This is a genomic window from Halochromatium roseum (assembly GCF_016653315.1).
Lineage (GTDB): Bacteria > Pseudomonadota > Gammaproteobacteria > Chromatiales > Chromatiaceae > Lamprobacter > Lamprobacter roseus.
Genome location: NZ_NHSH01000082.1, coordinates 1 through 57,671 on the forward strand (window position 1 = coordinate 1; position 57,671 = coordinate 57,671).

At 62.9% G+C, this 57,671-nt stretch carries 48 protein-coding genes (1 of these 48 running past the window's edge); 23 read left to right on the forward strand and 25 right to left on the reverse strand.

Annotation, left to right across the window (positions count from 1 at the left end):
* The first annotated feature begins 365 nt into the window (after nt 1-365).
* Together CCR96_RS22745 and CCR96_RS25235 are read left to right on the forward strand one after the other, a co-directional pair.
* Entirely contained in the window at nt 366-3,653 is a 3,288-nt protein-coding gene (locus CCR96_RS22745; protein ID WP_201224086.1) for a choice-of-anchor O protein, read from the forward strand.
* Nucleotides 3,654-3,880: 227 nt separating this feature from the next.
* Entirely contained in the window at nt 3,881-4,015 is a 135-nt protein-coding gene (locus CCR96_RS25235) for a hypothetical protein (RefSeq protein ID WP_274601180.1), read from the forward strand.
* A 102-nt stretch (nt 4,016-4,117) separates the two neighbouring features.
* Here CCR96_RS25235 and CCR96_RS22750 read toward each other — a convergent pair whose 3' ends face one another.
* On the reverse strand, nt 4,118-5,734 hold the full coding sequence (locus tag CCR96_RS22750) for an MFS transporter (RefSeq protein ID WP_201224088.1): 1,617 nt from the start codon (nt 5,732-5,734) through the stop codon (nt 4,118-4,120).
* A 183-nt stretch (nt 5,735-5,917) separates the two neighbouring features.
* On the reverse strand, nt 5,918-6,343 hold the full coding sequence (locus CCR96_RS22755; protein ID WP_201224090.1) for a hypothetical protein: 426 nt from the start codon (nt 6,341-6,343) through the stop codon (nt 5,918-5,920).
* A gap of 247 nt (nt 6,344-6,590) precedes the next feature.
* On the opposite strand from CCR96_RS22755, the gene CCR96_RS22760 reads away from it, so the two are divergent.
* Complete coding sequence (locus tag CCR96_RS22760) at nt 6,591-7,874, forward strand: AI-2E family transporter (protein WP_201224092.1); 1,284 nt, start codon at nt 6,591-6,593, stop codon at nt 7,872-7,874.
* Between the two features lie 66 nt (nt 7,875-7,940).
* On the opposite strand, the gene CCR96_RS22765 is transcribed toward CCR96_RS22760, so the two are convergent.
* The 4 genes from CCR96_RS22765 to sufB all read right to left on the reverse strand — a co-directional run bounded on the left by CCR96_RS22765 (nt 7,941) and on the right by sufB (nt 12,231).
* Nucleotides 7,941-8,378 carry an SUF system Fe-S cluster assembly protein gene (locus tag CCR96_RS22765; protein WP_201224094.1) on the reverse strand — a complete coding sequence of 146 codons (438 nt, stop codon included), beginning with the start codon at nt 8,376-8,378 and terminating at the stop codon, nt 7,941-7,943.
* A 38-nt stretch (nt 8,379-8,416) separates the two neighbouring features.
* Complete coding sequence (gene sufD / locus CCR96_RS22770; protein ID WP_201224096.1) at nt 8,417-9,787, reverse strand: Fe-S cluster assembly protein SufD; 1,371 nt, start codon at nt 9,785-9,787, stop codon at nt 8,417-8,419.
* The gene (gene sufC, locus CCR96_RS22775; protein ID WP_201224098.1) at nt 9,784-10,536 is read right to left on the reverse strand and encodes a Fe-S cluster assembly ATPase SufC; all 753 of its coding nucleotides are present in this window, start codon (nt 10,534-10,536) and stop codon (nt 9,784-9,786) included. The genes sufD and sufC overlap by 4 nt, the downstream gene beginning before the upstream one ends.
* 210 nt (nt 10,537-10,746) lie before the next feature.
* Nucleotides 10,747-12,231 (reverse strand): Fe-S cluster assembly protein SufB, encoded by a 1,485-nt coding sequence (gene sufB / locus CCR96_RS22780; protein WP_201224100.1) that lies wholly within the window; start codon nt 12,229-12,231, stop codon nt 10,747-10,749.
* Nucleotides 12,232-12,570: 339 nt separating this feature from the next.
* On the opposite strand from sufB, the gene CCR96_RS22785 reads away from it, so the two are divergent.
* From CCR96_RS22785 to CCR96_RS22795, 3 genes are all read left to right on the forward strand, one after another.
* Nucleotides 12,571-13,635: a Fe(3+) ABC transporter substrate-binding protein gene (locus tag CCR96_RS22785; RefSeq protein WP_201224185.1), complete on the forward strand. Its 1,065-nt coding sequence runs from the start codon at nt 12,571-12,573 to the stop codon at nt 13,633-13,635.
* 319 nt (nt 13,636-13,954) lie between these two features.
* Nucleotides 13,955-15,634, forward strand: coding sequence for an ABC transporter permease (locus tag CCR96_RS22790; RefSeq protein WP_201224108.1), 1,680 nt, complete (start codon nt 13,955-13,957; stop codon nt 15,632-15,634).
* A 166-nt stretch (nt 15,635-15,800) separates the two neighbouring features.
* Nucleotides 15,801-16,886 (forward strand): ABC transporter ATP-binding protein, encoded by a 1,086-nt coding sequence (locus tag CCR96_RS22795; protein WP_242519313.1) that lies wholly within the window; start codon nt 15,801-15,803, stop codon nt 16,884-16,886.
* Nucleotides 16,887-17,311: 425 nt separating this feature from the next.
* Here the strand turns inward: CCR96_RS22795 and CCR96_RS22800 are convergent, their stop codons facing one another.
* Entirely contained in the window at nt 17,312-17,959 is a 648-nt protein-coding gene (locus tag CCR96_RS22800; protein ID WP_201224110.1) for a L,D-transpeptidase, read from the reverse strand.
* 128 nt (nt 17,960-18,087) lie between these two features.
* On the opposite strand from CCR96_RS22800, the gene CCR96_RS22805 reads away from it, so the two are divergent.
* Nucleotides 18,088-18,480, forward strand: a complete 393-nt coding sequence (locus CCR96_RS22805) for a nitrous oxide-stimulated promoter family protein (protein WP_242519314.1) — start codon at nt 18,088-18,090, stop codon at nt 18,478-18,480.
* A gap of 126 nt (nt 18,481-18,606) precedes the next feature.
* On the opposite strand, the gene CCR96_RS22810 is transcribed toward CCR96_RS22805, so the two are convergent.
* On the reverse strand, nt 18,607-19,185 hold the full coding sequence (locus tag CCR96_RS22810; RefSeq protein ID WP_201224112.1) for an NnrU family protein: 579 nt from the start codon (nt 19,183-19,185) through the stop codon (nt 18,607-18,609).
* 323 nt (nt 19,186-19,508) lie between these two features.
* Here CCR96_RS22810 and CCR96_RS22815 point away from each other — a divergent pair, with 323 nt between their 5' ends.
* The gene (locus tag CCR96_RS22815) at nt 19,509-20,555 is read left to right on the forward strand and encodes a M14 family metallopeptidase (protein ID WP_201224114.1); all 1,047 of its coding nucleotides are present in this window, start codon (nt 19,509-19,511) and stop codon (nt 20,553-20,555) included.
* Between the two features lie 8 nt (nt 20,556-20,563).
* Here the strand turns inward: CCR96_RS22815 and CCR96_RS22820 are convergent, their stop codons facing one another.
* A complete protein-coding gene (locus CCR96_RS22820) occupies nt 20,564-21,109 on the reverse strand; it encodes an NUDIX hydrolase (RefSeq protein WP_201224190.1) in 546 nt (181 codons plus the stop codon).
* Nucleotides 21,110-21,419: 310 nt separating this feature from the next.
* On the opposite strand from CCR96_RS22820, the gene phoB reads away from it, so the two are divergent.
* Nucleotides 21,420-22,100 (forward strand): phosphate regulon transcriptional regulator PhoB, encoded by a 681-nt coding sequence (gene phoB, locus CCR96_RS22825; RefSeq protein ID WP_201224116.1) that lies wholly within the window; start codon nt 21,420-21,422, stop codon nt 22,098-22,100.
* A 13-nt stretch (nt 22,101-22,113) separates the two neighbouring features.
* Nucleotides 22,114-23,469: a phosphate regulon sensor histidine kinase PhoR gene (phoR, locus tag CCR96_RS22830; protein ID WP_201224118.1), complete on the forward strand. Its 1,356-nt coding sequence runs from the start codon at nt 22,114-22,116 to the stop codon at nt 23,467-23,469.
* Nucleotides 23,470-23,613: 144 nt separating this feature from the next.
* On the opposite strand, the gene CCR96_RS22835 is transcribed toward phoR, so the two are convergent.
* The 3 genes from CCR96_RS22835 to alaC all read right to left on the reverse strand — a co-directional run bounded on the left by CCR96_RS22835 (nt 23,614) and on the right by alaC (nt 26,518).
* Nucleotides 23,614-23,847 carry a BolA family protein gene (locus CCR96_RS22835; protein ID WP_201224120.1) on the reverse strand — a complete coding sequence of 78 codons (234 nt, stop codon included), beginning with the start codon at nt 23,845-23,847 and terminating at the stop codon, nt 23,614-23,616.
* A gap of 91 nt (nt 23,848-23,938) precedes the next feature.
* Nucleotides 23,939-25,255: a homoserine dehydrogenase gene (locus CCR96_RS22840; protein WP_201224121.1), complete on the reverse strand. Its 1,317-nt coding sequence runs from the start codon at nt 25,253-25,255 to the stop codon at nt 23,939-23,941.
* Between the two features lie 51 nt (nt 25,256-25,306).
* On the reverse strand, nt 25,307-26,518 hold the full coding sequence (gene alaC / locus CCR96_RS22845) for an alanine transaminase (RefSeq protein ID WP_338035935.1): 1,212 nt from the start codon (nt 26,516-26,518) through the stop codon (nt 25,307-25,309).
* Between the two features lie 427 nt (nt 26,519-26,945).
* On the opposite strand from alaC, the gene CCR96_RS22850 reads away from it, so the two are divergent.
* Nucleotides 26,946-27,500, forward strand: a complete 555-nt coding sequence (locus CCR96_RS22850) for a hypothetical protein (RefSeq protein ID WP_201224123.1) — start codon at nt 26,946-26,948, stop codon at nt 27,498-27,500.
* 93 nt (nt 27,501-27,593) lie between these two features.
* Here the strand turns inward: CCR96_RS22850 and CCR96_RS22855 are convergent, their stop codons facing one another.
* On the reverse strand, nt 27,594-28,406 hold the full coding sequence (locus CCR96_RS22855; RefSeq protein ID WP_201224124.1) for a DNA-formamidopyrimidine glycosylase family protein: 813 nt from the start codon (nt 28,404-28,406) through the stop codon (nt 27,594-27,596).
* Nucleotides 28,407-28,493: 87 nt separating this feature from the next.
* Between CCR96_RS22855 and lpxD the strand changes: the two genes are divergently transcribed.
* A complete protein-coding gene (lpxD, locus tag CCR96_RS22860; RefSeq protein ID WP_201224125.1) occupies nt 28,494-29,654 on the forward strand; it encodes a UDP-3-O-(3-hydroxymyristoyl)glucosamine N-acyltransferase in 1,161 nt (386 codons plus the stop codon).
* Nucleotides 29,655-30,325: 671 nt separating this feature from the next.
* Nucleotides 30,326-30,676, forward strand: coding sequence for a Fis family transcriptional regulator (locus tag CCR96_RS22865; RefSeq protein WP_201224126.1), 351 nt, complete (start codon nt 30,326-30,328; stop codon nt 30,674-30,676).
* 32 nt (nt 30,677-30,708) lie between these two features.
* Here the strand turns inward: CCR96_RS22865 and CCR96_RS22870 are convergent, their stop codons facing one another.
* Nucleotides 30,709-31,410 carry an SDR family NAD(P)-dependent oxidoreductase gene (locus CCR96_RS22870; protein WP_201224128.1) on the reverse strand — a complete coding sequence of 234 codons (702 nt, stop codon included), beginning with the start codon at nt 31,408-31,410 and terminating at the stop codon, nt 30,709-30,711.
* A gap of 260 nt (nt 31,411-31,670) precedes the next feature.
* On the opposite strand from CCR96_RS22870, the gene CCR96_RS22875 reads away from it, so the two are divergent.
* Nucleotides 31,671-32,606: an NAD(P)H-binding protein gene (locus tag CCR96_RS22875; protein WP_201224130.1), complete on the forward strand. Its 936-nt coding sequence runs from the start codon at nt 31,671-31,673 to the stop codon at nt 32,604-32,606.
* Nucleotides 32,607-32,640: 34 nt separating this feature from the next.
* Here CCR96_RS22875 and CCR96_RS22880 read toward each other — a convergent pair whose 3' ends face one another.
* The 4 genes from CCR96_RS22880 to CCR96_RS22895 are packed head-to-tail and all read right to left on the reverse strand — an operon-like array spanning nt 32,641 to nt 37,274.
* Complete coding sequence (locus CCR96_RS22880; RefSeq protein WP_201224132.1) at nt 32,641-33,117, reverse strand: rhodanese-like domain-containing protein; 477 nt, start codon at nt 33,115-33,117, stop codon at nt 32,641-32,643.
* 58 nt (nt 33,118-33,175) lie between these two features.
* A complete protein-coding gene (locus CCR96_RS22885) occupies nt 33,176-33,823 on the reverse strand; it encodes a response regulator (protein ID WP_201224134.1) in 648 nt (215 codons plus the stop codon).
* Entirely contained in the window at nt 33,823-35,430 is a 1,608-nt protein-coding gene (locus CCR96_RS22890; RefSeq protein WP_201224192.1) for a GAF domain-containing sensor histidine kinase, read from the reverse strand. Before CCR96_RS22890 ends, CCR96_RS22885 begins: the two co-directional genes overlap by 1 nt.
* A 32-nt stretch (nt 35,431-35,462) precedes the next feature.
* The gene (locus tag CCR96_RS22895; protein WP_201224136.1) at nt 35,463-37,274 is read right to left on the reverse strand and encodes an ABCB family ABC transporter ATP-binding protein/permease; all 1,812 of its coding nucleotides are present in this window, start codon (nt 37,272-37,274) and stop codon (nt 35,463-35,465) included.
* A 376-nt stretch (nt 37,275-37,650) separates the two neighbouring features.
* Here CCR96_RS22895 and CCR96_RS22900 point away from each other — a divergent pair, with 376 nt between their 5' ends.
* From CCR96_RS22900 to CCR96_RS22910, 3 genes are all read left to right on the forward strand, one after another.
* On the forward strand, nt 37,651-38,061 hold the full coding sequence (locus tag CCR96_RS22900) for a S24 family peptidase (RefSeq protein WP_420827292.1): 411 nt from the start codon (nt 37,651-37,653) through the stop codon (nt 38,059-38,061).
* Between the two features lie 101 nt (nt 38,062-38,162).
* Nucleotides 38,163-39,191, forward strand: a complete 1,029-nt coding sequence (locus CCR96_RS22905) for an efflux RND transporter periplasmic adaptor subunit (protein ID WP_420827293.1) — start codon at nt 38,163-38,165, stop codon at nt 39,189-39,191.
* A gap of 110 nt (nt 39,192-39,301) precedes the next feature.
* On the forward strand, nt 39,302-39,841 hold the full coding sequence (locus tag CCR96_RS22910; RefSeq protein WP_201224140.1) for a hypothetical protein: 540 nt from the start codon (nt 39,302-39,304) through the stop codon (nt 39,839-39,841).
* Nucleotides 39,842-39,899: 58 nt separating this feature from the next.
* Here the strand turns inward: CCR96_RS22910 and CCR96_RS22915 are convergent, their stop codons facing one another.
* The 6 genes from CCR96_RS22915 to CCR96_RS22940 form a co-directional block, all read right to left on the reverse strand.
* Nucleotides 39,900-40,037, reverse strand: coding sequence for a hypothetical protein (locus tag CCR96_RS22915; RefSeq protein WP_201224142.1), 138 nt, complete (start codon nt 40,035-40,037; stop codon nt 39,900-39,902).
* Between the two features lie 148 nt (nt 40,038-40,185).
* Nucleotides 40,186-41,184, reverse strand: a complete 999-nt coding sequence (locus CCR96_RS22920) for a sodium:calcium antiporter (protein WP_201224144.1) — start codon at nt 41,182-41,184, stop codon at nt 40,186-40,188.
* A gap of 102 nt (nt 41,185-41,286) precedes the next feature.
* The gene (locus CCR96_RS22925; RefSeq protein ID WP_201224146.1) at nt 41,287-41,778 is read right to left on the reverse strand and encodes a hypothetical protein; all 492 of its coding nucleotides are present in this window, start codon (nt 41,776-41,778) and stop codon (nt 41,287-41,289) included.
* 203 nt (nt 41,779-41,981) lie between these two features.
* Entirely contained in the window at nt 41,982-43,412 is a 1,431-nt protein-coding gene (locus CCR96_RS22930; protein ID WP_201224148.1) for a sigma-54-dependent transcriptional regulator, read from the reverse strand.
* Nucleotides 43,413-43,503: 91 nt separating this feature from the next.
* Entirely contained in the window at nt 43,504-43,932 is a 429-nt protein-coding gene (locus CCR96_RS22935) for a CBS domain-containing protein (RefSeq protein WP_201224150.1), read from the reverse strand.
* A gap of 547 nt (nt 43,933-44,479) precedes the next feature.
* The gene (locus CCR96_RS22940) at nt 44,480-45,838 is read right to left on the reverse strand and encodes an IS1182 family transposase (RefSeq protein ID WP_201224152.1); all 1,359 of its coding nucleotides are present in this window, start codon (nt 45,836-45,838) and stop codon (nt 44,480-44,482) included.
* 132 nt (nt 45,839-45,970) lie between these two features.
* Between CCR96_RS22940 and CCR96_RS22945 the strand changes: the two genes are divergently transcribed.
* From CCR96_RS22945 to CCR96_RS22970, 6 genes are all read left to right on the forward strand, one after another.
* A complete protein-coding gene (locus tag CCR96_RS22945) occupies nt 45,971-47,104 on the forward strand; it encodes an efflux RND transporter periplasmic adaptor subunit (protein WP_201224154.1) in 1,134 nt (377 codons plus the stop codon).
* The gene (locus CCR96_RS22950) at nt 47,101-50,223 is read left to right on the forward strand and encodes an efflux RND transporter permease subunit (protein WP_201224156.1); all 3,123 of its coding nucleotides are present in this window, start codon (nt 47,101-47,103) and stop codon (nt 50,221-50,223) included. The genes CCR96_RS22945 and CCR96_RS22950 overlap by 4 nt, the downstream gene beginning before the upstream one ends.
* Before the next feature lie 102 nt (nt 50,224-50,325).
* Entirely contained in the window at nt 50,326-51,798 is a 1,473-nt protein-coding gene (locus CCR96_RS22955) for a TrkH family potassium uptake protein (protein WP_201224158.1), read from the forward strand.
* Between the two features lie 116 nt (nt 51,799-51,914).
* On the forward strand, nt 51,915-52,589 hold the full coding sequence (locus CCR96_RS22960; RefSeq protein WP_201224160.1) for a potassium channel family protein: 675 nt from the start codon (nt 51,915-51,917) through the stop codon (nt 52,587-52,589).
* Between the two features lie 306 nt (nt 52,590-52,895).
* Nucleotides 52,896-53,582 carry an EF-hand domain-containing protein gene (locus CCR96_RS22965; protein WP_242519316.1) on the forward strand — a complete coding sequence of 229 codons (687 nt, stop codon included), beginning with the start codon at nt 52,896-52,898 and terminating at the stop codon, nt 53,580-53,582.
* Nucleotides 53,583-53,597: 15 nt separating this feature from the next.
* Complete coding sequence (locus tag CCR96_RS22970; RefSeq protein ID WP_242519317.1) at nt 53,598-56,333, forward strand: glycoside hydrolase family 31 protein; 2,736 nt, start codon at nt 53,598-53,600, stop codon at nt 56,331-56,333.
* 162 nt (nt 56,334-56,495) lie between these two features.
* Here CCR96_RS22970 and gndA read toward each other — a convergent pair whose 3' ends face one another.
* Nucleotides 56,496-57,671 carry the 3' portion of an NADP-dependent phosphogluconate dehydrogenase gene (gndA, locus tag CCR96_RS22975; RefSeq protein WP_201224164.1) on the reverse strand. It continues 363 nt past the right edge of the window, so 1,176 of the gene's 1,539 nt are visible here — the last part of the coding sequence; the start codon falls outside the window, past its right edge; the stop codon is at nt 56,496-56,498.

Sequence of the window (57,671 nt, forward strand, 5' to 3'; positions counted from 1 at the left end):
TCCCTCTGTACCTCGGGTTCTTCGAATTCGTGCACAACGTCAGACAACGGGGACGAGCCTTGCTGGGGGCACTCCTCGAGACGTTATTACAGCCGGAAGCATGTCCTCAAAACCCACAATGAGCCTCGCTGGCACCCGAGAGCGGATTTAGCGCGGAATCAGGCAAAACCTGACGAGGCATAGGTGTTGCACACCTTCTCGAATCAGGTATTTCGCCAGCCGGAGTCATGAGACGAGCCGATCCTGCTGCGAACTCGCTGCACGTACGCTCACTCTTCCAATAACCCACCAGGGGGCGGAAGAGTATGCAATCGCAATCAAGCGCAGCATGGACTGTCACATGGGCAGCAAGTGGAATGTTTGCGTTGGGCGTCGCCTTCGCCGACGACGGCGCCTTGGTAAGAAAGAGCATGGCGCCGGCACCGGGTAATGCACCTTCGGTTCCCGCCGGCTATATCCCCGAGGCCGAGCATGCCTTCATCGACATGATGAAGTTTTATGTGCCAATGCAGGCAGCCGACGGCACGGTCGCGCCGATCGAGTACAACAATATCGACGACGTTTTAGTGGAGACGCGTGAAACCGCCAAGCCATTGGTCGGCGTCTACATCTACGGCCCGTCCGAGGGCGTCGAAGGCGTCGGCTTCGTCGGCCACGGCAAGCGCGAGGTCTACGGAGCGGTGAGCTTGGACGACGGTCTGACTTACAAGGTGACCAATCTCTCCGAGTCTGCGGACCTGACTTCAAGCAATGTGATACGCGACGATGTACCGCTATTCGCAAATACCGAGTACGCCTATCCGGGCGACGTCATCAATGTCTTCCAAGCCACCGCCGGCAACAAGACACTCGCTGTCTGGCCGAGCCGCTATTGCAGCGGGGGTTCGCCGAACTATTCCCTGCCCAGCAATCCGACTAAGCTTCTCGCCGTCGCCAACTCTATGGGGATCGACCTCGGCATGGACCCCATCAACCCCACGAAACCTTCGCCTGATGATCTGTACCTCATCGACATGTTCGGCGTTGGCGGCCAGCAGAGTTCCGTGGATTACAGTAAAGACAAGTTCGAGCAGAATCAGGCGGTCGGTGTCGTCCCATTCGCCTGTCTCTGGACGGCTCGCGGCGTGCTCGTCCAGGGCGATGATCCGCGCACGGGGGCGAACGAGCAGAGCTACATGCGCTGGTTCAAAGCTGAGCGCCTCACCTCCGGCAGGCGCGACGTGAACCGCGTCGAGGCCAAGTGCGTGGCCGGCGCCGGCTGCGCCATCACCTGGCAGGAGGATCCGGAAGGCCTGCGCGGCGGACAGGGCGAGGGCCCAGGCGAAGGCTGGAGCGGCGCCGTCGCCAATAGTCAGACCGATGTCTGGTATGCCTACCTGAATTGGGAGCACTTCGATTTGGTCGAAGACCCAACTGATGATACGGGAGGGGCCATTATCCCGTTAGCAGAGTACGAGAACCTGACCGCAGGAGAAACGACCATCACTCAAAAGCCCCAAGTCGGCATCCCTTTCTCGATGCCTATGCGGATCACCGACAACGCCCGCTGCAATGTCACCAACCCGCAGCCGTACTGCAACGGCTCGGCGATCTACGACGAGCAGGTCGGCGGTCTGAATCCACTCGACTACGGCATGGTGGACATGTGTGCCGACACGGTGCAGATTCCGACAGGTCGGCAGGGCAGGCTATCCGACATCTGCGTCACCGAGTACGGCCTACCCCTCGTGGGCAACATCGCAGCAACCCGCCCGCGTCTCGGCCTGTTCGGCTATGACAGCGACAAAGACGACATTGTCGACAGCGCCTTCGTGGTATTCGAGGCCGAAGAGTCCAAAGGCCTCGGTGCTTTCGGCTTTGATTCAGAGACCAGCGACACATGCGACCCCGAGGAAAGCGACACCTGCATCGCCTTCGACGAGGGCAAGAACCTCTGGTACTACAGCTTCAACATGGAACTGACCGGCGACAATGACGGCAACTTCAGCAGCAAGTTAGATCTCGACAGCCTGCTCGCCAACCTGGGCGGCCACGGCAACCAGCTAAACCAGCCGGAAGTGGACTGGACCAGGGGTGAGTTCTATCCGGTCGCCAATACGGCCAGCTTCTGGGACTTCGGCGACTACAACTACGAGATATGGAACACTGAGATCGCCCGTCGCGGCAGCTTGCTCGATCAGGATAGCGGCTTGCTAGCACAGGATATCGATAAGGCCCTCAAGTCCAAATCCCGCCTCGTGGCCTTGCCCTCCTGGAAACAGGGCATCATGAATCAAGGTGGCCCAGCCGACGTCATGGCACGCCGAATCCTGTTCAAGGTCAAAAACTGGAAGCCAAAAGACGGCAACCCCTACGCCTTTCGCAACATGGACTGCAACGAGTGGAAGTACGGCCGCGGCAAGCAAAACGGCAAGCCGGAGAACGCCTATTACCCGGACGGCCTGTGCATGGACTCGGCCATCAACCTGTCGGGCTTCATCCCGGACACCTGCACAGACTCACAAGGCGAGCCTGACAACAGGGTCGCCTGCCCGAACGTGAACTGGGAAGGCAGCACCACCTTCGGCAAAAGCGACACAAATCCGGTGTTACAGGGAGCCGACGTCGATGCCAACACCACCAAGGTCTTGACCTGGCACCAGTGCCCAGCCGAGTTCAGCACAGTGAGCGGGGCCACCTTGGACTGCTCGACCGACGGTAGAGAAGACCCAAACGACAATAAAGGCGCTATCGGTACCTTGGCCGACCAGTCCTGGTACAACCCCCTCGACGTCGCAAAAGGTCATCGCGGCTTCCTCGATGGCGACTTCGTGATGCTGCTGTACGCTTGGTCGCCCAACTGGCGGCTCAATGCTGTAGGCAACGACCGGTATGAGCTTTACATTCGACGCTCCTTCGACGGCGGTGCGACTTGGACCACCCTGCCCGCCAACTACAAACACTGGGACAATGACCAGTACGACGGTGCTGGTACGGTCACTTGCGAAACCTTCCGCTCCGCCGACACCGGTAGCGGCGACATCGTCGAGCCACGGGTCTGCAACCAGTACGAACCCGGTGCCTCAGAACAGGCACGCAACGTGACCCAGCTGAAGTCGATGGCCACCACGACCCTAGATCCAAGATATGCACCGACAATGCAGACCATCACGGCCGATCCCTTCGGCGTGGGTATCCGCGATCCTGAGGGCGAAGACCTTCGCGACCCCTCGCGCTTCTTCATCGTCTACGAGACCGGTGATAACACCACCACCGCGTTAGGAGAGCCAGAGCCACTGGATCTGTTCTATAGCCGGGCAGTGGCATTCGGTGACGACTATCAGGTCTGGGCCGAGGAGACCGACCTTAACGTCTGCTACCCGAGCGATCCACATGAAGTGACAGACGTGCCGCCGGAACTCATCAGCAGCGGCTTCTGCAACGAGTTCGACCAGGTCGACGAGGGCCGTCCCGGCGTGGAGGGGAGCGAGGCCAGCCTCGAGGCGAATCCAAGCGGCGAGTTCATGTATGGCGTGTGGGCGCAGCTCGACGTGGAAGCCGATACTGAGGAGTCGGACCCGGTGGCGCGCCGAGTGTGGTGGATCGACGACTTCATCTCCGACACCAACGCCTGGACGCTGCCTGGAACAGCACAAGGGACTGGCGAGGACTGATCTGAGCGTTTGACCAGCGTCTTCGGATGCAAGCGCGGCGGCGGGTCGCCCTAATCCACCGCCGCTCCAACCGAGCAAGAGATCAATCGAGCCGTTGCATGCGGTCTCCATATCATCCGAAGGATAGACTCCGAAGAACATCTTTCTCTTCACCCTGCGGGTGCGTCACAAAAGCCCCCGAATCCGACTACCGAGCGCTGGTTGCAGCCGAAGGCCCGGAAGGCCCGATGGTCGTCAGCACCTTCGGCGAGCGGGTGCATGTGGAGTGGAACGCCGATGCGGCGCTCACTCCACTCGGGCAGCTGCCATTTTTTGCCGAGATCCTCAGCGTCGCCGAGCTATACCCTGACCGCGCTAATTGAGAGAACTAGTTTTATCGTCTTTTAATCTGCGCACATTTGCGTCATCAAAGGTTTACAGGTAAAGCACCTGCTCGCTCGGTACGGAACGGATCGGTTCCTGCTTCAGGCGCTGCGGAGCCTCGATAAGCGAACGAACATGATCGCGGCAAAAGGCAGCACAAGCCCGAGCGCCATCACCGTCCACAGCAGCCAGCCCAACTCCGAGTAGTCGGCTGGCACCGTCACTGCGCCATCGACCCGAACCTCGCGCGTCACCACATAGATCTGATTCAGATACTTGGTTCCGAGCTGGCCCGCCGAGAGCGCCAAATTGGTGAACGAGGCCATCACCGCGAAAAAGGTCGCCTTCAGGTGCGCCGGGGCGGAGTTGGCGATCCAGGCCAGCATCGGGATCATCGCGACCTGACCGAGCGGCGACTCCAGCGCGGTGTCGATCAGCGCGATGAAGCGAGCGTCAACGATCCCTGCCGTGTGCGCCGCAGTCCATTCGTGGAAGCCGTAGTAGAGGGCCAGGTTCGGCAGCGAGAGCAAGGTGCTGAGGATGGTGAGCAAGGCGATGATAGAGACGATGGAGTGATCGGCCATGAAGCGGCGGAAGATGAACATGGCGGTCAGCGCCATGCTACTGCCGACCAGGGACAGCACCGAGATGAACTGCTGATCGAAACCGAGGTCATCGATCATCCACCAGGTGTTGCCGGCCCCCGGGCTGGGAACGGCGCGGAAGACAAAGATGATGATCGCGGTGCCGAGCAGCACCCGCCCGGCCTCGGGCGTGAGTTCCCGAAGCAGCCGCCAGATGAGGAAACTGATGATCCCAAGCGAGCCGATAAACACGATCTCTTTGTTGTTCGGGACATCACCAAGCCCGACCGCCAGTGTAAAGAGCACAAACACCAGGCTGCCGCCGAGGATCCAAAGATTAGGCTTGGTCGGTTCGGCGCCGCCATGGACGAGCCGCGCTGCGGCCTCGGTTGCACCAAGCGCCCGAAGCCGGTTCAGTTCGCGCCGCTTGAGCAGGCTGCCGAGGACGACCCCAGAGACGGAAACGACGGGGATCAGCAGCGCCAGCGCGTAGATATCGATGTAGGTCGCCAGCTGTGCGGCCTGGTCCATGGCGCCGACATCGCGGAACAGCCACACGTTCAGCAAGGCCACCGCGACGCCGCCACCGATGATGGCGACTCGCCCCAGCGTCTGCATTGTGGTGTGCATCAAGCGACGCTGCTCGGCATCGATGGGCTGGCCCTGCTCGTCCAAGGTCGGCACAGCCTCGACCGTCATCGCGTCTGCGACCACGTCCTGAACGACATAGCCCAAGGGTGCTAATAGCACGCTGAGGACGAACCAGCTCTCGATCGGCATCAGCGTGGCCATCGCGTCTGGTCGACTCAGCAGAGCCAACATCATCAGCAGGCTCGCCGCAATCAAACTGGCACCCAGATAGACGAGAATCGCCTTCCAGCGCCAGATCAGGTCGACCAGGTGACCGAGGGGCATCTTCAAAGACCAAGGCAGCATCGCCCAAAAACCGAGCGCGGCCAGAAACTCGGCGGACAGGCCGAGATAATCTTTGACGAAGAAGGTGCCGACGATGGCCGTGAGCCCCTGAATACCGGCAGCGGCATAGATCATCAGCGGAGGCAGATAGGACAGCCGAAGCTGCCGCCCCAGATCGAGTACGATCCGATCGAACCAATTGCTGCTAATTGTCTGCATCCGGCAAAGATGCGGAAAGCTAAGTCAAATCGCAATAGGCGAGGCGATCAGGCCGAGCGACACGCCTGCATCGGGACCCACGGGCTGAGCCTCTCAGGTGATTAGGGTCCCGAAAGGTTGCGAACTCTCCGATCGAGGTTCCAAAATGCTGCCAGCCGGCCTGTTGCCATGGCCGCTCGGGCGTTAGTTGCCCCCCACTTGCACGCCATGGTCTGACAACCATTGCACATCAAGCTCCCAATCGACGCGATCGACGCCCGGCTGCGCGAGCACCAGCCCTTGGGTGCGTTTCTGATGATCGATCAGGCCCTGCTGCGCCGCGATCATCTTCGGGTCATCTTGCGCCAACCCGGCGAGTTCAGGATGGATCACCTCGAGAAAGCGAATCGCCGGAACCTGAAAGTTTCGCGGGGTTGAGATGACCGCGACGCCATTCTCGAAGCGCTTGACGCGGAATTGGTAGGGATAGTCGGCGAGCTCGGGGTCGGCATCGAGGACATCATTGATCTCCCACACCTGCGGTTGCCAGCTCGAGTTGATCCACCAGGCAAGCAGAGCGACCACGACGACGCCCAAAACAATGCTGTAATTGCGAGTAAACTTGTCCATCGATTGTTAAACCTATTTGATGCTGTGAGCTAATTGATGCTGTTCGCTGAAGTCGGCAACGGTTCTCAATCCACCTTGCCCGCCAGTTCGCTGGTCAGTCTGGCCAGCTCGTGACGCAGATCCTCTCAGGGCCGCACGCTGCTCAGTGCTGAGCCCCCAAGACCGCTGCTCATCGAATGACCTAGCATGGTCTCGCGAACAGGAATCGTTCTCCATGAAAATAGTCAAGTATTCTTAGGACCACCCAATGAAGCAGGAAACGATCAACAAAGGCGTATTGTTGGCCCTGGTCGCAGTGATCTCGCTGCTGTTCCTGACCATGATCCAGCAATTTCTGGTGGCGATCTTCATGGCCGCAGTCTTCGCGGCGATGACGCATCCGATCTATACGCGGCTGACGCACTGGTTCGGCGGTCGGCGATACCTGGCCTCGCTGATCAGTCTGCTATTGCTGCTGGTCGTGGTGCTGATACCGATCGTGATCTTGACGCTGGTCTTCATTGGCCAGGCCGTCAACGTCAGCCAATCACTCACGCCGATCGTGGTGAACTTTCTCAAAGAGCCGGCGAGCTTCCAAGAAGTGCTTGAGAAGATCCCCTTCTACGAGCAAATGATCCCGTATGAGGATCAGGTGACCACCCAGATTGCCGGCGCGGTCGAGGCGCTCGGCAAGCTCCTGGTCAGCCAGATCTCAACCATCGCACTTGGGACGGTGCAGTTTCTGTTCGTCACCATCGTTTTTTTCTACACCCTGTTCTTCTTCCTGATCGATGGCAGCAAGGTCGTCAACGCGATCCTGTATTACCTGCCGCTGCAGGATCGTGACGAACGCCTGATGCTGCACAAGTTCACCTCGGTGACCCAGGCGATGGTGGTCGGGACCTTGCTCATCGGCATCCTGCAGGGTGCGCTGGCAGGCATCGCGTTTGCGATCGCGGGGGTGCCGAATGCGGTCTTTTGGGGGACGGTGATGGCGGTGCTGTCGATCATCCCGGGGATCGGCTCAGCACTGGTCTGGGTTCCCGCCTCAATCGTCTTGATCGCTCAAGGCTCGTTTGGTGCAGGCATCGGACTGATCCTGTTCTGCGTCCTGGTGGTGGGCAGCATCGACAATCTGCTACGTCCTGTGCTGGTCGGAAAGCACACTGACATGCACGAGCTGATGATCTTCTTCGGCACCCTCGGCGGCCTGTTCATGTTCGGCATGGCTGGACTCTTGATTGGCCCGCTTATCGCCTCGCTCTTCATCACCATCTGGGAGATCTATGGCGAGGCCTTCAAAGACAGCCTGCCGGCCGTGCATATCCCGCCCGATGTGGCGCAGGAACCACGATCGGACCAAACGCCAGCGCAGCAGCCAGCAGCCATGGCGAAGCAGCCTCCGCTCTCACGCGAGCCCTCCAACAACGACCACAAGAGCAACTCTGGCAACTCCGGTGACAATGGGAACAGTAGCGACGCTGACTCCAGCGATAGCCAGGAGTCCGCCAACGCATCCGATGAAGTTGCCACAGAGCGCAAATTATCGTAGGTAACGGCTCATCAATTTCTGCTCCATTCGAGCCGCAATCAAGCGCGGCACCTCACCATTCACCACTCAGAACATCCCGAGGCTGAGCTTGGCCTCGTCAGACATGGTGTCTGGACTCCATGGCGGGTCCCAAACCAGTTCCACGGCAACTTCCCCAACTCCCTCGACCGTCTTCACGGCGTCCTTCACCATCACCGGCATCAGCCCAGCCACCGGGCAGGCAGGCGCGGTGAGGGTCATGTCGACATCGACATCGCCGTTATGGGCGATGTCGATCTTGTAGATCAAGCCCAGGTCGTAGATGTTGACCGGGATCTCGGGATCATGGACCTGGCGTAGTGCGGCAATGATCGGCTCTCGCAGCGACTCGGGATCATCAAGGGCCTGGGCTGCCTCAGCCACCGCGTTGTCGCCTGCAGCAGCCTCGGCTGCCACCAGGTCGTCCCGATCAACCATTCCATGATCGTCGGAGCCGAAGCCGGCGAATCTCGCTAACCTGTTCATCAGAGCGTTACCTCGACTGCAAAAGACTATATCTGCGCTTAATCCAGCGGCGCCCGTTCGAGCCGCTCGCCAACCTGCTCGGTCACGTAGTCGCGCAACGCCTCGGGACCGAGGGCTTCGATGATCTCCCCAGCGAAACCGAGGCAGAGCATGCGCCTTGCGAGCGATGCCGAGATGCCCCGCGAGCGCAGGTAGAACAGCATCTCGGGCTCGATCTGGCCGACCGTCGTGCCATGACTACACTTGACATCGTCGGCATAGATCTCGAGCTGTGGCTTGGTATCAACCTCAGCATTCGCCGACAGGATCAGGTTGCGATTCGACATCGCGGCATCGGTCTTTTGCGCATCACGCGCCACATAGACCAGGCCGTCGAAGACCGCCCTGCCCTTGCCATAGAGAATGCCCTTGAAGCGCTCGCGGCTGCTGCAATTCGGCAGACCATGGCGGACGTCCATGTGGTAGTCGATCAACTGCTTATCACCGGCTAGGTAGAGCCCCTGCAGATCGCACTCGGCGTGCTCGCCACTGAAGCGGGTGACCAGATCCGTGCGCGCCCAAGTGCCACCGAGGCCAATATTGACGCCAGCATAGTGGCTATTGGCATCCTGGCTCAGGTAGAGCCCGGTAATATGAAAGGCATTCGGGCTCTCCTGCTGCACCCGCGCATGCTTCAGCAGGGCATCGCGGCCGAGTGACAGCTCAAGGACGGAATTGGTGCAGTACAGCGCGTCACCAAGGCTCACGTAGCGCTCGATGACCTGTGCCTGGGCACCGTCGCCGAGACTGATCAGGTGTCTGGGCTGAGCCACCCGTGGCTCCTCCATCCCAACCGACAGGTGAATGACCTCAATCGGCCGCTCAAGCAGCGCGCCCCGCTCGAGCAACAAGACCAGACCGTCCTGCATCGCGGCGGTATTCAGCGAGGCGAAGAGGTGGCTGCCCTCGCCCGCAATCCGTGTCAGAACACCTTGGAGTGCGTCAGGGTCAGACTCGATCATGCGCTGCAAGCTACCAACGCGCACGCCCCGCGGCAGCGTCCCGAGATCAGACAGCGCCTCGGAGTAGCGCCCATTCACCAGCACGGCACGATGGGCATCAAGCCCCGGCACGAGGATCTCTTCGATGTCATCCGGCGTCAGCGCTGTCAAGGATTCGTCAACCTGGACGAAGCCCTGATCGATCAACGAGCGCAGCCCGGTGTAGCGCCAACTCTCGGACTTGCCGGTTGGAACCGCCTGGGCGCGCACACGCTCTGCGGCCTGCTGACGCTCAGCGGCGAGCCAGTCCTGCGCGGTGCCGGAGCTGGTGGCGTCGACTGCGGCACCGCCACTGAGGCCCTGAAGCCAGCCCGCAAAGGCCTCCGCGGCCTCGGTCTGCTGTCGACTGCTATTCGCTGCTGCGCTCATGCTGCCTCCCCATCAACGATCCAGCCGTAGCCTTTCTCCTCGAGCTCGAGCGCCAGCTCCTTGCCGCCGGAGCGGATGATCTGGCCCTTGGCGAGTACATGGACATAGTCAGGCTCAATGTAATCGAGCAGACGCTGATAATGGGTGACGACGATCATCGAGCGCTCTGGGCTGCGCAGCGCGTTGACGCCGTCGGCGACGATGCGTAAGGCATCGATATCGAGGCCCGAGTCGGTCTCGTCCAAGATCGCCAGCTTTGGCTCGAGCATGGCCATCTGGAAGATCTCGTTACGCTTCTTCTCGCCGCCGGAGAAGCCGAAATTGACCGGACGCTTGAGCAGACTGTCGTCTAGGTGCAGCACCTTCAGCTTCTCCTTCATCAAGCGCATGAAGGAGACCGCGTCGAGTTCGTCCTCGCCGCGCGATTTGCGGATCGCATTCAACGCCGCCTTGAGGAAGTACATGTTATTGACACCGGGCAGTTCAACCGGGTACTGAAACGCCAGGAACAGGCCCAGGCGAGCACGTTCTTCGGGATCAAGCTCGAACAGGTCAGTGCCGTCGAGCTTGGCGCTACCGGCGGTCACCTCATAGCCTTCGCGACCCGAGAGGACATGCGCAAAGGTGCTCTTGCCCGAGCCATTCGGCCCCATGATCGCATGAACCTCGCCAGGCCCGACCTCGAGGTCGAGGCCACGCAGAATCTCTTTGTCACCGACAGTCGCCTTCAGGCCCTTCACAGATAACATGCTGATGCTCCTAAGTCATGGTGGGCGCAGCGGCGAACGTTTTCGCACTCACTCACGCCCTCGTGTTCTTTACTTGGCCTTTACTCGGCCTTGATGGGATCGATCTTGGTTGCCGGCGCTTGGGGCAGCCCAATGCCCTGCGGTTATAGGCATGCGCAGAGGGTCATGCCACAGCTAACGCCGGGTAACTAAATGCCCGCGGGTCCGTCATCAGCCAACTGCGCCTTCGAGACTGATGCTGAGCAGCTTCTGGGCCTCGACCGCAAACTCCATGGGCAGCTCATTGAAGACCTCTTTGCAGAAGCCGTTGACGATCATCGAGACCGCGTCCTCTTCTGAAAGCCCACGCGAGCGGCAATAGAATAGTTGGTCGTCGCTGATCTTCGAGGTCGTCGCCTCATGCTCCATCTTCGCGCTGGAGTTCTTGACTTCGATGTACGGAAAGGTGTGCGCACTCGATTTATCCCCGATCAGCAGGGAATCGCACTGCGTATGGTTACGAGCCCCTTCAGCGCGCGCGGCGATGCGAACCAGCCCACGGTAGGCCTGCTGGCCATGCTGCGCGCTAATGCCCTTGCTGACGATGGTCGAGCTGGTGTTCTTGCCCAGGTGGATCATCTTGGTGCCGGTATCGGCCTGCTGCCGGCCCTTGGTTACCGCCACCGAGTAGAACTCGCCGACTGAATCGTCGCCACGCAGGATGCAGCTCGGATATTTCCAGGTGATGGCCGAGCCGGTCTCGACCTGGGTCCAGCTGATCTTCGATCGGTGGCCACGGCAGTCGCCGCGCTTGGTGACGAAGTTGTAGATCCCACCCTTGCCATCCTCGTCGCCCGGATACCAGTTCTGTACCGTCGAATACTTGATCTCGGCGTCATCAAGGGCGATCAGCTCAACCACGGCCGCGTGCAGCTGATTCTCGTCGCGCTGCGGTGCGGTACAGCCTTCAAGGTAGCTGACATAGCTGCCCTCGTCAGCGACGATCAGCGTGCGCTCGAATTGCCCCGTATTCGCCGTGTTGATGCGGAAGTAGGTGCTCAGCTCCATCGGGCAGCGGGTGTTCTTCGGCACATAGACGAAAGTGCCATCGGTGAACACCGCTGAGTTGAGCCCGGTGTAGAAGTTATCGGTCGGCGGCACCACGGTGCCGAGGTATTTCTGCACCAGCTCGGGATACTCTTGTACCGCCTCCGAGATGGAGCAGAAGATGACGCCGGCCTCGTGCAACTTCTCGCGGAAGGTGGTCGCCACCGAGACGCTATCGAACACCGCATCGACGGCGATGCCAGCGAGCGCCTTTTGCTCTTCGATCGGGATACCGAGCTTCTGGTAGGTCTCCAACAGGATGGGATCGACCTCGTCGAGACTCTTGGGACCCTCCTTTTTCTTCGGTGCCGAGAAGTAAGAGATCGCCTGGTAGTCGATCGGTGGGTAGTGCACCGCGGCCCAGGTTGGGGTCGGCATATCGAGCCACTTACGATAGGCCGCCAGGCGCCACTCGGTCATCCACTCGGGCTCGCCCTTGCGCGCCGAGATCGCCCGAACCACGCCCTCGTCAAGGCCGGGTGGCAGAGTGTCAGACTCGATCTCGGTGACAAATCCGTGCTCATAGCCGGCGTTGACGAGATCGTCGTACTGGCCGACGGTGTCGGCCTTGCTCTCGGCCGTAATGGCCTCTGCTGGGATAGCACTCATGGGTGTCCGCTCCGATACCTGAGTAGTTTACTAGGTTATAGTACGACGACAATGCAGGGTTTCAAGACCCTTGGCCATCGTTTTGTTGAAATCTGGCCGCGCGAAACGGGCTGCTCGGCCGCAGAGATCATTACGAGGGACGGTACTTTCAAGCATCAGCGTACATTCATTCGCCTCGGCAACTTAATCGCAATTATTCTCATCCCTCTTGCTATCTCTGCTCGGTGCACACAAACTAGGCTCTGGCGTCCCGACCTTCGGGCCAACGCCACTGACTACGATCACAGTATTTTCGATCCCACCACTTGGCGATCCCACCACTTGGAGCCTGTTCGACCTATGATACCGATCCGTTCTCGCACCCACCTGCTGTCCTTGCGTGCATCGTTCGCCGCGATTTGCCTAGCGATCGCCATTACGCCAGCGCTTGCCGCTGCCGACGACGAAGTCAATCTCTACTCAGCACGCAAGGAAGCCTTGATCAAACCCCTCCTTGAGCGCTTCACCGAGGAGACCGGGATCACCGTCAACCTGGTCACGGGCAAGGCTGACGCCCTCCTTCAGCGCCTGAAGAACGAAGGCCCAAACAGCCCCGCCGACATCTTGCTGACCGTCGACGCCGGCAACCTCCACCGCGCCAAGGCAGGCGGGCTCACGCAGTCCTTTAGCTCCGAGGTGGTCGAGGCCGCCGTGCCCGCGACCTACCGCGACCCGAACGGTCATTGGACCGGACTCTCGCTGCGCGCGCGCCCCATCATGTACGTGAAGGGCAAGGTCGAGCCGTCTGAACTCTCGACTTACGAGGCGCTGGCCGATGAACAGTGGAAAGGCCGCATCTGCATCCGCTCATCGAGTAACGTCTACAACCAGTCGTTGGTGGCCTCGATCATCGCCGCCGACGGCACCGAGGCCGCACAAGCCTGGGCCGAGGCGATTGTCGCTAACATGGCGCGGCCACCCAAAGGCGGAGATCGTGACCAAATCAAGGCGGCCGCCGCGGGTCAATGCGATATCGCAATCGCCAACACCTACTACCTGGCCGGGATGTTGAAGTCCGACGACCCAGGCGAGAAGGAGCCCGCCGAAAAGGTCGCCGTCTTCTGGCCCAATCAGCCTGGCGCCGGTGACGGCCGCGGCACCCATGTTAATGTCAGTGGCGCGGCCCTCACCGCCGCGGCGAGCAACAAAGACGCTGCGGTCAAGCTGATCGAATACCTCGTCAGCCCTGAATCCCAGGCCTGGTACGCCGAGGTCAATGGCGAATACCCGGTCCGCGAGGGGGTCGAGATCAGCCCCGTGCTCGCCGAATGGGGGAGCTTTGAGGCCGACGATCTCGACCTGATCGAGCTCGGCGAACTCAACGGCGCGGCGCTCATGCTGATGGATCGCGCTGGCTGGAAGTAGCCACCCTCTGCCGAAAAGCGTCCTTTCGATAGCCATGCGCCACCCTTGCGTTACCCGTCTCACGCTCTGTGTAACCCGTCACGGGTCGCTTGGGCTGGCGCCGGTCGAATGAGACCCCGCCTCGTACTCATGGCGCGGCGCCACCCCGGAAAACGAATCACGTGAGATTCACATCAGCCTGAGATTCACGTCAAAAAGCGTCTGCCCTAAGCGAAGGCTGATGCCTCAAGCATCGATCCGGCTTATGATGGAGCACCCTCCCGACCGGGTCGGGAACTCGCCATTCGCCCTCGCTTCAGCCTGCTTCCGCTCCGCCTCCATGACTGCCTCTCTGTCCGCCCACCCCGGGCGCCTCGCCTTCATGACCCGTGCTCGGCTCCGCCCTTGGCCCGGCTTGGTGGTGCTGGTGGCCATGCTGCTGGCGCTTCCCATCTTGGTCGTCGTCGGCTTCGTCTTCGTGCCAGCCGGCGAGGTTTGGCGGCACCTAGTCGACACCGTGTTGGTCGACTACGTCTCGAATTCACTGCTACTCATGCTCGGCGTCAGCGTCGGCACCGTTATCGGCGGCGTTGGCACCGCCTGGCTGACGAGCATGTGCCGGTTCCCTGGCCGTGGTCTGTTCGAGTGGGCGCTGCTGCTGCCGATGGCGATGCCGGCCTATATCATCGCCTACACCTACACCGGCATGCTCGACTTCGCTGGCCCGGTGCAGACCCTGATCCGCGATCTGACTGGCTGGGGTTGGGGCGATTATTGGTTTCCGCAGATTCGCTCGTTGCCCGGCGCTGCGGTGATGCTGTCGCTGGTCCTCTATCCGTACGTCTATTTGTTGTCGCGGGCTGCGTTCTTGAGTCAGTCACTCTGCGTGCTCGATGTCAGCCGCACCCTCGGCAATGGCCCTTGGCGGACCTTTTTCACAGTCGCGCTGCCGCTGGCCCGGCCGGCCATCGTCGCCGGCCTCTCGCTGGCGTTGATGGAGACGCTCGCGGACTATGGCACGGTCGAATATTTTGGCGTCTCGACCTTCACCACTGGCATCTTCCGCACCTGGTTCGGTCTCGGCAATCCGGCCGCCGCTGCCCAGCTCTCCGCGCTCCTGCTCGGCTTCGTCTTCGCGCTGATCCTGCTTGAGCAGACCTCTCGCGGGCAGGCGCGTTACCACGACACCGGCCAGCGCCGGCAATCCATCCGACGGCTCGAGCTGACCGGGTGGCGCGCTCTCGCCGCCTTCGGCTTTTGCATGGCGCCGCTCAGCCTTGGCTTTCTGCTGCCCGCTGGCCAGCTGACGGTTTGGTCGATCACCGTCGTCGATCAGCGCCTGGATGCTGAATTCGCCCGTCTCGCCCTCAACAGTCTCGGGCTCGCCGCCGGGGCTGCCCTGCTCGCGCTCGCGCTCGCGCTGCTGCTCGGCTACGGCCGCCGCCTGCTGCCGACACGGCTGGTCCGCGCTGCGGTGCGCACGGCCGGGATGGGCTACGCGGTGCCTGGCACCGTAATCGCGGTCGGCGTCATGATCCCCTTCGCTTGGGTCGACAACAGCGTCGATAGCTGGATGCGAGCGACCTTCGGTGTCTCCACCGGCCTGTTGCTGAGCGGGTCGTTGGTGGCGCTGATCTTTGCCTATCTGGTTCGCTTCCTGGCCGTCTCGTTGCAAACAGTTGAGTCCGGATTGGCAAAGATCCGCCCCTCAATGGATGAGGCTGGGCGCTCAATGGGTCTGCGGCCGGCTCAGGTGCTGCGCCACATCCACATGCCGATGCTCCAAGGCAGCCTGCTCACGGCGCTGCTGTTAGTCTTCGTCGATGTACTGAAAGAGTTACCGGCGACGCTGATCCTGCGCCCGTTCAATTTCAATACCCTGGCGGTCCGCGCCTATGAGCTGGCCTCCGATGAGCGCCTGGCCGACTCCGGTCCGGCGGCACTGACCATCGTCGTCGCCGGGCTGATCCCGGTTATCATCCTGAGCCGCTCAATCACCCGCTCGCGTGCCAGTGTTTGAGCCACCAATCCTTGCCGCCAATTCGATCGGTGCCGATCCTGAGCCACCTGTTCGACCCCCATCTTGGCCCAGCCGTCTTAGCCCAGTCATGAGTGATCGTCGCAGAACTTGACCCCAGATGCCCTCACTAGCAGCAAATCACACAGGCGCCGCGCAACTTCCAGAAATGACAGAGCGCATGCAGCCGAGCCCACCCGTTCGCTTAGCGGTTCGCGAGGTGGATATCGCTTACGGCGAGACCACCGTCGTGCGCAACGTCAGCTTTGTGCTCGAGACCGGCACCATCGGCTGCCTCCTCGGCCCCAGCGGTTGCGGCAAGACCACGCTGTTGCGCGCCATCGCCGGTTTCGAGCCGATCACCCAGGGCGAGATCCTGATCCGCGGCCAGCGCGTCGCACAGCCCGGTTGGATGCTGCCGCCTGAGCGCCGGCATATCGGCATGGTGTTCCAAGACTTCGCCCTGTTCCCGCACCTCTCGGTAGCACGCAATATCGGCTTTGGTCTACGCTCGATGAGCAGCCCACAACGCCGCGAGCGCGTCAGCGAGTTGCTGGAGCTGGTTGGTCTGAGTCAAGCCGCAGACCTGTTCCCACATGAACTCTCAGGCGGCATGCAGCAGCGAGTCGCGCTTGCGCGAGCCATGGCCCCTCGCCCCGACATCCTGCTTCTCGATGAGCCCTTCTCGAGCATGGACGCCGAACTGCGCGAGCAGTTGGCCCGCGAGGTGCGGGCGATGCTGAAACGCGAAGGGGTGACCGCCATTCTGGTGACCCACGATCAGCTCGAGGCCTTCGCCATGGCGGACATGATCGGGGTGCTGAATGCAGGGACCGTGCACCAATGGGGCACCGGTTTCGGGCTCTACCACGAGCCGGCCGATCGCTTTGTCGCCGACTTTATTGGTCAGGGCGCCCTGCTCCCGGCGCGGGTGCTCGATGCGCATCAGGTGCGTACCGAACTCGGCCGCATCAGCAGCGCGCAGCCCCATGGACTCGATACCGACATCGCCGCTGAGGTGCTGATTCGCCCGGATGACGTCCTGTACGACGAATCCAGCCCGCGCCGGGCGACCATCGTCGAGCGCGCATTCAGGGGCGCAGAGTTCCTCTACACTCTGCAACTCGATAGCGGCTCAGAGGTCCTCTGCTTGGTACCAAGCCATCATCGCCATGCGGTCGGAGAGCGCATCGGCATTCGCCTCGAGGCCGACCATCTGGTGGTCTTCGCCTGCCCCTGCGCTGGCTCGCAATGAGACCTGAGCCAATCCAGCCAACGCGGTTCAGTGGCTCAAGGTTGGTTGCCTGAAGGTCAAGGCCCTGGCGGTTAAGGCAGAGCACAAGGCACGGCGAGCAACGGCAGCAACCTCTCGGCTCAACCCTTGTTCAACCGTTGTGTTCATCTGATGCCGAATCCGCCGCCCTAGCGTCGTCTGGAGACGGCGCGGATTTGGGATCAGGCTTGCGCATGATGGCCGGTTGTGGGGCTGGGCCCTCGCCATCGCGAAAGAGCCAAACGAAACCCGCGATCATCGCGACGAAGGCGAGAACAAGAAAGACATTGGTCCAAAACATGATGGCATCCGGGCGATCAACACCTCAGTGGCGACCGCTTGCTGGGGTGAATGTTGGGGTGAATGTTAAAGTTTCGCGCAGTATAGACACAGACCTCGGTCAACGCTCAATCGGCGACAACGATGCGATCACCGACCCGCATCCTCGAGTAAACGAACCTCGCGTCCTCATGCCGCAAACGCACGCAGCCATGGGACTCGGGTTGGCCGGTCACGTAGCCTTCGTGCACAAAGTAAGGGCCGGTGAACTGCAGCGAATAGGGCATCGGCGTCGGCCGGTCGAAGAAATTCGTGTAGCTACCCGAGCGCTTGTTGATGTCCTTCGACTGCACAAGGTACTTGCCCCTGGGGGTTGGATGCTCTGGAGTCCCGGATGAGATCGGCCCGGTCCAAACCAGCTGATCATCCTCGAAGTAGTTGAAGCGCTGCTCCGCCAAACGGATGTCGAGCTGGCGCTTTTCGGCGCTGGCTAAGCTGGCCGGGTCTGGTGGAAGCGGATTGACGACCTGAGAGACAGGTGCTGAGGCCGACGCCGCAACAGCTGACTGCTGCTCACGTGCCCGCGCGCCCGCGGTGGACGCTTCCGCGCTGGCACTGAGATCGCCCTTGTCCAGTGCCGACCTGGGCACCGATTGGCTCGCCCCGCCATCAGCGCTGAGCCGTGGCACATCCGACGGCAGTGGGGGATAGGGCTGTGAGGCACAGCCCGCAAGCAGTAATAGCCAAACACAGGCCAGTATGACGACGTTGTACATCGGTGCAGAGATCTCGCGCAGGACTACCAGCAGGATTACCAAATGAGCTCGATTGTCAGTGACAGCGAGTGTCACAGTTAATTGACAATTATCAAACCGATTTGGTGCGGTTTTTCGATAATAACCGCATGCAGATGCCCGTCCAAGACCCAAGCACAGCGACCAAGCACAGCCCGCGCGCGCGCATGCGGCCGGCCAACAGTGGCCGTCGTATCCGACGCGAGAAGCGCACCATCACGGCGATGCTCAACCTCTATTGCCAGGATCATCATGCTGCTCGCGGCGTTTCGAGCCAACGCTGTGATGAGTGCGACGAACTCCTGCGCTATGCCCATCAGCGACTCGACAACTGCGTGTTTGGCGAGTTGAAGCAACCCTGCAATCAATGCACTGTGCACTGCTATAGCAAAAGCCTGCGCCCGCGTATCGTCGAGGTCATGCGCTACGCAGGGCCGCGCATGACCCTGCGCTATCCGCTCTTAAGCATCCTGCATCTGTGGGATAAGTTACGGGCGCGCTGAGCAATCGACGACTTTCTGATCCACAACTTTTAGCTGGCCGCTAGCTGGCCGCTAGCTGGCCGCCGGCCGCGGCGAATTGAAGACGCAAACCGACACCGCCCGCCCATCGACCGGTCAACCAATCGGTCAACCGATCGGTGCAACCCCAAACAGCGCTTTGTGCGCCCAGAGCAAGAACAGCACATAGAGCGCAAGGCCCGCAGCGAGCGCGATCCAGTCGTTGAACCGTCCATCAGGCGCTGCCGGCACCGGAACCGGCGCGCGATGTTTCAAGGAGATGCGATCTACCACGGCCCAGGCCAGGAAGCCGCCGAACAGCAGCAGGTCGGCCAGGGTGCCGTTGGCGAGCAGGTGAGCCAGGGCCCAGATCTTAGTGGCCAGCAGCATCGGGTGCTTGGTCGTCCGCTGGATACGGCCAGGAAGATAGGCGGCAAGCAGCAGCACGAACACCGGCACCATCAGCAGCAGCGTGATGTGCCGCATCCAAACCGGCGGCTGGTAGAGGACGATGGGATCAACCGCGATGCGCGCCTGCCCATACCCCATGACAATGAGATAAAGGCCGAGCAACGAGATCAGCCCATAGATGGCCTTCCAAGGCACCTCCCCCAATCGGCCAGCGGTTCGATTGCGCCAGTCGGCATCGATGATCGACACTGAGTGTACGCCGAGAAACAAGATCAGTCCGAGAATCAACCAGAGCATAATTAAAATCTCACATTAACAACGGTGTAGCGCTGCCGCTGAGCCCATGCCGGGCTCCAACCAGGGCTTTGGACCGCGCTGATCAAACCGACATCAGATGCCCAAGCGCGCGCGAAGAAAGAATCCCTGGTCGATGCTAGAGTATCGACCTGGAGGGGGCAGCCAGGGTGACGATGCCCGCCACGACTGAATCAAGGCGAATAACGTCCATAGCGCGTTACCACTCCGGATGATGAAGCGCTTGTTTCAGGGTAACGTCCAAAGCTCATCGCCACACCCGAACGATGAAACGCTTGTTTCACGGTAACAGGATCTGCCATCGCATGACAGAGACCCCAATCCTCTTGACCGAGTTAGACCGACTCCCAGAAGGGTTGGTCGAGCTTAACAGCGCCGAGCTGATCTCCCAACTCAAGGGGCCAACGCTGATCCATCTTGATGGCGAGCGCAAACCGCCTCTGTTCGTCTCAGTGCTGATGCACGGCAATGAGCCAGTCGGTTGGGACGCGGTGCGACTGATGCTGAGTCAATGCCTCGAGCGCCACGGCCAATTGCGCCTGCCGCGAGCGATGAGCCTGTTTATCGGCAATGTCCATGCCGCGGCAGCCAATGCACGACATTTGCCCGACCAGCCTGATTTCAACCGCGTCTGGCCGGGGACTGAGCAGCCGCCATCACCGACCCAACAGCTGATGGCCGAGGTGGTGGCGCGGATGGCGCAGCGCGGGATCTTCGCAAGCATTGACCTGCACAACAATACCGGCACCAATCCGCACTACGCCTGCGTCAACCGCATCGACAACCGATATCTGCATCTCGCGCGTTTGTTCTCACGCACGGTGGTCTATTTTGTTCGGCCGACCGGCGTGCAGTCCCAAGCCATGGCCAAACTCTGCCCTGCCGTCACCCTTGAATGTGGGCGAGTCGGTGACCGGCACGGTATTGAGCACGCCCGGGAGTTTATCGACGCCTGCCTGCACCTCTCAGAGCTGCCTGAGCACGCCCTACCGGTCCAAGATATCGACCTCTTTCACACCGTCGCCCGGGTGACGATCCCGGAGCAGATCAGCTTCGGCTTTCCTCCGCACCAGGCGCAACTGGTGCTCTCGCCAGAACTCGAGCGGTTCAACTTCCGCGAGCTACCCGCTGGAACTGCCTTTGCGCGCGTTCGAGAGGGTGGTCATCTCGAGGCTCGAGATGAGCATGGCCGCCTCGTCACCAACCGCTACTTCAGCACCGAGGAAGGCGAGCTGAAACTGCGCGAGCCGGCGATGCCGTCAATGCTCACCGCTGACGCGACAGTGATTCGCCAAGACTGCCTGTGCTATCTGATGGAGCGCTACGGCCAGCACTTACCGGCGCGGCACTGAGCCCAGGTTCACTCAACCACCACCGCCACCGGGCCGTCCATCGGCTGCTCGCTGCCGTGGCGGAGAAAGGCCGCTGCTCGATAGAGCCCGACCAGCGTCTTAGCGTCTGTGATGGTGCCGTTGAGACACCATTCGAGCACCTGATCGAGCGCGACCCAGTGCACCTCGATCACCTCATCAGCACCATGCCCGAGATCGACCTCGCTCAGGCCGCGCGCCAAGAAGAGATGGATCACCTCGGCAAACACGCCAGGCGAGCTATGCAAATGGCCGAGCGAATCCCAGGTCGCCGCCACCAGCCCCGCCTCCTCCGCCAGCTCACGCTCAGCGGTTGCGGCCGGGCCTTCGCCAGGGTCAAGCTTGCCGGCAGGGAGTTCCCACAACCAGCCCCCGGCGACGTATCGATATTGCCTGAGCAGGCAGACGCGACGCCGATCGTCGATCGCCACCGCAGCCGCACCGCCGGGGTGGCGGATGACTTCGAGATCGACACGACGACCATTCGGCAGGCGCACACGCTCGATACCGACGTCGATAATCTTGCCTTGGAACATCGGGCGTCGGATCACCTCGCCCACGTCATCGTTCGGATCGTCAGCGCTCAATATCTGAACCTAGAGGCAGAACAACCAAGATCACAGAATATTACCAGGCGACCACTTGAAGCAAAGGCCAAAGGCGACAGCGGGCGGCTAAATCGCGCAGAGCGCCCGTTTGCGCGCCTGACTTGACGCGCAAGACATCGAATTCGGGGCTGACCGCCGAGAGGCACTGAGATTTGCAGCCGACACGGTAACGCTACCGTCATCACGTGGACATAGAATGCGCCGCATCGATCGAAGTGAAAGCCGCGGGACACTGCTTATGCCAACCGTAATGATCGTCGACGACGAGCCCGATATCCGCGAGGTGATGCGCTTTGCGCTCGAGGAAGGCGGATTCCGGGTGCTCGAGGCCGGCCATGCCGATGATGCGCGCAAGCTACTCGCCGAAGGGCCTGACCTAGTGCTGCTCGATTGGATGCTGCCGGGACGCTCCGGACTCGAGCTCGCCGCGCAGCTCAAACAGAACCCCAAGTCGCGCAACATCCCGATTATCATGGTCAGCGCGCGCGGCGAGGAGGAGGACCGGGTCAAGGGCCTAGATACCGGCGCCGACGATTACATCACCAAGCCCTTCTCGCCGCGCGAGATGGTGGCACGGGTGAACGCGGTCTTGCGCCGCAGCAAGCCAGATGAGGTCAGTGATCAGACCGAGATCGGCGGCCTGATCATCGACAATATCAGTCATCGCGTCAGCGCCAACGGCATTGCGATCGATATCGCCCCAACCGAATATCGTCTGTTGCATTTCTTTATGACCCACGCCGACCGCGCCTTTAATCGCTCACAGCTGCTCGATCAGGTCTGGGGCGACCAGGTCTACGTCGAAGAACGCACAGTCGATGTCCATGTTCGCCGCCTGCGCAAGGCACTCGAGAAGACCGGCCATGAGCACCTGCTGCAAACCGTTCGCGGGGTCGGTTACCGGTTCTCGGACAAGTAAAGGCAACCGCGCAATGAGCAACGGTGCAAGGTACGAGCTTGGGCTCCTGTTCGCCGCCGGACTTGGCTCTGCCCTACTCATCGGTCTCGGCCTCGGCTGGGCGGAAGCGCTGCTCATCGCCCTCTGCCCGCTCCTCGCACGGCATGCCTGGAACCTGTTTCGACTGGCGCGCTTGATTCGACGCCAGCATCGCCTCGTCCCGCCTTTCCCAAGCGGCATCTGGGGCGACATCTATCGCGCCATTGGCCAATACCAGCAGCGCGGCCGCAAGGGCCGTAAGCGTCAGCTGCGCTTCTTTCGCCGCTTTCGCGAAGCGGCCAATTCGGTGCCTGACGCCTTAGTGGTCCTGGACAAGAACCGCCGTATCGAATGGGCCAACCCCGCGGCTCAGGTGTTGATGGACGTGCATTGGCCACGCGACGATGGCAGGGCCTTGTCTGAGGTCTTCGAGCACCCGGAGCTTTCCAGTTACATCGTCGCTGGCGAGTACGCCCGGCCGCTTGAGGTCGCACCCGCCCACAACCGCTCCGTCATGCTCAGCATCCGCGTCGCCCCCTTCGGCGAACGCAAAAAACAGCGTTTGGTAGTGGGTCGCGATATCACCAAGGTCTTCCATCTGAACCTGATCCGGCGTGACTTCGTCGCCAACGCCTCACACGAGCTGCGCACGCCGCTGACGGTGATCACCGGGTTCTTAGAGACTCTCGCCGATTCCGCCCAGACCCCTGTCGGTCATCGCCGGCCACTCAACCGGATGCAACATCAGGCCGAGCGTATGCGCAGCATCATCGAAGACCTGCTGACCCTGTCGCGGTTGGAGATGGACGAGCAGGCCTTGGAGGTTCATCCGGTCGATGTGCCCGAGGAGTTAGAGCAGATCGTCGCGGATGCCTCTGCGCTCAGCGGCGGCCGCCATCAGTTCCAGATCAAGATCGATCACGACCTGATGCTGCTCGGGAAGGATTCTGAGCTACGCAGCGCGTTCTCCAACATCCTGTTCAACGCGGTCAAGCACACCCCGCCCGGCAGCCACATCCGGCTGAGTTGGTCACGAACGGCGAGTGGTCCGGTGTTGACCGTGGCCGATAACGGCCCCGGGATCGCCCCGAAGCATATCCCACGGCTGACCGAACGCTTCTATCGGGTGGACAAGGCACGCTCGCGAGAGTCTGGCGGCACCGGGCTCGGACTCGCCATCGTCAAGCATGTCCTCAGCCGGCATCAAGCACGACTCGTGGTTGCCAGTGAGCTAGGCCAGGGAACCGAATTCAGCTGCCACTTCCCGTCAGAACATGCCCTGAGCGCGGCTCGGCTCAAGCACCATCGTCAGGCCAATCATCTCGCCACGGCAGCCCGAGCTGAGACCTAAGGCAGCGCTGAACCAGCCACCCTGGCTCACAGCACGGCCGGACCGCCTTCGGCCTTCACCTTACCTGTCTCTTTCGCCTATCTCTTTCGCCTGTCTCTTTCGCCTGTCTCTTTCGCCTGTCTCTTTCGCCTGTCGCTTTCCAGTTCACCCCAAACGCTGTTCCGGCGTCAGGGTCTTGATCGACAGCGCATGGAGTTCGCCGGAGGCGATCTGCGCCTTCACGGTATCCATGACTAACCGCTGCTTCTTAATCGGGGTCAGACCACTAAAAGCGTCGCTGACCACAACCGCCTCGAAGTGACTCCCGTCACCCGTCACCTCAACCTCAGACCCAGGAAGGCCATTGCGGATCAACTGTGCTACTGCTTCGATTTCCATCGTCTTGACTGCTCGCTTGTCGGTGGGCCATTGCGGCCCGGTTCTGCTTGTGACGGCTATGTTGGGTTGCGAGGCCAGTCGAGCAAGGGACTCAGCCCTCGAGTCCTTCCATGCGGATGCGCACCACCTTGCCAGAGATCCCATCAAAGGCCTCGATGCGGGCGATGGCACGGTTCATCGCTGCCTCTTCGATGCGGTGGGTGAGCAGGATCAAGGGCACCGTGCTCTCGCCCTCCGCCGGCTCCTTCTGCTTGATCGCCTCGATGCTGATCCCCTCCTCGCTCAAGATGCCAGCGATGCTCGCCATCACGCCGGGACGATCCAGTGCGGTGATGCGCAGATAGTAGGCGGTCTCAACGGCATCGATTGGCAGCACTGGGGTATCGGCCAGCTCACCAGGCTGGAAGGCGAGGTGCGGCACCCGGTTGGTCGGGTCGGTGGTCAGCGCACGCACCAGGTCGACCACGTCGGCGACGACCGCTGAGGCCGTCGGCAACGCGCCGGCTCCAGCCCCGTAATAGAGCGTCGGTCCAACCGCATCGCCCTTGACCAGCACCGCGTTCATCACCCCATCGACATTGGCGATCAACCGCCGATGCGGGATGAGCGTCGGATGCACGCGCATCTCGATGCCGGCGGTGGTGCGGCGCGTGATCCCGAGATGCTTGATGCGATAGCCCAGTTCAGCGGCAAAGGCGACATCCTGCGGCTCGATCTGCGAGATGCCCTCGGTGAAGGTCTTGTCGAACTGCAGCGGTATCCCAAAGGCCAGTGAGGCGAGGATGGTCAGCTTATGCGCCGCGTCGATGCCTTCGACATCGAAGGTCGGGTCCGCCTCGGCATAGCCGAGCCGCTGCGCCTCCGCCAGCACATCCGCAAAGTCGCGGCCCTTATCGCGCATCTCGGTAAGGATGAAGTTGCCGGTGCCATTGATGATGCCAGCGATCCACTCGATCCGATTCGCAGCCAGGCCCTCGCGCACCGCCTTGATGATCGGGATACCGCCGGCGACCGCGGCCTCAAACCCGACCATCACGCCCTTGGCCTGGGCCGCGGCGAAGATCTCGTTGCCATGCATCGCAATCAGTGCCTTGTTGGCGGTGACCACATGCTTGCCATTCTCGATCGCCTTCAGTACCAACTCACGCGCCGGCGAGTAGCCACCGATCAGCTCGATGACGATCTCGACTTCAGGATCATCGACGACCGCAAAGGCATCATCACTAATGCGCTCGATCTGCTCGAGCCCCTGGATCCGCGCTGGATCATACTGACGCGCAGCAGCGTGCGTGATCTGAATGGCACGCCCGGCGCGGCGCGCGATCTCATCGGCGTTACGCGTCAGGACGGTGACACTACCGCCGCCAACGGTGCCCAAGCCCAGCAGACCGATCTTGACCGGTTCCATAGGTTCTCCTCGTGCTTATCGCTGATCGCGGCGACACCGCCGCGCATGATGTTAGGGTGGCGTCGAGCCAGCGCGCGCATCCTCACGGAACATCTGCTTGATGCCGCGAACCGCCTGGCGGGTTCGATGCTCGTTCTCGATCAGGCTGAAGCGCACATGGTCATCGCCATAGTCGCCAAAGCCGACGCCCGGAGAGACCGCAACCTTGGCATCACGCAGCAGCTTCTTCGAGAACTCCAGCGAGCCCATCTCGCGATAGGCCTCCGGGATGCGCGCCCAGACGAACATGGTCGCCTTCGGGCGCTCGACCGCCCAGCCGGCCTCGTTCAAGCCATCGCAGAGACAATCGCGACGGCCCTGATACATATCGCGGATCTCGGCGACGCAATCCTGCGGCGACTCCAAGGCATGGATGGCCGCAACCTGGATCGGCGTGAAGGTGCCGTAATCGAGGTACGACTTGATCCGCGCCAGGGCCGCAATCAGCTGCGGATTGCCGCACATGAAGCCGATCCGCCAGCCTGGCATGTTGTAGCTCTTCGACATCGAGAAGAACTCGACCGCGATCTCCTTTGCCCCCGGAATCTGCAGGATCGAGGGTGCCTTGTAGCCGTCGAAGACGATATCCGCATAGGCGATGTCGTGCACCACCCAGATGCCGTGCTCGCGGGCAATCTCGACCACCTGCTCGAAGAACGCCAGATCCACGCACTGGGTGGTGGGATTACCGGGAAAATTCAGCACCAACATCTTCGGTCGCGGCCAGGAGTCGAGAATCGCGCGGCGCAGCTCCTCGAAGAAGTCGACCTCCGGGGTCAGTCGCACGTGACGCACATCGGCGCCAGCGATGATGAAGCCGTAGGGATGGATCGGATAGGCTGGATTCGGCACCAGCACGGTGTCGCCTGCACCCATGGTCGCCAGCGCGAGATGCGCCAACCCTTCCTTCGAGCCAATCGTCACGATCGCCTCGCTACCGGGGTCCAGCTCGACATCGAAGCGATCCAGGTACCAACGCGCGATCGCGCGGCGCAGTCGCGGGATGCCACGCGAGACCGAATAGCGATGCGTATCGCGTCGCTGCGAGGCCTCGACCAGCTTGTCGACGATATGCTGCGGCGTCGGCTGATCGGGATTGCCCATCCCGAAGTCGATGATGTCCTCTCCTCGTGCTCGTGCCGCAGCCTTCAACTCATTGACAATATTGAAGACATAGGGCGGAAGCCGCTCGATACGGCGGAAACTCGGCTGCGGGGCGACCACGGAGACCTCTAACGGTGGAAATGGATAATCTAGAGAGTGTACAGCTGAGCTGGGCGGATCAAAAGCAACCTGCATCGCGCCGAGCGTCGAACGTGGCTCACTCGAGCGCCGCAGACCATGAGCGATCAGCCGATAGCACAGCTGGCCGGCTAGGTTCGAAGATGCTGCGCCGAGACCAACTCGCGGATTGCACCGGCAACATCGCCAGCTCGTCCTTGGTGGAGGGCAAACATCGCAGTACCCAAGTTCTGCCAATGCGCAGATAGAATCAAGACCCATCTCCTGTCCTCTGAAAGGACGCTTGAGCTGGCCCCGCTTTGCCTTCATTTAGGTCTCATTTTAGGTCGATTTTACCCAGCAAAACAGTCAGAAATAAAGTCGAAACTCGGTGGCTCATCAAGCCTCCGAGCACAACCTGGAGTCATGCATGGCGTTACGCATCAAGAGTCACTGGTGGAATGACGAGCATCAGCGCTCGCTCGACGAGATCGGCGGGGCACTGGCCTTCATCGCTTGGCGAATCGCCGTCGACAAGGCGATCTCGCTGCACTGCGAGCGCTTCGTCTATCGCGACGACGCCCAGCGACTGGAGGTGATCCAGGAATACCTGGTCTTCATGATCCAGATCGCCGATCGGCTCAGTCATGGCCTGCTCGACGACGCGCAACGGCGCGAGCTGATCACGGCCTTCGCAAAGAAATTGATCGAGCATGTGCAGGACAATAGCCAAGACCTGCTCGGCCCCGGCGACTACGGCTCGCCCTTCCTGAGCCGGCTGAATGCGCGCTCCGAGGAGTACGCCGAGTTCCAGCTCGACGACGAAGGCCCGACCTACCCCTTCCTGCGCCACCTCGGCTTCGAGATCCAGCAACTCATGGGGCGCGAAGAAGAAAACCGCTGGATCATCGACCAGGTGATGGACAAGGACGGCTGGGACGCTTACAAGCGCTTCGCCAAGGCGTTCCACGATCTCTTTGAATGACCGGGGGTCTGCGGCGCAAGCTGTCATGGGACGATCTCGTTGGATATGAACGCCTGTTCTTCATCGAACTTGCGGCTCAATCCAAATTGCAGTTCATACCGGCTGCAAGCACGCCGAATCCTGCGACTGGCAGTTTTCACACCAGTAGGTCGAACGCGGCTGTGCGCCAAGAATGGCGCGCCTTATCGGCAGATCGCAGCGCAGGCAAGGCAGACCGCGGCGGCCGTAGACCCACAGATGGGCGCGGCGATCTTGTGCAAAACGCGTTGTACGCGGACCACCGCCAAGATTGGCCTTGAGCAGCTCGGCTGCATGCCGATAGATCCCAACCAAGGCCTCATCACTGAGGCTATCCAAGGTTGCGAACGGGGAATGGTGCTCAAGAAAAAGAAGCTCAGACTTATAGACGTTGCCGATCCCGGCCGCCAAGCGCTGATCCAAGAGCACATCAACCAACAGCGTCGTCGGCGAGAGCAGTTGCCGAGCACGAGCCAGCAGCGCTGCTGGCTCGATCGGCTCGCTGATGAGATCGATGCCAAGCCGATGTTGTTGATCTGCCAGCCGGAAGCCCCCTTGCTCGAGCCACTCGGCCTGCTTGGCGTTGAAGCACACATAGTCCCAATCCAAGGCTTGGATCAGGATCGAGGCCTGCCGCCGCGGCCGCTGCCAAGGCTCCCCGGAGCGGTAACGATGCCAACTGCCGTAAAGTCCCAGGTGACTGCGTAGCAGTCGAGCATTGTCCAAGGCAATATAGAGATGCTTACCCTGAGCGCTGACGCGCTCGACCTGTGCCGGTCCGGCAGAGGCACCAAACGCCGGATGCAACCGTAGCGCCTGGATCGGTTGCCCGGCCAATGCCTGATCCAGAAACCGCGCCAGCTTGGTGATGGTATCGCCCTCGGGCATCTGCTGTTATCTCAGGTCTCATCTGGGGCCGCAGTCGGCCTTCGCTTGATCCACAGACAGCTTGATCCACAGACAAAGGAACTCATCATGGTCCTCGATTTCGCTCAGCTCTGCGAACTCCTCGAGATCGCCCCACCGGCCGTTGCAACCAAGGCTCCGCCCGCCGCTGCAACAAACGCTAGCCGAGCCGATGTCGATGCCGCCGCGGCGAACGCAGCGCCGAACCAATCCCGCCCAGCATACCGGGCCAGGATCAGCGGCTTTACCGGCGTCAACAGCCTGGCCCTCGCTGGACCCAGCGATCTGTGCTTCGCCGAGCACAAAGATCAGGCCGAGGCGGTGAGCAGCAGCCGAGCCGGTGCCGTTATCGTTCCGCCTGACTTTCCAGCGATCGATGGCCCGGAACTGCTTCGGACCACGCGCCCAAGAGAGCGTTTCTTCAGCATCGCCGAGCGCTTCGTTCCGCGGCCAACCACCGCAGGCATCCATCCTAGCGCCGTTGTCGACCCCAGCGCCCAGATTGAGGAAGAGGTCTCGATTGGCCCGAATGCGGTGGTCGGCGCAGAGGTCAGCATCGGGCCGCGCTCGATCATCGGCCCTGGCAGTGTCATCGAGGCCAAGGTCAGCATTGGTGCCGACTGTAACCTTGAGGCCAATGTCACCATCCACCGCGACTGCGAGCTGGGCGCTCGCTGCATCCTGCACTCAGGCTGCGTCATCGGCGGTGATGGTTTCGGCTTCGTCTGGGACGGCAGCAAGCATCGCAAGGTTCCGCAGCTCGGGCGCGTCGTCATTGAAGACGAGGTCGACATCGGCTGCAACAGCTGCGTGGATCGTGCCACCCTCGGCGAGACCCGCATCCGCTGCGGCACCAAGATCGACAATCTGGTTCAGATCGCCCACAACACCGACATCGGCGCACAGGTCATCCTGGTCAGCCAGTCTGGCGTTGCTGGTAGCAGCCGCCTCGGCACTGGCACCATCGTCGCCGGCCAGGTCGCCATCTCCGACCATCTTGAGATCGGTGCCGGCGCCCGCATCGGCGGGCAAGCGGGCGTGACCAAAGACGTTCCAGACGGGGCGACCGTCTTCGGCACCCCGGCTCGACCGATGAAACAAACCCTGCGCGAGCTCGCCGCGCTCACACAGCTACCAGCGCTGATCAAGACGATGAAGGGCTGGCGGGCCGAGCTTGCCGAACTCAAGCAGCGGATTGTCGAGTTGGAACAATCCTTACACAACCCCTAAGCCGGATACACAAGCCCTGAGCAAAAAAAACCCCGCCAACGGCGGGGGAACACGACAAGGAGTCAGAGAGCTTCACTGAAGCTCGCTGACTTCGAGCCCCGGTCGAGCGCAAAGTTCGCTCCTAATACCCTATCAACACCAGATGAAAATTATGGGATTACGAAGCATCGGACATTGACCAAAGTGTCGAGCGAGCACTAGAAATTCAGGTGTGTAAACGCCAACTTTGTGGTATTGTCTTAGCCTTAATGGAGAGGTCTAAACGCGCCGCCGCCCCACCCCCTTCGCGGTACCGGCCCCCAAAAGGACTCATCACTTTGGTGACACCTCCGGCAACATCGCTCCACCCGAGCCAGTATTGTCCGCTGAACCGGCACTACCGGACTCAGGAAGTCGAGAAGACCGAAGGCCACTCCAGGATGCGCAGGGTATCGTAATGCTGAGTGCGCCAGCTGCCGTATTCAGAGCCCATTGGTACCGCAGTCCTCTGTGATGAGCAGTTCCATGAAGAGCGTAGCCACGCCCGAGCGGACCCGTAGCCAATTGATCGGATCCCCGTCGAAGCCAGAGCCCAACCGCAGAGCGATCTCATCGCCAGAACCGGGCTTGGCGACCAATGCAACCTATCGCAACAGCGAGCACTGCACTGGTCACATGCAATGAGGTAGTGAATGAGCGTTAGAATTTCTGGAGACTTTCTTGCGTTGGACAATCGCATCAAGCGCCTGATCAATCAGCAGGCACAGGCGATTCAAGCCAGCTTCCCTGGCCGCGACTACGAGATCGGGGCACGTATCGCCGAAGAGTTCGACCAGCTCAACGGCCACCGCGTCCGCTTCGAGCTCGTCGTCACCTCACCCGAGCGGCAACAGATCATCGTCCGCGAGGCGCAGAAGAAGGCCGAAGAATCGATTAAGTCCGCATTTTCGAGCCTCAAATCGAAGCTACGCCGACTCGGCGCACGGCGACCTCAGCGAACAGCCTCCGTCACCACCACCTCACTCCCCGCTGCGAGCACCTAGCGCTATCCACATCCGCGCTTCCATCGCCGTTCTCAAAGCATCCGCAGTGAAGACAGCCCCGCATCAACCCTAACAACCTGGCCGGTCACCAGTTTTGCGTCGGTCAGTAACCAGCGCGCAACCTCAGCCAACTCCTTCGCCGAGCCGATGCGCTTCAAGGGATGCCGATCCGCGGCTGCCTGCTGCTTGTCTTCAGTATTTAGCAGGCGGCCTGCCAAGGGCGTGTCAGTGATGGTGGGGGCGATCGCATTGACCCGAATCTCGGGTGCCCATTCGGCGGCAAGCGACCGCATCAACCCTTCGACCGCCCCTTTCGCGGCCGCAACCGAGGCGTGAAAGGGCATGCCGGTGCCGACAGCCACGGTGCTGAACAGCACCACCGAGGCCTGATCGCTGCGCTTGAGCGCCTCGTATGAGCCCTGCAGGGCACGCACAGCCCCCATTAAGTTGAGCTCGAGATCATCGCGGAACTCCTGTTCACGGAGTCGACCAAAGGGTTTCAGACGGATGCTGCCCGGACAATAGACCAAGCTATCAAGCCGTTCTGGTAGCGCGTCGCGGGGAAACGGCTCGCTGAGCGCATCCCAACGCACGCCACGCGCCGAGACGACGTCTGGAGCCTTCTCCGGCTCTCTCGAGAGATGTGTGACCTGATGACCATGCTCGACGAGGGACGCGACCAGCGCCGCGCCGATGCCAGAGCTGCCGCCGATGACCAAGCTGTTATTTGCCATTTCAGGCCTCCGAGTCGATGTGAGTAATGCAAGATCAGGGAGAATCTTGACTCTTCATGACCTTTACAAGCCTCGCTAATTAGCTCGAAAGACCATACATTATCTAGACACCGGGAATTGCAACAGAGATTCACCGGCATCTAGCCTTGCGTTTGGGTAGCGCCTCCATGGCAAGCACAGTAGCGCACCAGGGGCATCTGTGATCACTCAAGCCCGCCTGCCCAGACCCTCTCTCAACCCTTTCCTCTCGGAGACCCATGATGAAGATTGGAATCATCGGCGGCACCGGCTTCGTCGGCAGCTACATCATCGATGCCTTGTTGCACGCCGACCACGAGCTGCGCGTACTGACGCGGCCTGGCAGCGAGCACAAGCTGAACGCTCATCCTAATTGCATCGCTGTGCCCGGCGATGTCGCCAACGAGGCCGACATGCGCGACTGCCTGAGTGGCACCGAGGCCGCGATCTACCTGATTGGCATCTTGCGCGAGCTGCCACAGCAGGGCATCACCTTTGACGCGATGCAGCGGCGCGGTGCTGAGCGCAGCATCGAGATCGCCGAGGAGCTTGGGGTCAAGCGTTTTCTGTTGATGAGCGCGAACGGCGTCGATGCCGCTGCGCCAGAGGACCAGACCCCTTATCAAACCACCAAGCTGGCCGCCGAAGAGCGTCTCAAGCACTCAACCCTGCAATGGACTATCTTCCGTCCCTCGGTGATCTTCGGCCCGCCGCGTGGCCGCATGGAGTTCTGCACCCAGCTCAAGGCCGAGCTGATCGATAGCCCAGTGCCAGCGCCCCTCTTCTTCGCTGGCCTTTCACCGCTGGGTGCAGGCGGCTTTCGACTCGCACCAGTCCATGTCGAGGATGTCGCCGCCGCCTTCGCAACCGCGCTGACGCGCGAGGACGCGATCGGACAGACCTATGCGCTCTGCGGACCCGACAGCCCAAGCTGGAAGGAGATTCTGAAGGCCTTGGCGACCGCCAGCGGGAAGTCGAAGCTGATGTTGCCAGCGCCAGCGCTGGTGCTCGAGCCGGTGGCGGCAGTTCTTGGCCGCTTCAGCTGGTTCCCGGTGACCCGCGATCAGCTTCGTATGCTGCTGGCCGGGAATACCTGCAGCGACGATGGGCTGGCTCGACTCGGCATCGCTGGGCGACCGTTCGACCAAGGCACGCTTGGCTATCTCGCCAGCCCTTAGCGATGCTGCTGATGCTGCTTCATAAGCGCTCGCTTCAACCGCGCTCGGCGGCGGGTCGATGCTGATCTGGGCGCAGCTTGGGGGTAAAGTAGACGTCGGCCTCATCGAGATCGACGTCCTTGCCCTCACCATCGACCAAGGGTTGCTCATAGTCCTTCCAACCACGCACCCCGCTCTGCAGCGAGACGACATTGCTGTAACCGAGTACCTGCATCGCATGCGCGGCAAGGATGCTGCGATTACCGGAGCGGCAGACAACGACGATCTCGCGCTCGCGTGCTCGCACCAGCTCCGGCTCGGTCTCCTCATAGTCCCACTCGCAGGCCGACTCCAGAATACCGCGCGGCACGTTCAACGAACCGGCAATGTGCATGGCATCAAATTCGCTCGGCTCCCTGACATCGAGGATCAAGAGATCAGGATTGGCCTCGAGCCGCTCCTCGAGATCCCAGGGCATGATCTCGCGAACATCGGTGAGACAGTGGCTGATCAGTTCGAGAAAATTCTTCATGAATACCTTATTCAGTGATTCCAAATTCTTGATTCTGTGATGCTGTGATTAGCGCCGTTTATTCTCGGTCGCAGAGCCCCTGCTCAACCGCGAGCACCGCGGCCTCGACGCGGGAGCGCATCTTCAGTTTGCGCAGGATCGATTTCACGTGCAGCTTCACGGTACCCTCGGAGATCCCCAGCTCGTTGCCGATGACCTTGTTGCTCTGGCCACCCGCCAGGTGGCAAAGGATCTCCATCTCGCGTGGCGTCAGGTCTGAGAAGGTGACCGCAGACTCTTCTGCCGCCGCTGTTTCCTGCCGCACCGCTCGCGCCAAGGCGCTGGTGAGTTCGGGCGCGACGATGGTCTGTCCGGCGATGATCCCTTGCAAGGCGGCGACCAGGTCGTCTGGTTCCATGTCTTTGAGCAGATAGCCGTTCACACCCGCTTGGAGTGCCTCCACGACGTCACGCTCATCGGTGCTGGTGGTCAGCATCGCCACCCGGCGCTTGATGCCCTCGCGCTGCATCTTGCGCACCAGGTCGATCCCGTTCTCACCCGGCATCCGTAGATCCATCAGCACCACATCCGGGGCGCAGTCCCGGGCCAGCCGCAGCCCGACATCGCTGTCGCCAACCGCATCGATCACCTCGATCCCGCGCCGTTCGAGTAGCTCGAGCAAGCCGATGCGAAACAACGCATGGTCATCGATCAGCAAGACGCGCATCAGCTGACCTGCTCGGTCGCGCCACCGCGCGCCGTGGGATTGAAGACCAGCTCGATGCGCGTGCCCTCGCCGGGCTCACTTTCGATATTCAGCGCTGCACCGATCCGCCGGGCGCGTTCCTCGAGGATTGATAGTCCGATATGCTCACCCGGATGACCGCTGCGCCTTGGGGTGCTAAATCCAATGCCATCGTCCTCGATCAGCAGCACATACTCGCCGGTCTGTTCACGGGTCAGTAGCACCCGAACCGTCTGCGCCTGTGCATGCTTGCGCACGTTGGTCAAGGTTTCCTGGACAATCCGCATGATCTGCAGTTCCTCGGCGGCCGAGAGGTCGAATGGACGACATCCCATCTGAAAGGCGGCATGAATGCCGGTGCGCTGACCAAAACGGCGCGTGATGTCTTGCAGGGTCGGGATCAGCCCGCGCCGATCCAAGGGCGCGCGGAAGCTCCCGAGCAGCTCGCGCAGCTCGCCGTGGGCCTCGTCAATCCCGTTACGAATTCGCGTCAGGTCGGCCTGTGCCTCGTCCGGAATCGCATGTCCGTCTAGCGCATCCGCCAACATCCGCACCTGCAGACGCAGGCTGGCCAGGGTCTGCGCCAGCGAATCATGCAGCTCATGCGCAAGCGAGCTGCGCTCTTCCAAGATCGAAAGTCGCTGGGCCTCATGATCGGAACGATACTTGGCAATCGCCACGCCGATATGCTGGCCAATGGTCGCAAGCAGGTCGAGGATATCCTCGCGGCGGCTGATCCCAGAGCGCTCGATGAAGATCGAGTAAGCGCCAAGCAGCTCATCGTGGTGCTTGAGCGGGACCGTCACCACCTCGAGTTCATCGCTATCGAACATCCGCCGGCCATAGACCCGCGAACAGTAGCGCAGGTCATTGTCGCAGACGATCTCGCCAGCGCAGAGCACGGTGCCGCAAAGACAAAGATCGACCGGCGCCATATCCTGCTCACGCACTAGGCCATCGTCCAGCCCGATCGAGCCGACCAGCCGTGGGCTGCCATCGGGCGCCACCAGCCGTGCGGTTGCGGCGCGACCGTTGACCATCTCCTTTAAGGTGCGCAGAAAACGCAGCAACAGCGCATCCAGACTCTCGGCGCGTGCGATCTCAGCGGCGACATCATAGAGGATCTTCAGCGACGCGGTCTTCTGTGCCAAGCGCATAGTTTGCCGCGCGACGCGCGTGTCCATGTCTTCGTAGAGATCGGTCAGCTCAGCGTTCAACGCGCCGATGTCGCGCGCCATAGCATCCAGCACACCAACGTTCGACAGCGACCGACTCGCGCCCGGCTCGCCCTGACAGACCCGAGCCACGGTATCTTCGAGGCTGACTAGGGGCATCAGCAGCTGCGTCTTGAGACGCACAGCGGCCAACAGCGCAGCCGCAAGCCCAGCGCTCAGAAAACCGAGGCAAAACCACTTGGGCCAGGTCTGCCCAGGCGCGGCGATATTGACCAGCAACAGGCCAAGTGCGCCAAGCAGCGCCAAGGCCACCGTCGCCAAGGGCCAGGCGAGCCGCGCTGAGACCAGAATCTGTCGCGCCCGATGCGCGGCCTCGGCGCGCGCGGCCCGAGCACCACCGCTCGAGGCCGCCACGGCATCATGCAAGACCGGCTTAAAGGGCAAGGTCACGATCCCGACTCCTGTCGATCCGCCTCACGCTCGCGCTGTTGCAACTCCCACATCGCCGCATAGGTACCGCCTTGGGACAGTAAGCTGCGATGTGCACCCTGTTCGATGACACGCCCTTGATCCATCACCAGGATGCGATCGGCGTCGACCACGGTCGAAAGCCGATGTGCGATCACCAGCGTGGTGTGATCCTCCGAGACCTCGGCCAGTGTCTGCTGTATAGCCTGTTCGGTGCGGCTGTCCAGCGACGAAGTGGCCTCATCGAAGATCAGGATGCGTGGCCGCTTGAGGATGGCACGGGCGATGGCGACGCGCTGCTTCTCACCACCGGACAGTTTCAGCCCGCGCTCGCCGACGACCGTCTCCCAACCCTCCGGCAGCCTAGCGATGAAATCAGCGATGTGGGCCAGCTCGGCCGCACGCCGGACCTCGTCCTCTTTGGCGTCGGTGCGGCCATAGGCGATGTTGTAGCGGATGCTGTCGTTGAACAGCACCGTGTCCTGGGGAACAACGCCGATCGCCGCGCGCAGGCTGTCTTGCAGAACCCCGCGGATATCCTGATCGTCGATCAAGATCCGTCCCTGCTGCGGGTCGTAGAAACGAAACAACAACCGTGCCAAAGTCGATTTGCCAGCGCCGCTATGGCCGACCACGGCGACCTTTTCACCCGGGTCGATGCGAAAATCGACCGCTTGCAGGATCATCCGCTCCGGCTGATAGTGGAAACCGACCTGCTCAAAGCGGACAGCGCCCTTGTTCAACACCAGCGGCGGTGCAGCCGGGGCATCGGTAATCTCCGGCGTGCGCTCGAGCAGCTTGAATACCAGATCCATGTCGGCCAGTGCATATTTGATCTGCCGATAGACGATACCCAAGAAGCCAAGCGGAATGAACAGTTGCAACATGAAGGCGTTGACCAACACCAGGTCACCGATGCTCATGTTGCCGTTGACCACGCCTTGGGCGGCATAGGCCATGATCACCGTAACGCCGATGGCGATGATGCTGCCCTGGCCGAAGTTGAGCAGCGACATCGAAGACTGGCTCTTGACCGCAACGTCCTCCCACTGGGCGAGAGTGTTGTCATAGCGCTCGAGTTCGAGTCGCTCGTTCCCGAAGTATTTAACGGTCTCGTAGTTGAGCAAGCTGTCGAAGGCGTGGGTATTGGCGCGCGAATCGAGCACATTCATCTGCCGGCGGTAGTCCATACGCCACTCGGTAATCGCGAAGGTGAAGCCGATGTACACCGCCACGGTGCCAAAGGTCACCAGCGTAAAGATCAGCTCGTACTTGGTCAGCAGCACGACGGCGACCAGCGTGAACTCGACCAGCACCGGGATCACGCTGAACACCAAGTAGTTGAGAATGGTCGCGATCGAGCGCGTGCCGCGCTCCAGATCCCGACTCACCGCCCCACTCTGACGGCCGAGATGATAGCTCAGCGAAAGCTGATGGAGATGCGTCAGCACTCGCGTCGACAGGCGTCGCATGGCGCGGAAGCGCACCCGAGCGAAGACCACGTCACGCAGCTCGTTGAACAGCGAGCTGCTCAGCTTCAGCGCGCCATAGGCCAACAACAGGCCAATCGGCAGCACCAGGATCTGCTCGCGCGCCTGCTCGAAGGCATCAACGATGTTCTTGAGTACGATAGGCACGCCGACGTTGGCGAGCTTAGCGCAGATCAGGCAGGCTAACGCCAGCAGTGCGCGACCGCGAAACTCGGCCAGATAGGGCAAGATACCGCGCAGGTTGTGACGATCACGCCGGTCTGAGTGGACGCGCTCGGTGGCAGCATGGATTCGAATCATGGGTGATGCGGTTTGGGAGAGATGAGTCGGGCGAGGTTATAAGGTCACTGAGCCGGTGAAGTTGGGTTTGGTCGAAGCGTTTGGTCGCAGCCGATTGAAGCCTCTGCACTCGTCGGCGAAATCTGCCATTCCAGTGCTCTTTTTGGGATCAGCCGACGGTCAAGGCCAGATCGCGCGGACAGGGATAGCGGGCGCGCTCAAGATCAGCACCCGCGCATGCAAGGCTTGCACTAAACATTGACCTCGCCGCGCTCAATCCTACCTTGTAAGCACTGGCCTGGATTGTTGACGGACTTCGCCAGCAGCCGCGAAAGCGATCAACCCTCAGCCGGCTGCGCTCACGCAGCCCTCTGCTTGTAACATTAGATGAGGTCTCATGATGTCAGAACCCATGCTGGAAGGCACCGGCTGCAGTATGCACGAGCCCTATGCATTGCAGGTGCTCGGGCCGGATATGGAACCGGAGTTCCCAGACAAGTGCGTGGTGATCGTCGAGCCGACCGAGCAATGCCGCAGCGGCATGTATGTGTTCGTCGAGGTCGAGGGCGTGCGCTGGTTCCGCCAGTATCGGCGTGACGACCAGGGGCGCGAATGGCTGCTCGCGCTGAACGAGCGTTTCCCCGAGATCGAGCTGACGGGGCTGGAGTGGAAGGTGCTCGGCATCATCATTCAGCGCAACATCCGGCGTCGAATCAAGCACTACGAGTATCGCGACGCCGAGGGCGACTCGAGCAGCGCTCCAGTCACCCAGGTCAACGCCGTCGACATCACGCACCAAGGCGCGTGAGGCGCGCTCATAAGGTGCCAGGCCGGGATCGCTGTCGCAGCGGATGGCTCGGGCTGACCCAAACTTGGCTTCCGCCCGCTCTGCTCTGGCTGCCGCTACTGATCGCAGGCTGTGGTGATTCACCGTTTGAATCAACATCCTCCACCGACGCCGGAAGCACCAAGTCAGCGCGACCCACGACCGAACATCTGGTCACAACCATCAGCACCGAGCGCGCCTTGGTCTCGGTGCCACACGAGTGCCCCGGTAGCCTGCGTTTGCGCCGTCTCGTCAGACTGCACAGCCAGGAAGAGGGCCGTATCACCGAGTTCCAGGTCTTCGAGGGCGATGCGGTCGCGCAGCGGCAGACACTGATCCGACTCGAAGATGATCTGCTGCGCGCCGAGCTGGATGCGGCCCGCGCCACCGCCGCCCAAGAGCGGTTAGACCTCAAGCGCCTCGAGGGACTCGCCGGACGCGGCGGCGCCTCGGAGGATGAGATCGCGCAGGCCCGCACTGCGGTCGCCGTCGCCGAGGCCCAGGTGCGCGTTTTGGAAACACGGCTGGCCTTCACCGAGATCAGCGCCCCGTTCGCCGGCCTGGTCACCGCGCGGCTCGCCGAGCCCGGCGATTTTGTCACCAAGAACACCCACCTGCTCAGCATCGCCGACCCCGCATCATTGATCGCCGAGGTGCTGGTCTCGGAGCTGGTGCTGCCGCAGCTCAGCATTGGTGATCCGGTCCAGATCCGCATCGACGCGCTCGGCGGGTTGGTCGTGCCAGGTCGCATCCTGCGCATCCACCCCACGCTCTCCGAAACTGGCCGCCAGGCCATGGTCGAGATCACCTTCGAGCAGATCCCAGCCGGGGCGCGCGATGGACAGTTCGTCCGCGTCCGGTTCGAGAGCCGAGGGATTCCGCGTCTGATGGTCCCCTTCCGCGCCCTGCGCCAGGACCGGGATGGCCCCTTCGTCTGGATCATCGATGAAGCGGGCAAGGCCCAACGCCAGCCGGTTGATATCGGCCTCCGGATCACGGACCAGGTCGAGATTGTCGACGGCCTCGAGCCCGGCACCCAAGTCATCACGCGCGGCTTTCTTGGCCTCGCGGCCGGCAAGGAGGTGCGTGCGATCGAGACTAGCCGGCTCTAAACCGTTGCCGCATGCCCGTAGACCGGAAGCATTGTGGTTGGTGTTCGACCAAATGTTTATGTCACAGGCAAACGTGGCCGGCCGCGCTCGACGATCTGCTTAATGCCGGGATGGGCGCAGCCACTGATCGCCAGGGTGACGCCGCCCAGGCTGAGGATCAGCGCCTGTTCTGGCGGCTGACTGTCGAGCAGACCGGTGGAGAACAGGCCGGGGGCGAGGGTCTGTGGCTCGGTACCGACGACGATGACCTCGCGGCAGAGGCCGTGCAGATCCTGGATGAGTCGCGGGTCTGGGTGACCTTTCTGCCGTCCGCGACGGCTGCGGCGCTGGACGCGTCAGCGAGCCTCTCTTGGTGGTGCGGGGATGAGGCCCCGCGCCGCTCGCGCGAGGCGGTGACGCACCAGCTCGCGGAACGCAGCGGTGAGCCGCCCTCCTCGCTCTATCATGCCAGCGCGCAGTATGTCTCCTTTGTGCTCGAGCAGGCCGATGGGTTGGATGCGCCAACCGGTCCCATCGCTGCGCTGCAGGCCTGCGAGGGCCGGCTCAGTTTGGGTTATCTCGATGCCGATGGAGGGTTTGCTGAGACAGCCTTCGCGCTCGGTGGCGCAGCGGCCGCGATCGCTGAGGTCGCAGCCGTCGTTCGTCGCTGAGCATCATCGGGCGTTGGCCAGAAATCACCTGATGCCGCAGCCCTGACCCACTGGTGCATCAGCTGTCGCTGAGGCCATCGCGCCAATCCTGGTGGTTGCGCTGGCCGCTGCGCTGGGCTGGCGCACGACCTGGTGGCTGATCGCCGGGCTGCTGATCCTGCTGACTGGGGTCTTGCTCGGGCTGCTTGGGCGTCACTTCCCGGTGCGTCTCAGCCTCAAGGTCGACTCAGCCGATGAGCCCGCGCCTTGGACCCGGGCGCAGGTGCTGCGCGATCGGCGCTTCTATCTGATCCTGCCGACGCTGATGGGCGCGCCGTTCATCGCCACGGCGGTGTGTCTGCCGGTCACCAGCGCACCAGGATCGCTAGGCCAGCGAGGTAGCACACCAGCACGGCCACGCTCTCGAAACCGATGTTGGCGACACCGCTGCGCTCCCGGCGGATCAGACCCAACAACAGAATGGCGGTCAGCAATAGGGTCAGACTGATGATGAACAGCGGCTGTTCGCTGATCGCATGGTAGATCGAGCCCTCACGATAGGCGACATCAGCGAACACCAGGAACAGGACGTCGAAGGTATTGCCGCCGATGATTCCCCCAACGGCAAGGGTCAAGGCGCCTTGGCGCACCGCAGCGATCGCGGTCACCAGCTCCGGCAACGAGGTCGCCACGGCGGTGAACAGGCTGCCGACCAGGGTCTCCGAGAGCCCCGTATGGCGCACCAGTGCAATCCCGCTGACGCCAACCACCCAGCCGGCCACCGCAACGATCGCGGCAAAGAGCAAAAAGTGCATCCACACCCGCCAAGCGCCACGGGCACTGCGCTGGGCTTCGGCCGGGATGTCCTCGCGCGTGTTGGCGGTCTGCACTGGGGTCCAACCGGGAGCCTTGTTAGTCGCCGAGGCGAGCTTGAGGCCGAAGACGTAGAGCACCAGCACCACGACGGAGACTGGATGCACGCCGAAGAACGCGACCTCAGGCGCCGTCGCCGCCAGCAACGGCAGGGCGAGCAAGGCGCAGAGCAGAGCCCCATTGATCAGGTTGGTGACCGAGGCCGCTGCGTGCTCGAGGTTCGCGTCACGGTAGACCAGGTCGGCGACGACGAGGAACGCGGTCTGGGCCGCAATCCCGCCGACGGCATTGCCCACCGCCAGGTCAGCACGACCGGCGAGCGCCGTGGTGATCGACACCACCGTCCCCGGTAGCGAGGTCGTCGCCCCCAACAGCACGGCGCCGAACACCGCCTCGCCGAGGCCTGTGAGATCCGACAGCCGGTCAGCGATGGCGGCCAGCCGCGCGCCGGCGACGGCAATGACCAGCGCACCACACCCAAACAGCAACATTGTCACTGGGAGCGACAGCTGCTGCGGGCTCACTGCTCACTCACGGGCTGGGACGCCGGCGTATCGGCGCTGGCGAAGGCAAACCGGCGCAAGGATGCCTGCTCAATAGCTCGGACCGGGCGTCGCTTCCGCCACACCGGCTTTGGTCCAACCGTTGAAGATCACCGTCTCCAGGCCTTGCGCGGGGACAGTCACCTCGCGCACAAAGGTCTTCTCGAAGCCGTTCACAGCCACCTCATAACGGCCGGCTGGGAGCTTGGCCATCAACCAAGGGCCGGGGGAAAAGGCTCGCAATACCGGCACGCCATCGGGCGTGGTCAAGCTGACCGCGACATCCGCCAGATAGTTGCCCTCGGCAACCGCGAACTCGAGCTTCAGATTGTAATCGTCATACTCACGCATCAACGCCTCGCGGGCCGATTCCCCGACGCCACCGCTGACCCAAGGGGTGCCGCGGTAGGTGCCTTGATCGATTGGGATCTCCTCACCGCTCAGCTGGTTTTCCGCGGCAGTTTCCGCAGCGGCCGCCACACCGACGCCGCTCAGACCCAAGGCGATGGACAGGAGCGCGATGCGTTGTAACCAGGTGTTCATGATCAATCTCCTCAGTGCGTTAAAAGGGTATGACACTGAATGCAACCACCATGCCTACCTCCGAACTCGGCGCATCTTCCGCGTCCACCGCCTCCCCGCGCTTTGCACCCTTCCCTTTCCTCGGTCTCCCAGCGCTTGGCCCGCGCGTTGATGCGGGGCTTATCAACCAAGTGCGGGGCATTTGATGTCTTTGGGCAACCGCTTCAGTCAGGGCTCGGTGCCGCCGCAGACGGTGGCTCCGATGCCTCGCTTGTCAATCCATATTTCTGGCAGCGATAGCGCAGCGTCTCGCGCGTGGTGCCGAGGGCGCGGGCGGCGGCGGTGACGTTGTAACCGCTGCGCTCGAGCGCGGTGCGGATGATGTAGCGGTCCATCTCATCGAGCGACAGACTGCCATCGAGCGGGATCATCAACCGATCGCCCTCGATGCTCGGCCCGCTGCCCGGTGCGGCCGCCACCCCTTGGCCAAGCTGTAGCCATTCGATGGGGAAGACGCTGTCGCGCGCCAGCAACACGGCGCGCTCTACCACATTGCGCAGCTCGCGCACGTTGCCCGGCCAGTGGTAGCCGCGCATCTGCTCGTAGACCGCCGGCGGCACTTCACACACTTGGCGGCCAGAGCGGGCGTTGTATTCGTCGATCAACACCGGCACCAGTTGCTCGAGATCCTCGAGGCGCTCGCGCAGCGGTGGCAGGTCGAGACGGAACACCGAGAGGCGATGGAACAGGTCGCTGCGAAAGTCGCCGCTGCGCACGCGCTCCTCGAGACGCTGATTACTCGCGGCGATGATCTGCACATCGACCTCGATCAAGCGTTCGCCGCCGAGCCGGCGCAGACGCCGGTCCTCGAGCACGGTCAAGAGCTTGGTCTGCAGATCGAGCTCCATCTCGGCGATCTCATCGAGGAACAGGGTGCCTTCGTGCGCCTGTTCCAGATAGCCGCGATGGCGGCCCTTGGCGCCGGTGAAGGCGCCGGCCTCGTGGCCGAAGAGCTCGGATTCGAGCAGTTCGCGGGGCAGCGCCGCGCAGTTGACCTCGACCATGGGACCCTCGGCGCGCGGACCGCCGTGGTGGAGGATGCGCGCCACCAGGCCTTTACCGGTGCCGGTCTCACCGCCGATGATCAGAGCGCTGAACGGCACCTCGGCGAGCCGCGCGATCAGGCGGCGCGTCTCCTCGGTGGTCTTGCTACCGCCGAGATAGGCGCTTGGTGCATAGCGCCGGCGGCTGTCGCGGGTTTGGGTGTGCAGACGGCGCTGGGCCAGCGCGCTGCGCCGGGCACCGGCGACGACGAGATCGAGGCGGGAGAGTGGACAGGGCTTCTCGAGGAAATCATAGGCGCCGAGGTGCAGGGCGCGCACCGAGTCCGGTACGCTGCCATAGCCGGTCAGCAGGATCCATTCGCCGGGGATCTTCTGCGCGCGCAGGGTCTCCATCAGATCGAGCGCATTGCCATCCGGCAGACTCATGTCGGCCAGGATCACCAAGGGCTCGAGCTTGCGGCTGGTCAGGAGATCCCGGGCGCTCGACAACCGGCCAGCGACCTCGATATCCCAGCCCTGGCCGGAAAAATGGCGTTCGAACTCCTGTGCGAGGGCGTCCTCGTCTTCGAGAATGAGTAGGGAATCAGCCATCAGTGAATCCTTTGCATGCTGCGCGTTGACCAGGGTGCTTGTTCGCCATTATTCCTGTTCTCCGTTCCTGTTCTCCATCGCGAATCATCGATCAAGTCTCACCGCGGACGCGCTGATGCCATTCCAACTCGGGACCGGGGCTGGACGTGGATTCAGCGGCTTCCAACAGCCCAATCAGGTCGATGACACCCACCAGTCGTGGTCCCGACTCGACCACAAAGAGCGTATTCACGCGCTTGGACAGCATTAAACGCCGCGCGTCGTCGAGCCGGGTCTCGGGGCCACAGCTGACCGGCTCGCCGCGCATCAAGTGGCGGACGAGTGCGCGCGTCGGATCAAGCTCCCCGTTGACGGCCCGCGCAGCGACATCCAGCGAGTCGAGGACACCGATCAAGCGACCTTGGTCAACCACCGCCAAGCTACAGTATCCCGTCTCGCCGAATCGGCTCGCCGCTGCGGCCAATGTGCATTCCGGGTCGACCACCGGAAAGTCAGTGCGCATGGCGTTGATCAGTGTCATCAAGAAGCTCCCGGTCGATGCAGGTGTTGCCGTCGATAAGATGCAACTTCGATGCCGCACTCGCGCACTGAGTCATAGCGCCAGGTGGAGCGCGCCGGGCGCCTCACCTGTCTGCACAATCGGCTGATATCAACCGTAGACTGGTTGAAATGACCCATCCTGGTTCGAGCCCTGGGTACCTTGCCACCCTTGCTGCCAGGGTTGCAAATGCGCTTGCATGCTGATTGAGCACATCGGTCACTCGCCGATGCGCGGCAGCGGCACGCCAGCCGGTTATGCACGCGTTCGCCGGTGCTGCGGCCGGAAACCAAGCGCAGACAGGCACGCAAGTTGCGACAGCGGAGGTTGCGATCGGGCGAAGGCTGCGATCGATCGACGAATATTGCTAGCAGAGGAGACTGAGGTGACAACGATCAAGAGGAACCTGCTCATCCTGCTAGGCCTAGCAGCCTGTCGGACTTAACGAACAGAATCGCCTTCTGATCCCCTTCAGGGTCGAAAAATGACGCTATTTTGGCAAAAAACGCTGTTTTTCTCGGTATTTTCCTTATGCTAGGCGCAGCACGGCCATGCGTTTGAGATTCCACGCCAGGCACACCAGGGTCCATTCGCCTTGGACGTTCTGCAGCCCACGGGTCAGGAACTGACGAAATCCCATCACGGATTTGATGATCCCAAACACCGGCTCGACGGTCTGCTTGCGCAGCGCATAGGCGGCCCGCCCGACGCGGCTCTTGAGTCGATGCGCCATGCGTTCGACCGGGGTCGCTTCGAGCGTCACCGCGGCGGGCTCGCTGAAGCGCTCTGACCAATGGGGGTGATGTTCATCGCGCTTCATGGCGATCAACGGTGCGATTCCAGCGGCCTCGCAGACCTCGACGTTGTGCTCACTGAAATAGCCGTTGTCGGCGATAACGTCCTCGGGGTGGTTGAGCCCCTCGGGCAGGGCCTGCACGCCTTCGATCAGGGGGGCGACCTGCTCCTTGTCATTGCCCGCTTGGGTCACCTGCGCCACCATCACGAGCATGGACGCGGTATCGACGACGGCCTGGGCGTTGTAGCACTGCTCGAAACCGCCACCGGCGACGTGCATGATGCGCGATTCTGCATCGGTGAGGTTGATCTGGTCCTCGGCGCGGGGCTCGGGCGAGGGCGCCTTAGGGGCCTTGCCACCGGGCTTGCGCCCACGGGCCGCGGCCTTGGCCGCGCGCGCGGCAAGCTTGGCCTCGTAGGCGGCCTGCTCCCGGGCGAAGCGCTCGGCGGCGCGTGCCTCGATTTGGCGCTTGGCCTCGGCGATCGCGGCCAGACGTGCTTCGCGGCGCTGCAATTCCTCGGGGATGCTCATCCCTTCGGCAACGTTGCGCCCATCGGCCTGCTCGGCCAAGGCCAGCAACTCCTGGACTTCGCCTTTGAGTTGCGCCTCGATGGCCTCGGCATGCCCGTATGACAGGGCGCTGTGGCGGCTGGCGTTGGCGTGAATCTTCGTCCCATCCAGGCTCACCTGGCCGAAGCGACTGAACTGATGCGCGTGCGCAACCTCCAGCACTTGCACGAACACCGCCTCGAATTCCACCCGGAAGCGCTTCCGAAAGGTCGCCAGGGTGTCATGATCGGGGTGCTGATTGCAGGCGATGAAGCGAAAGGCCACCGAATCAAACGTGGCCAACTCGATCTTGCGACTGGAGTAACAGCCCGTGGCGTAGCCGTAGATCAACAGCGAGAGCATCATCGCTGGGTGATAGGGCAAGCTCCCGCGTCCGGCGTACGCTTGGATCAGGGGGCTCAGATCCAGCGCTTCCACCACCTCGACGATGTAGCGCGCCAGATGACCCGCGGGCAGCCAGTCCTGTAACGACAGGGGCAGCTCTAACGGGCGGTCGCGATCGATGGAGCGGAAGTTGGGCATCGGCGTTTGTCCTGAAGCGGGACGACAGTCTACCAAGTCGGCAAGCGGGCGGCGGTAGCAAAGTCCGACAGGCTGCTAGGACTTGCGGTCATCCTCGCACTTGGCTGGTGGAACCGAGCGGCCCTCCTCGCGTTGATCGAGTCGCCTGCGTCAACAGAGACAGCGCAGCAGCAACCCGCGCCAGTGGTCAAGGTCGCCCCCGTTGAGCAAGCCGAGATCGAAGCGCGCATTCAGGCAACCGGCACCCTTAAAGCAGCCGAGACGCTAACCCTCACCGCGCGCTCCCGCGGACGCGTAGAGGCGGTGCACTTCGACGAAGGCAGCGAGGTCAGCAAGCACCAGGCGCTGGTCCTGCTCGAGCGCAAGCGCGCCCAGGCGGCGGTGCGCGAGGCCTCCGCACGCGTCGCGCAGACGGCGCGGCAGTTGGAGCGGTTTGAAACGCTCGCTGCCGATTCCTTTGTCTCCGAGACCGAGCTCGAGCAGGCCCGCGCGACCGCTAGCGAGGCGCGCGCGGCATTGCAAGTCAGCAGCGAAGACCTCGCCGACCGGATCATCGAGGCGCCGTTCGACGGGCTGATCGGCCGCAGGCTCATCAGCCCCGGCGCCCTGCTCGAGCCTGGCATGGCCATCGCATCGCTCAGCCGCACCGCGCCCTTGGACCTGCTGCTCGACGTGCCCGGCAAGGAGCTGGCGAAGATCGAGACCGGACAGCAGGTCATCGCCACCACTCCTGCCTACCCGCAGCAGCGCTTCGAGGGCCGAGTCACCTTCGTCGCACCCGAGGTCGCTGAGGACACCCGAACCCTGGCGCTCGAGGCCACCTTCGACAACGCCGATCATCAGCTCAAGCCGGGCCTGTTCATGACCGCCGAGCTGGTCACCGACCGCCGCGAGATCCTCCGGGTGCCGGAGGCCGCGGTGATCGCGCAGGGACCAACGAACCACCTGTTTGTCGTCGACACCAAGGACGCCGCCAGCCAGGCGCGCGTCCGCCGGCAGCCGGTGCAGACCGGCATCCGCCGAGACGGCTGGGTCGAGATCACCCGCGGTGTCAGCGCCGATGAGCGAGTGGTCGTCGAGGGCCTGCAGCGTCTGCGCGATGGCATCGCGGTTCACATCGGGGACGACCGGAAGCGGCCAAACACGCAGTCACAGGCCAGCAAGCGCGGACCAGACGAGCTTGCCGAGCCGCCTGATTCATCGTCCGGCTTCTCCGCTGGCTCTGCGTCCGACTCGGGACAAACGGCCAAGGGTGATAGCCCATGAAGCTCACCACCCTCGCCGTCACCCGGCCGGTGGTCGCCACCGTCGTGTCGCTGCTGGTCATCGTCATCGGGCTTGCCGCCGTGCTCAATCTGCCTGTGCGCGAATACCCAGACGTCGACGACCCGACCATCACCGCGACCATCGTCTATCCGGGCGCCGCCGCCGAGGTGGTCGAACGCGAGATCACCGAGCCGATCGAGGAGGCGGTGAGCGGCATCGACGGCGTGCGTCAGATCCGCGCCAGCTCGCGCGACGGGCGGGCGCGCATCGAGGTCGAGTTCTCGCTGAATCGCGATCTAGATCTTGCCGCGGCCGACGTGCGCGATCGCATCTCGACCGTGCGCAACGAGCTGCCGGACGAGGCCGAGGACCCCGAGATCAGCCAGCAATCGCTGCAGGCCCAGGTGGTGATGTGGGTCACGCTCACCAGTGACGAGCTGGACCGGCTCGCACTCTCCGATCTCGCCGACCGGGTGCTGGTCGATCAGCTCTCGACCGTGCCCGGCGTCGCCCAAGTCCTGTTCGGCGGCGAGCGCCGCTACGCGATGCGTATCCATCTGGATCTGCAGCGCCTAGCCGCCCATCAGCTCACCGTACTGGATGTCGAGCAGGCCTTGCGCGCCCGCAATCTCGAGCTACCGGCCGGGCGGTTGATTAGCGACACCCGCGAGCTGACGCTGCGCACCATGACCGAGCTGGAGCGCCCACAGGCCTACCGCGAGCTGATCATCGCCGAGCGCGACGGCGCCGAGATCCGCCTCGCCGAGGTCGCCGAGATCGAGTACGGTCCTGAGAGCTACCGCACCGCGGTGCGGCTCAACGGCAAGGACGCCATCGGCCTGGGCGTCGTGCGCCAGTCGGGCTCGAATCTGGTTGCCATCTCGGCCGAGGTCCGCGCCGAGCTCGAGGCCCTCTCCGCCCGCATTCCCGACAGCGTCTCGGTCAACATCCCCTACGATGCCGCAACCTTCGTCGAGGCCTCGATCCGCCAGATCCTGAATACCCTCTTGCTGACCATTGCCCTGGTCATTTTAGTGGTCTTCGTCGCGCTCGGCTCCTGGCGGGCGACGCTGGTGCCGGCGGCGACCATTCCGGCCTCGGTCATTGGCGCCTTCATCCTGCTCTGGGCGCTCGGCTACTCGATCAATGTCCTGACCCTACTGGCGTTGATCCTGGCCATCGGCATGCTGGTCGACGATGCGATTGTCGTCGGCGAGAACGTGTTTCGCTTCTCGGAGCAAGGCAAGCCCCGGCTATTGGCGGCCGACCTCGGCGCCGGTGAGGTGGCGTTCGCGGTCATCGCCACGACGGTGGTGCTGCTTGCGGTGATCACCCCACTGGCCTTCCTCACCGGCGATTCGGGTCGCTTGTTTAGTGAGTTTGCGGCCGGGCTCGGCGGCGCGCTCGGCCTCTCGAGTCTGATCGCGCTGACCATCGGGGTGACCGTCGCCTCGAAGCTGATCGACGCCGAGCGCATCGAGGCCAGCCCGCTGCGCCGGCGCGTCGGTGGCCTGTTCGAGTCCCTGAGCCGAGGCTATCTGCGCCTGCTCAAGGGCGTGCTCGCGGCGCGTTGGCTGGTGGTGATCTTAGCGCTGCTGCTGCTCGCTGCCACCGTCTGGCTCTATCGCGAGCTGCCGCGTGAGCTCTCGCCCCGCGAGGATCGCGGCGCCGTGTTCATCCCGGTGGCGGCCCCGGAGGGCACGACGCTCGACGCCATGGTCGCGATCCTCGAGCGGATCGAAGCGGTGCTGCTGCCATTGACCGACGAGGATGGCTCTGGAGAAAGCGGACCCGCCGAACATGTGATCTCGTTGGTCGCGCCGCGCAGTGCTGGCCAGGGCCCGGTCAACAGCGGCATCGTCATCCTCAAGCTCAAGCCTTGGAGCCAACGTGAGCAGAGCCAGTTTGCCGTGACGCGCCAACTGCTGCCCAAGCTGGCCGGGATCACCGGCGCTCAGGCGTTTGCGGTCAATCCGCCCAGCCTCGGCGGCGAAGGCTTCCAGCAACCGGTGCAGATGGCCATCACGGGTCCTAACTTGGAGGAAGCGCATCGCTTGGCGCAGGAGGTCTTGAAAGAGGCGCGCCAGGTTCCGGGCATCGCCCAGGCGCGCCTCGACTTCCAGCCCACCAATCCGCAGCTGCGCATCCAGGTCGACCGCGACCGCGCCGCGGCACTCGGCATCTCGCCAGCCGATATCGGACGCACGCTGCAGATCCTGATGGGCGGTGAGGACATCACCGACTTCTCGATCGCCGCCGAGACCTATGAGGTGATGGTGCGCGCGCGGCGCGCGGACCGAATGTCCCCTGATGACCTCGGCGAGGTCTATGTACGGGCCGAGGATGGCGCGCTGGTGGCCTTGTCCGGGCTCATCAAAACAGAGCTGGTCGGCCGCGCGGCCGAGCGCCTGCGGGTCGATCGGCTGCCGGCGGTCACCCTCCAGGGCTCGCTCGCCGGCGGCGCCGCGCTGGGCGAGGTGCTCGACGCACTCGCCGAGCGCGCCCGCCCCCTGCTGCCCGACGATGTGCAGATCAAATGGCTCGGCGTGAGTCAGGACTATCAACGCTCCGGTCGCGCCTTTCAGCTCGCCTTCCTACTCGCGCTGACCATCGTGTTCTTGGTGCTGGCGGCGCAGTTCGAGAGCTTCATCCAGCCTATCGTGTTGCTCGCGGGTGTGCCATTGGCGTTATTCGGGGCCTTGCTGGCCCTGCTCATCGCCGGCGGCTCGATCAACCTCTACAGCCAGATCGGCTTCATCCTGGTGGTCGGCATCATGGCCAAGAACGCGATCCTGCTGGTCGAGTTCATCAATCAGCTGCGCGATCGCGGTGAAGACCTGCGCCCCGCGCTTGAAGGCGCCGCGCGCATCCGCTTCCGGCCGATCCTGATGACCTCGATCGCGACCCTGTTCGGTGCCCTACCCCTGGCGCTGGCCTTCGGCCCCGGCGCCGAGACGCGGCGCATCATCGGACTGGCGATCCTCGGCGGCGTGCTCGCCGCCACGCTGCTGACGCTGTTCCTGGTGCCGGTGCTCTATCTTCTGCTCGCCAAACGCAGCGCCCCCCGCTCCGCGCTCGCCGATGCGCTTGCCAAGCAGCATGCCGAGGCGAAGACTTAGGAGCCTCTCGATCAGCAGCAGCCGTCTCAGTCAGCACGGCAGCACGACCAAGACGCCCAATACCGATAACGTCATTGAAAACCACCTGGACGCCGAGGCGCCATGACCGAACGCGCAGCAAGCAGCTTGATGCGGGCCGCCCGGCTGCCAGTCGTGCTGGGGACCTTGGGCCGCCTGCTGCTCGTCCTCGCCGCGCTCTCGCTCCCCCCTGCGCTCGTGGCCTGGAGCCACGCGAGCACCGAACTGGCCTTGCGCCTGACGGCAACCGCCGCCGCGCTGCTCGTCTTGGGTTGGCGGGTCTCGCGGCTGCGACCGCTGCGCGCTGAGGACAGCGATATCCAATGGAACGAGGCGCTCGCCGTCACCGGACTGGCCTTCCTGATCGCCGCGCTGGTCATGGTCTGGCCCTTGATGGCCGCGGGTCTCGGCGGGATCGACGCCTTGCTCGAAGCGACATCCGGCGTCACCACCACCGGGCTGACGGTGCTGCGCGGCCTCGATCAGGCCGATCCGGCCGTGCTGTTCCTGCGCGCCTGGATGCAATGGTACGGCGGGCTCGGGATCGCCGTGCTTGCCGTCGCGCTGATCATGCGCCATCACGCCAGTGCGCGCCGGCTGCTCGAAACTACCGGGGAGCGGCTCACCGACGCCGGTGCTCGCGGTCATGCCCGGCGTGTCTCGGCGGTCTATCTTGCGCTGACCCTGATCGCGATTACCGCCGTCTGGATGACTGGCCTGGCGCCGCTCGAGGCCTTGCTGTACGCGCTCCCTGCGGTCGCTACCGGCGGCTTCGCCCCGTCCGACCAGAGCCTCGCCGGATTACCTGGCGCCACGGTCGCGACGCTCTCGCTGATCACCGTTGCCTCGGCGGTGAGTCTCCCACTGTATGCACGGCTGCCTCACCGCGGCCTGCGCGCGCTCGAGCAGGAGCCGGAGCTGATCGCGCTGCTCGGCGCCATCCTGATCACCGCGCTGCTGCTCAGCGTCATCGCAGCGCTGACGAGCGGCTTGCCCTGGCTGCAGGCCTTGGGTCAGGGCTTTTCGCTGGGGGTCTCGGCGCAGACCGATACCGGCTTCAGTACCACCGAGGTCGGCGACCTGCCAGCGGCCTCGCAGCTGGTGCTGATGACCTCAATGAGCATCGGCGGCTGCACCGGATCGACGGCCGGCGGGATCAAGCTGATTCGGCTGCTGATCATCATGCGACTGGTGCAGCTGGCCTTGCGCCGCACCGCGATCGCCGAGCGCGCCGTGCTGCAGGCGCAGGTCGGCGGCACGCGCATCGCGCCGTCGATGGTCACCGCAACCTTGCAGCTGATGGCCTTGTGGGCGATGGTGCTGCTGACCTCCTGGCTCGCCTTTCTAGCTCTTGGCCAGCCGCCGCTCGCTAGCCTGTTCGAGGTGGTCTCGGCCACCGCCAACGCCGGTCTCTCGGCTGGACTCACCAGCGCCGAGCTGCACCCGGTGCTGAAGCTGGTGCTCTGCGCCGATATGCTGTTTGGACGCGTGGAGGTGGTGGCGCTGCTGGTGGTGCTGTATCCACCGACCTGGCTCGCGCGTAAACGCAACCCTTAATCGGGTAACCGGTGTTCATCAACCGCTTGCCGACTTGATGCCAACTTGAGCGCCTCCTATCGAGCACGAAGCGCGACGCAGACAAAGGGCAGATCCTTAACCTGAGCGCCAACACCATGAGAGCCGCATTTATCGGTAGCAATTCGCTGACCCTCTCCACGGCCGAGCTGCTGCTCGAGGATGGTCACCAGGTGATCATCATCGAGCGCGATCGCAACCGCATCAACGACCTCTCTGAGCGCTTCGATGCCGGATTCGTCCACGGCGACGGGACCATGCCGGATGTGCTGCGCGACGCCGAGCCGGAGAACACCGATGTCCTCTTCTGCCTAATGGAAAGCGACCAGACCAACATCCTGGCCGGCCTCATCGGTCGCTCGCTCGGGTTCGCTCGAGTGGTGCCACGCGTGAATGATCCGCAGTTCCAGCATATCGCCGATGAGCTCGGGCTTGAGGACAGCATCATGCCTAACCGGGCGGTCGCCACGCACCTGAAGCAGATGCTCGCGGGCGGAAAATCGCTAGAGCTCTCCTCGGCGATCCGTGGGGACGCGGCGATCTTCAGCCTCACCGTCGAAGACAGCGAGAAAGGTCGGATCGAGGAGCTTGATCTGCCAGACCGCACCCATGTCCTGTGCCTCTACCGCAATGAGGCGTTCTACTTAGCCGACGAGGTTAAGGTGCTCAAACCGGGCGACGAGGTCATCCTGATCACCAGCCACCAGCAGCTCCCCAAGCTCGAGCAACGCTTCGAGCACAGCGAGGGAGGTGAGCAGCTGAAGGCGGATTGAGGCGGCCGAATCCAATCGGATGCCGACACTCAGCCCGCGAGCGAAGGCGAGCGATGGCATCTGATGAGCGCCGAGAGCTCGCGGCAGGTCTCGAGACCGACAGGCTGTCCGCTTTGATGTCGCACTGTTGAGGCCGCACTGCAGAATCTTAAGGCCAGGCCGCAGAATCGGCTTCATAGTTGCATCACAGCATGCGTCCGGCGATGGCTCAGACGGACGATGGCTCACACTGAGCCAGTCAGCGCGGCCAGTCAGTGCGGCAACCGCAGCCGGTCAGCCTCAACCCAACCAACGATGGAGATAGCCATGAGATTCACCAAAGCCACCACACTCAGCTTGACCTTGACCTCGGCGCTGAGCCTGTCCGCGCTCGCCCCAGTGCTTGCCCAGGACGGCGCACCACCGGGAGCCGGCATGCGCGATCCGATGAGATTCACCGAACTCGACCGCAACGATGACGGCATCGTGACCGAAGAGGAATTCGACCAGGCGCGCTCCGAGCGCCGTGCAGCCCGCTCCGAAGCCGGCGCGCCGATGCGCGGAATCACCAATGCGCCCGAGTTCAGCGACATCGACCAGGACGGCGATGGCCAGCTCACCGTCGAGGAGTTTGCGGACTTTCGAGCCCAACGCATGGGCAGCCGTGGCGGTATGGGACCAGGCGCTGGTCTGGGCGCGGGCGGCATGGGCGGTGCCGGACAGGGACGCGGGATGGGACCAGGACAGGGAATGGGGCCTGGCATGGGCCGGATGGGCGGACAGATGCCGACGTTCGCGTCCTTCGATGCCGATGGCGACGGCATGCTCAGCAAGGATGAATTCGAGACAGGCCGGGCCAAGCGCATCAAAGAACGCTCGCAACAGGGCTATCAGATGCGCAACCTCGCCAACGCGCCCGCCTTTGAAGAGATCGATCAAAATGGCGACGGCCAGATCGACAAGGAGGAGTTCGAGAGCGCCCAAATGCAGCATCGCAACATGATGCGGCCCTAACGACCGATCGCTGAGATGCCGGACCATGCCGAGCTGACACCTGGTCGCGTCTGCCATTGGCAGGCGGGGCCAGGGTCGATCATCGCCGAGCACGCGCAGGCGCTGACCCGCATCGATGCCATCGCGGACGATATCCTGCGCATCCGGGTTGCGCCCGCTGGTCGGCTTGCGACCAGCCACAGCTGGCAGGATGCGTCTCGATCGCTTGTCGGCGGCCGACTCTCGGTTGAGGAGCGAGCGCATGCCCTGCATCTCGAGACCGGTGCGATGCGGGCCAGGCTTGATCTCGATACGGGCGCCCTCTCGCTCGGCAACGCCGACGGCGCCGTCTATGCCAGCGATCTCGCCCCGGTGCGCTGGCGTCCCGTCGAGCGCCACAAGATCCCGACTCTGGCCCCAGCGCTCGCACCAGCTGTCGCCTCGACCGTCGCACCAGCTACCGCCCCGAGCGTCGTGTCAGCTGCTGCATCGACCGCCGCGCCCGCCGCTACCCCGAGCGTCTCACCAGCAACCGCACCGACCACCAGCCGGCAAGCCAACAGCGGCTGGTCGACCGGTCTCGCGACCACCGGGCTCTGGCTGCAGAAGGCACTGGACCCGCAGGAGGGCCTGTTCGGCTGCGGTCAGCGCTTCGGGGCGCTGAACCGACGCGGCCAACGGCTGGCGCATTGGACCACGGACATTCACTCGCCAGGACTGGGCGTGGTCGACGGTTGCCTCTACCAATCGCACCCGGTACTGCTCGCGCTGCGGCCCGGCCTCGCCTGGGGACTGATGCTCGGCTCGAGCGGGTACAGCCACTTCGACCTCGGTGCCGAGCGGCCCGACGCGCTGGGTCTCTTCAGCCTGGGCGGCGAGCTTGACTACTATCTCTTCGCCGGCCCAACCCCGGCCGCCGTGATCGAGCAGATCACCAGACTGTCCGGTCGGCCGGCCCTGCCGCCGCTCTGGGCACTCGGCTATCACCAATCGCGCTGGGGCTACCGCAGCGACGCCGAGATCCGTGCGATCGCCAACGAGTTCCGCGGTCGTCGCATCCCGATCGACGCGATTCATCTCGACATCGATTACATGGACGGCTTTCGCGTCTTCAGCTGGGACCGCAAGCGCTTTTCGAGCCCGCGCGCCACCGTCGAAGCCCTGCATCGGCAAGACATCCAAGCGATCACCATCATCGACCCGGGGGTCAAATACGAGCCTGAGATCGAGGGCGCTAACCTCAACCATCTTGGCAATCTTGAAGCCCCAGGATTCGGCCATCCTCGCTCCGAGCGACCGGATGGCCGCATCGGCTCCAGTTACCCGGTTTTGGAGACCGGACTGCGCGGCGACCATTTCATCCGCCGCCCGGATGGCAAGCTGTTCACCGGTTATGTGTGGCCCGGCGCATCGCTGTTTCCGGACTTCTGCCGCACGAGCACGCGCCGCTGGTGGGGCGATCTAAACGCGGGTCTGCTCGCTGCCGGGGTTGATGGCATCTGGTGCGACATGAACGAGCCTGCGATCGTCGATCGCCCCTTCGAGGTCCCAGGCTCCACCGCGCTGGCGATTCCACTGGATGCCAGACAGGGTGACGACGCCGAGACCTGCCACGCCGAGGCCCACAATCTCTATGGAACCCTGATGGCACGGGCCACCTATGAGGGCCTGCAGCGGCTCCGTCCACAACGCCGACCCTGGGTACTGACGCGATCCGCCAGCATCGGCGCCCAACGCTGGGCCGTCAGCTGGATGGGCGACAACGCCTCCAGCTGGGAGGATCTGCGCACCAGCCTACCGCAGCTCGCGAGCATGGGGCTCAGCGGCTCGCCGCATGTCGGCGTTGATATCGGCGGCTTCTACGGCGCTTGCGACGGCGAACTCTTCGCCCGCTGGATCGAGCTGGGCGCCTTCTACCCATTCATGCGCGCCCATGCCTACTACGGCAGCCCGCCGCAGGAGCCCTGGGCATTCGGCGATGAGATCGAGGCCGTCGCGCGGATCGCGATCGAGCGCCGTTACCAGTTCTTACCCTATCTCTACACCTTGGCGCACCGTGCCCACCGCACTGGCGAGCCGATCCTGCGACCATTGCTCTACGACTTCCCGCAGGCGACCGAGCTGCACGAGATCGAAGACCAGTTGATGGTTGGTCCGCTGCTGATGATCGCACCGGTCTGCGAGCCGGGCGTCAGCGAGCGGGAGGTTCTCCTGCCGCCTGGCGCATGGTACGACTTCCATACCGGCAGGCGGATTGACAGCGGTACGCCTACAGCGCGCGCCGCCGATGTTGGCGCTAATGCCAATGCCAATGCCATGAATCGACGCTGTCTGCTACCGGCACCGCCGGGTCGCATGCCGATTCTGGTCCGCGGCGGCAGTTGCTTGACGCTTGGGCCGAGACGACAATCGACGCTCGAGCCGCTGACCGAGCTGACACTCGAGGTCTATCCAGATGAGGGACAGAGTGGCTCTTGGACGCTGATCGAAGACGCCGGCGATGGCGAAGACGATGGCAATGACACGCAAGCCGAAACCGCGTTAACGGTGACAACCGAACACGCGGGACCGACGCTCATGATTGGACCGCGCCAAGGCGGCTGGCAGCCGCATCCCCGCCAACTCGTGCTGCGATTACACTTGGCTCAACAACCCGAGCAGGTGCTGCTCGACGGTGTCCCCCAAGACGACTGGCGGTGGGATCAAGCAGATCACGCTGCGGTGGTGTCGCTCGACGACGATGGCGAAGCGCATCAGCTGAGCGCAGAATGAACTGCATCGATCTCTGGCGTCACCGTGACCGCCGGCGATGAACGAATCCTGCGTCTTCAAGCGACGTATTGGACACCGCTGCCGAGGTCGGCATCGATGTCGTCCTAAATCCACAGCCGCTACACAGCAAGCACAATCACATCACAGCCAAATCTGACGATATCAAGCCTCACGCTGCGGACGCTCCGGATCGGGCCAGTCGATGTGGAAGAAGCGCCCACGGGGTTGATCAACCCGTTCATAGGTGTGGGCGCCAAAGTAATCGCGCTGGGCCTGGAGCAGGTTCTGCGGCAGGCGTGCCGAGCGATAGCTGTCGTAATAGGCCAGCGATGCCGCGAAGGTTGGCGCTGGCACGCCCTGCTGGGCCGCCAGCGCGACGACCTTGCGCCAGTGGGGCTGGGCGCGGTCGATGGCCTCTTTGAAATGCGGGGCAAGCAGCAGATTGGCCAGCTCGGGCTCATACCGATAGGCCTCAGTGATCTTCTGTAGGAAGTCTGCGCGGATGATGCAGCCGCCGCGCCAGATTCCCGCGATCTCGCCGAAATCGAGCGTCCAGCCGTACTCGGCCTGAGCCGCGCGCATGAGCTGAAAGCCCTGCGCGTAGGAACAGATCTTGGCGCAATAGAGGGCGTCGTGGATGGCCTCCAGTAAGGCCTCCCGCTCCTCCTCAGCCACCTGCTCTCTTGCCGGATCAGATTCGGGGTCAGAGTCGGGACCGGCAAGGATCTTGGTAGCCTCGACACGCTCCTCCTTGAAGGCGCTGATGCAGCGGGCGAAGACCGCCTCGGCGATCGTCGGTGCCGGTACGCCCATGTCGAGGGCGTTGATGCTGGTCCACTTGCCGGTGCCCTTCTGGCCAGCCGCATCGAGGACGACGTCGACGAAGGGCTCGCCGGTGACCGGGTCGGTCTGCTGCAGTACATCGGCGGTGATCTCGACCAGATAGGAGTCGAGCACGCCCTCGTTCCAGCGCGCAAAGGTCTGGCCGATCTCGGCCGGACGCATGCCAGCGAGGCGCTGCATCAGGTCATAGGCCTCGCAGATCATCTGCATGTCGCCGTACTCGATGCCGTTGTGCATCATCTTGACGTAGTGACCAGCGCCGTCCGGGCCGATGTAGGCGGTACAGGGCTCGCCACCTTCGATCGGCTTGCCGGGCTTGGCGCCGAGCAGCGGCTTGCCCGTGTCGGGATCGACTTTGGCGGCGATCGCCGTCCACACCGGCTCCAGCGCCTTCCAGGCATCCTCTTGGCCGCCGGGCATCAGCGAGGGCCCAAAGCGCGCGCCCTCCTCGCCGCCGGAGATGCCGCTGCCGATGAAGCGCAAGCCGCGCTCGGC

Excerpts from the sequence above, each read along its gene's own strand:
- CCR96_RS22885 (WP_201224134.1), bottom strand. The coding sequence starts at position 33,823 with ATGCGCGTCTTGCTGATCGATGACCATGCGTTGTTTCGCATCGGCTTG.
- CCR96_RS22755 (WP_201224090.1), bottom strand. The coding sequence starts at position 6,343 with ATGGACAAGTTTACTCGCAATTACAGCATTGTTTTGGGCGTCGTCGTG.
- CCR96_RS22835 (WP_201224120.1), bottom strand. The coding sequence starts at position 23,847 with ATGGAAATCGAAGCAGTAGCACAGTTGATCCGCAATGGCCTTCCTGGG.
- CCR96_RS22790 (WP_201224108.1), top strand. The coding sequence starts at position 13,955 with ATGACTGCCTCTCTGTCCGCCCACCCCGGGCGCCTCGCCTTCATGACC.
- CCR96_RS22810 (WP_201224112.1), bottom strand. The coding sequence starts at position 19,185 with ATGCTCTGGTTGATTCTCGGACTGATCTTGTTTCTCGGCGTACACTCA.
- sufD (WP_201224096.1), bottom strand. The coding sequence starts at position 9,787 with ATGAGCGCAGCAGCGAATAGCAGTCGACAGCAGACCGAGGCCGCGGAG.
- CCR96_RS22955 (WP_201224158.1), top strand. The coding sequence starts at position 50,326 with ATGACCGAACGCGCAGCAAGCAGCTTGATGCGGGCCGCCCGGCTGCCA.
- CCR96_RS22760 (WP_201224092.1), top strand. The coding sequence starts at position 6,591 with ATGAAGCAGGAAACGATCAACAAAGGCGTATTGTTGGCCCTGGTCGCA.
- CCR96_RS22865 (WP_201224126.1), top strand. The coding sequence starts at position 30,326 with ATGAGCGTTAGAATTTCTGGAGACTTTCTTGCGTTGGACAATCGCATC.
- CCR96_RS22920 (WP_201224144.1), bottom strand. The coding sequence starts at position 41,184 with ATGTTGCTGTTTGGGTGTGGTGCGCTGGTCATTGCCGTCGCCGGCGCG.
- CCR96_RS22880 (WP_201224132.1), bottom strand. The coding sequence starts at position 33,117 with ATGAAGAATTTTCTCGAACTGATCAGCCACTGTCTCACCGATGTTCGC.
- CCR96_RS22750 (WP_201224088.1), bottom strand. The coding sequence starts at position 5,734 with ATGCAGACAATTAGCAGCAATTGGTTCGATCGGATCGTACTCGATCTG.
- CCR96_RS22910 (WP_201224140.1), top strand. The coding sequence starts at position 39,302 with ATGGGCGCAGCCACTGATCGCCAGGGTGACGCCGCCCAGGCTGAGGAT.
- CCR96_RS22785 (WP_201224185.1), top strand. The coding sequence starts at position 12,571 with ATGATACCGATCCGTTCTCGCACCCACCTGCTGTCCTTGCGTGCATCG.
- sufC (WP_201224098.1), bottom strand. The coding sequence starts at position 10,536 with ATGTTATCTGTGAAGGGCCTGAAGGCGACTGTCGGTGACAAAGAGATT.
- CCR96_RS22820 (WP_201224190.1), bottom strand. The coding sequence starts at position 21,109 with ATGTTCCAAGGCAAGATTATCGACGTCGGTATCGAGCGTGTGCGCCTG.
- CCR96_RS22875 (WP_201224130.1), top strand. The coding sequence starts at position 31,671 with ATGAAGATTGGAATCATCGGCGGCACCGGCTTCGTCGGCAGCTACATC.
- CCR96_RS22850 (WP_201224123.1), top strand. The coding sequence starts at position 26,946 with ATGGCGTTACGCATCAAGAGTCACTGGTGGAATGACGAGCATCAGCGC.
- CCR96_RS22900 (WP_420827292.1), top strand. The coding sequence starts at position 37,651 with ATGATGTCAGAACCCATGCTGGAAGGCACCGGCTGCAGTATGCACGAG.
- CCR96_RS22815 (WP_201224114.1), top strand. The coding sequence starts at position 19,509 with ATGACAGAGACCCCAATCCTCTTGACCGAGTTAGACCGACTCCCAGAA.
- CCR96_RS22795 (WP_242519313.1), top strand. The coding sequence starts at position 15,801 with ATGACAGAGCGCATGCAGCCGAGCCCACCCGTTCGCTTAGCGGTTCGC.
- CCR96_RS22940 (WP_201224152.1), bottom strand. The coding sequence starts at position 45,838 with ATGCCCAACTTCCGCTCCATCGATCGCGACCGCCCGTTAGAGCTGCCC.
- phoB (WP_201224116.1), top strand. The coding sequence starts at position 21,420 with ATGCCAACCGTAATGATCGTCGACGACGAGCCCGATATCCGCGAGGTG.
- CCR96_RS25235 (WP_274601180.1), top strand. The coding sequence starts at position 3,881 with ATGGTCGTCAGCACCTTCGGCGAGCGGGTGCATGTGGAGTGGAACGCC.
- CCR96_RS22840 (WP_201224121.1), bottom strand. The coding sequence starts at position 25,255 with ATGGAACCGGTCAAGATCGGTCTGCTGGGCTTGGGCACCGTTGGCGGC.
- lpxD (WP_201224125.1), top strand. The coding sequence starts at position 28,494 with ATGGTCCTCGATTTCGCTCAGCTCTGCGAACTCCTCGAGATCGCCCCA.
- CCR96_RS22800 (WP_201224110.1), bottom strand. The coding sequence starts at position 17,959 with ATGTACAACGTCGTCATACTGGCCTGTGTTTGGCTATTACTGCTTGCG.
- sufB (WP_201224100.1), bottom strand. The coding sequence starts at position 12,231 with ATGAGTGCTATCCCAGCAGAGGCCATTACGGCCGAGAGCAAGGCCGAC.
- CCR96_RS22805 (WP_242519314.1), top strand. The coding sequence starts at position 18,088 with ATGCAGATGCCCGTCCAAGACCCAAGCACAGCGACCAAGCACAGCCCG.
- CCR96_RS22895 (WP_201224136.1), bottom strand. The coding sequence starts at position 37,274 with ATGATTCGAATCCATGCTGCCACCGAGCGCGTCCACTCAGACCGGCGT.
- CCR96_RS22970 (WP_242519317.1), top strand. The coding sequence starts at position 53,598 with ATGCCGGACCATGCCGAGCTGACACCTGGTCGCGTCTGCCATTGGCAG.
- phoR (WP_201224118.1), top strand. The coding sequence starts at position 22,114 with ATGAGCAACGGTGCAAGGTACGAGCTTGGGCTCCTGTTCGCCGCCGGA.
- CCR96_RS22965 (WP_242519316.1), top strand. The coding sequence starts at position 52,896 with ATGAGATTCACCAAAGCCACCACACTCAGCTTGACCTTGACCTCGGCG.
- CCR96_RS22930 (WP_201224148.1), bottom strand. The coding sequence starts at position 43,412 with ATGGCTGATTCCCTACTCATTCTCGAAGACGAGGACGCCCTCGCACAG.
- CCR96_RS22960 (WP_201224160.1), top strand. The coding sequence starts at position 51,915 with ATGAGAGCCGCATTTATCGGTAGCAATTCGCTGACCCTCTCCACGGCC.
- CCR96_RS22925 (WP_201224146.1), bottom strand. The coding sequence starts at position 41,778 with ATGAACACCTGGTTACAACGCATCGCGCTCCTGTCCATCGCCTTGGGT.
- CCR96_RS22870 (WP_201224128.1), bottom strand. The coding sequence starts at position 31,410 with ATGGCAAATAACAGCTTGGTCATCGGCGGCAGCTCTGGCATCGGCGCG.
- CCR96_RS22935 (WP_201224150.1), bottom strand. The coding sequence starts at position 43,932 with ATGACACTGATCAACGCCATGCGCACTGACTTTCCGGTGGTCGACCCG.
- CCR96_RS22765 (WP_201224094.1), bottom strand. The coding sequence starts at position 8,378 with ATGAACAGGTTAGCGAGATTCGCCGGCTTCGGCTCCGACGATCATGGA.
- CCR96_RS22855 (WP_201224124.1), bottom strand. The coding sequence starts at position 28,406 with ATGCCCGAGGGCGATACCATCACCAAGCTGGCGCGGTTTCTGGATCAG.
- CCR96_RS22950 (WP_201224156.1), top strand. The coding sequence starts at position 47,101 with ATGAAGCTCACCACCCTCGCCGTCACCCGGCCGGTGGTCGCCACCGTC.